Source organism: Chryseobacterium suipulveris, from assembly GCF_022811685.1.
GTDB classification, from domain to species: domain Bacteria; phylum Bacteroidota; class Bacteroidia; order Flavobacteriales; family Weeksellaceae; genus Kaistella; species Kaistella suipulveris.
Genome location: NZ_CP094532.1, coordinates 1,838,959 through 1,896,629 on the forward strand (window position 1 = coordinate 1,838,959; position 57,671 = coordinate 1,896,629).

Genomic DNA, 57,671 nt, shown 5'->3' on the forward strand with positions numbered 1-57,671 from the left:
TCTCTTTATTGGCAAGGATTCCGCAAACCTGGGTTTTCTTACCAAAGGAAATAATGTCCGGTGCGACGCTGAAATGTTGGAATGCCCACATTTTCCCGGTCATCGCGATTCCCGTCTGTACTTCGTCGAAAATCAGCAGCACTTCGTTTTCATCACAGATTTTTCTAAGTCCCTGGAAAAACTCGTCACGGAAATGGTGATCACCTCCTTCCGCCTGAATCGGCTCGATAATGATGCACGCAACGCGATCCGGGTTCGAGAGAATCGCCTCCTGAATCTGCAGCAATGCCAAGTTTTCGTTGTTAATGGTTTCTTCTAAATTTTCTTCTGTGATCGGGAAATTCAGATGCGGATTGATAATTCTCGGCCAATCGAATCTCGGGAAATACTGATATTTCCTCGGATCTGAAGTATTGGTCAAACTCAGCGTATAACCACTTCTTCCGTGAAACGCCTGTCTGAAATGGATGCAGATGTCGCCTTCTGTTTCCAGACCTTTTTCAAAATTCTTCCGGGTTTTCCAGTCGAAGCAGGCCTTCATCGCGTTTTCTACGGCTAAAGTTCCGCCCGAAATAAAGAATGCGTACTGCAGTTCCTTTGGAATCGCCACTCTTTCGAAAACCTCCATAAAATCGGCAAACTCCTGCGAATAAACATCGGCGAGTGTCGGTTTGTTTACGGCCATTTTTCCGAGCCATTCGGAATGTTTTACGAGATAAGGATGGTTGTAGCCAATGGAAGCCGAAGCAAACATTGAAAACATATCGAGGAATTCCTTTCCGGTGAGCCGGTCGTGGATCCAGCTTCCATGGGATTTTTCGAGATCCATCACAAAGTCGAATCCGTCGGCAAGCATGTGACGGGAAAGAACCTGTTTAACAGTATTGGTTGGTTGCGGGTGAGATGCGATTGCGTCGTTCATATTAATCAGTTTGAGGTTTGAAGTTTAAAGTTTGAAGATTCAAGATTCAGTTTGAAATCTGAAAAATATAGTTAAAGTAAAATTTTACAGATCAAATTTAATTCCTTGTGCTAAAGGAAGATGAGTACTGTAATTTAAAGTATTAGTCTGCCTTCTCATATAATATTTCCATACATCGGAACCGGACTCTCTTCCGCCTCCAGTTTCTTTTTCGCCACCGAAAGCTCCTCCGATTTCCGCACCGGAAGTTCCGATATTGACGTTGGCAATTCCGCAATCCGAACCGGCATGCGAAAGGAAAAGTTCAGCTTCGCGAAGGTTCTGCGTCATGATTGCAGAGCTGAGTCCTTGCGGAACATCATTCTGAATCGCGATGGCTTCATCCAGATCTTTATATTTAATAAGGTATAAAATCGGTGCGAAGGTTTCGTGCTGCACAATTTCGTAGGAATTTTCAACTTCAGCGATGCAAGGTTTCACGTAACATCCTGATTCATAATTTTTTCCATCGAGAACGCCACCTTCGACAATAAATTTGCCGCCTTCTTTTTTACATTTCTTAATGGAATCCAGATATTGCTTCACCGCATCTTTGTCGATCAGTGGTCCAACATGGTTTTTCTCATCTAAAGGATTTCCGATTTTCAATTGGCCATAAGCTTTTACCAAACGGTTTTTTACTTCATCATACACCGATTCGTGGATAATCAACCTTCGTGTGGAAGTACATCTTTGTCCCGCAGTTCCTACTGCTCCGAAAACGGCACCGATAATGGACATGTCCAAATCCGCATTCTCGGTAATGATGATCGCGTTGTTTCCGCCAAGTTCGAGGATCGATTTTCCGAAACGCTGTGCAACGTTGGTTCCCACGATTCTTCCAACTCGGGTGGAACCGGTGAAAGAAACGAGCGCCACATTTTTATCATTCACTAACTGTTCGCCAATTTTGTGGTCGCCAACAATCATGGTCGAAATTCCTTCCGGAAGATTGTTTTCCTTTAAAACTTCAGCAATAATATTTTGGCAGGCAATTGCGCAAAGCGGAGCTTTTTCTGACGGTTTCCAAACGGTTACGTTTCCGCAAATCCAGGCGAGTGCCGTGTTCCAGCTCCAAACCGCTACCGGAAAGTTGAACGCGGAAATAATTCCTACGATTCCCAGCGGATGATATTGTTCGTACATTCTGTGTCCCGGTCTTTCGGAATGCATCGTAAAACCGTGAAGCTGTCGCGAAAGTCCCACCGCGAAATCGCAGATGTCGATCATTTCCTGAACTTCACCAAGTCCTTCCTGTAGAGATTTTCCCATTTCATAAGAAACGAGTTTTCCGAGGTCGTCTTTTTTCTCCCTCAACTTGTTTCCGAACTGTCGCACGATTTCTCCCCTTTTCGGCGAAGGAATCATCCGAAATTCCCTAAAAGCAGCTTTTGCGGTTTCGATCACCTTGTTGTAATCTTTAGAATTTGCAGTCTTCACTTTTGCGATTAATTTCCCGTCGGTTGGCGAGTAAGATTCAAGCAAGTCGCCACCTGCAAAGTATTTGCCGCCGGAAGAAACTCCTTTGTTGTCTTTGGAAATCCCTAAATTTTTGAGTGTTTTTTCGATTCCGAAATCACTGACTTTTTTGGACATATAATTGAATTTGATTTGTCCTTAAAGATACGGATTTTGGGGAAATATGCAAAAAGGTTGAGTCTAAGGTTGAGGTTGAGGGAAAATGCCAATACAGGAATAATGTAAGAAATAGCTACCTTTGAGAAAAAATTTGCGCTATGGAAAACCAGGTTCCCGAAACTGACAAAAATTCGAAATTTAAGAAATGGTTTAAAAGAGTCGGAATCGGCGGTTTGATCTTTTTTACCTTGAAAGGATTTGCATGGCTTTTCGTTTTCTATTTCGGCGCGGAGATGTTTCAGGAATGTGCCTCGAAATAAATTTGATCTAAGTATTGAATGTTAAATGCAAATAATCAATGCTTTTGATGCCACGAATGCACTAATCATTATTTGTCGAAATTCTTATTTCTTAATAATATAACCTGTTGTGCATTTAGGACAAAAACTGCACTCAACTAACAATCAATTTCTTATAAGAATTTTGTCTGTCATTGCTAAACGAAGTGCCGTTGTTTAGCTTAAAAATATGTGGTCATTTAGTAAAAATATTTCTTTGTGAACTTTGCGAGAAAAAATACTCGCAAAGCCAGACAAAGCTAAATTATTTTTTTTGCTCTAATCTTAAGATAAACAAATCGTAGATTCGCCGAATCCATTTGATAAAACAAAAAAAGGAGGCAAAGGCGCTATCGCTCATTAAAGATACACAAGGATACAAATGCACAACAGGTCATATAGAAAGAAGTAGATCAATTTTAAATAAATCATTGCTCCCGCAAATTAACACACAAAGTTTTTTTTGAGATACTCAGGTGATCATAAAAAGAGTGAAATTTCTTTAACAGCCGAATTAGTGTAACTTCTGTTTGGTAATCCAGTCTTGCTTTTTGATCCAATATTCCACATTTTGGCGATCCGGTTCGCCGTGATAAGCAACAGAAATCTCGCCCATATTCTCGGCGCCGAGTCGCTCCATTGCAGTTCTTGAGCGCCAGTTTTCCGCACCCACGTGAAATTTCACCAGATCAACATACTGGAAAATATAATCCAGCATCAACTTTTTTACTTGCGGATTGAGTTTGGAACCCCAAAATTTCGTCCCATAAAAAGTGTAGCCGATGAATACAGAAGATTCGTCTTCATCCCAACCATAAAAACGCGTGCTTCCCGCCACTTCGCCGGAATCTTTGTCGATGATCAGAAATGCTCCGCCAGAAAGCATCGCTCCCTCGAAAAAATTACGGAACACTTCCCTTTCGAAACGGTTTTTGTTGGGGTGCATTTCCCAGATTTTGGGATCTGAAGCAACCTCATAAAGTCGACCGAAATCATTTTCCTGCAGAGGGACGAGTTTCACTTGGTCGTTTTCGAGGATTGGTTGAAGGAAGTTTTCCATTTTTTGATTTTGGTAAAATTAATGAAAAATTGCAGAGATTATTGAAACTACACCGTCAAAATTTTCTTTTAGAAAATTTCGCCACCCCTTCAGAGAAGGGGAATTTTGAACATCAAAAAATTGTGTCTTTATCCTTTTATCTTGTATCTTTAAAAAAGTATCGCTTTTTCCAATTCCAACAGTTTCTGTTTGCGCCAAATTCCGCCGCCATAACCGGTGAGCTTTCCGTCGCTGCCGATCACTCGATGACAGGGAATGACGATCGAGATTTTGTTTAGACCATTCGCATTTGCAACAGCGCGAACTGCGTTCGGGTTTCCTAAAATTTTGGCTTGTTCCTGATAACTCCTCGTGGTTCCGTACGGAATTTTTCGCAGCACTTCCCACACCTTTTTTTGGAAATCAGTTCCTACGGGAGAAAGCGGAACAGTGAATTCTTTTCTTTTTACCTCAAAATATTCGGCTAATTCTTTTTCCAAAGTTTTGAAATGCGGATTTTCACCCTGAATAATATTGGCGTTAAAATGTTTTGAAATTTCCTTCAGTTCGGTGGGCAAAGCTGTTCTGTCGCTGAATTCGAGCATACAGATTCCGTTTTCGTCGGCACACGCAATCATGGTTCCGAGCGGGGTTTCGATTCTTTTTAAATCGACCACTTTTTCGTTTTTTGAATTTTTGGGAGAGACACCGAAGATGTTTTTAAAACTTTCACCAAAACCGCTCAAACTCTCGTAACCACTTTCAAAAGCCGCATCGGTAACATTTTCCCCGGAATTCAATTTTTTGAAGGCGGAGTTCAGTTTGAACATTCTCTGAAAAGCGTGGAACGTGATTCCGTGGTGTTTCAAAAACCACCTCCGAACAGTTGCCGGCTCCAAACCTCGTTTCACCAAATCATAATCTTTGAATTTCAAAGAAGGATTCGCCGAAAGTTCATCCAACAATTTCTGAATTTCAACCGGAGTCTCATCCGGATTTTCTAATGGCTTGCAGACTTTGCATGGACGGTACCCTTTCAGAATCGCATCTTTGGTACTGCTGAAAAATTCAACATTCTCGAATTTTGGTTTTCGTGCGGTGCAGGTTGGTCTGCAAAAGATTCCGGTGGTTTTCACACCCATCCAAAAAACGCCCTCGAAGTCGGGATTTTTGTTGCAGGATGCGGTGTACATTGTTTCGGCGGAGATTTCCATTGTGTAAATTTATTACAAAAATATTCACGGAGAAATTTGGCGGCAACCGAAAAATTGACAAACATTTTTTTTGTTGATGTTGAACGCGTTTCTTGGCGGGTTAAATTTTTGTGGGGAGTTGATTATATTTTCAGGGTTTTTTCAAATTTAAATTTTTCTTTCATAAAGGTTGAACGCGCCAAGAGGCGCGTTCCTACATTAAGATTATATTCCTATAAATTCTGCGTACGTTTTATATTTATTTTTTCGCCGCGTCTCTTTCAATCTGCCGGATTTCCTTTAATTTTTCAACGATTTGAGAAACTGTTTCAGGTTTTCCGGTTTTTAAGGGAACTAACGTTTTCACATTGTCCCATTTGAAAACCAAATCGACCGCGTTGTCATCAATCGGCTGCAATGAAATTTCGAAGTATTCTTGTTTGTCATTCAGTTTCTGTACGGGAACGGTAACATCTACAACGTTCTGTTTCTCGTCATATTCATAAGCTCCCCACTGTTTGGAGTCGTTATTCAGAATAATCTTCCATTCTTTTTCATTCGGAATGATGAAGAGCCCGTAAGTTCCTGAAGGAACTGTTTTCCCACCAAAATTAATGGATTGGGCAAAGGTAATTTTCGTGGATGAATTTGCTCCGGCCCGCCAAACTTTGTTGTAGGGAACGAGATCGCCGAAGATCTTTCTTGCTTTAACTCCTGGTCTCCCATAATCGATGGTGATTTTCGACATCGAAAACTGTTGTTCCACGGTTGCGCGCGGACTTGCCGCAGGAATTGTCCACTGTGAATAAGCAAAAACGGATGCAGATAAAAATGCGGTGAGAAGAATTCTTTTCATATAATATTATTGATTGGTTAAAAATGCAATATGATTAAAATTTTCAAAAGTAAATTCTGTGGAAAATTATTTATGACTTCCAAATTTAGCACAATTTTTCAATTAATTTTAAAAATCCTATTTTTGGAAAATTCAATATTAAAATATGGCAGAAACTTTAACGACCAGCAAAACAGCGAAGCACCCGAAAGGTCTTCCCTATCTATTCTTTACCGAAATGTGGGAACGTTTCGGTTATTATTTAATTCTCGGGATTTTTGTCCTCTACATGATCGATCCGAAAGATACTGGCGGACTTGGCTTTCTCGACAAATCTGCGGATGATATTTTCGGGACCTTCATCGCATTAACTTATCTGACCCCATTTCTGGGCGGATTTCTTGCGGACCGCGTTTTGGGCTATGTGAAAGCGATCTATATCGGAGGTGTTTTAATGGCTGCAGGATATATCGGAGTCGGACTTTTTCAGCAGCTGCCAATGTTTTACGCTTCTTTGGGACTGATTATTTTGGGGAATGGTTTTTTTAAGCCAAGTATTTCAACGCTTCTCGGAAACCTTTACACGGAAGAACCTTACAGAGCCAATAAAGATGCGGGTTACAACATTTTTTACATGGGAATTAATATCGGTGCGCTGATCTGTAATTTCGTTGCCGCCTATATGCGAAACAAATACGGATGGGGTCCCGCTTTTATGACCGCGGGAGTTGGGATGCTCATTGGGCTCGTTATTTTTACTTTAGGAATGAAGCACATTCGTTCAGCTAATGTGATGAAACCTGCTCAGGAAGGCGATACAAAGCTTTCTACAGTTTTGGTAAAAGTGTTCGTTCCGGCAATCATTGCGGGTATCATCGGTTGGGTAATTCCTGGCAATATTTTCGGGAGCGACAGTACCGATGCCTTTATCTTTGCCTGTTTACCGGTAATTTTCTTTTATGTGAATCTTTATTTAAGAGCCAATGCCGAAGACAAAAAGCCGATCGGTGCTTTGCTCGCGATTTTTGCGGTAAGCTTGATGTTCTGGGCAGTCTTTAAACAAAACGGAACCGCTTTGACAAGATGGGCAAATTATTATACCGATAGAACCGCACCAGCTGTGGTAGAAAAACCATTGGAAGCACTCTACCTTGTTGAAAGCAAAAACTATAAAGACAAAGAAGTTCCTGTTTACGACGAACAGTTTCAAGCCAAGAAAGAAAATGGCGAAACAGTGAAGGAAACTGGCAAAGACATTTATTTCCGAAATGTAAACGCTGAAGAACGCGCTGCTTTGGAAGCTAATCCTGAAAAACCAAACTATCTTTTCAACACCGAGTTGTTTCAGTCGGTGAATCCGTTCTGGGTGATTGTTCTGACTCCTTTAGTTGTAGGATTTTTTATGATGTTGAGAAGGCGCGGAAAAGAACCGACGACACCTTCTAAGATTGTCCTCGGATTATTTATTTCGGCACTCTCCTGTTTGGTAATGGTCGGTGCAGTGTACGCAGGTGGAAATGGAGAAATAAAGGTTTCCTCGTGGTGGCTGATTGCAGCATACGGTGTAATTACCGTGGGCGAACTTTGTCTCTCTCCAATGGGACTTTCTTTGGTTTCCAAACTTTCTCCGCCAAGGATTACCGCTTTGATGATGGGTGGATTCTTCCTTTCGACCTCCATCGGAAACAAACTTTCCGGCGTTTTGGCGAGTATGTGGTATAGTTACGAAGACAAAGCAAATTTCTTCTGGGTAAACTTCGGATTATTGTTAATAGCAACACTCCTCGGATTATCCATCCTGAAACAATTAAACAAAGTAATGAAGGAAAAAGGTGTGAATTAATTCCCGATCCTTAAACCGAAACCAAATCGCAGCATCAAAACTGCGATTTTTTCGTTTTATGACTTGCTTTAAAAACAAAAAAAACTATATTTGCTTGTCTTAACAAAAATTAACAATAAAAAATATGGATACGGCACAACCAACTCAAGGGCATCCTAAAGGATTGTATTCGCTCTTCTTTACAGAAATGTGGGAGCGTTTCTCTTATTACGGAATGAGAGCCCTGTTAACAATTTTCTTAACAGCAGAATTAGCAACCGGTGGTTTTGGATTAGACAGAGCAGAATCACTTAAAATCTATGGCGTTTTCACTGCTTTAGTTTATCTTACTCCAATTCTCGGTGGATGGTTTGCCGATAAAATTCTTGGCCAGAGAAAATCAATCCTTATTGGTGGGTTGGTAATGGCAATCGGGCAGTTTATGCTTGCTGCAAGTGCCGCTCCTGATCTTTTGGGTGATCTTGAAGCCCGCAAAAATTTCTTTTATCTCGGATTAGGAGTTCTAATCTTAGGTAATGGATTCTTCAAACCAAATATTTCTACAATTGTAGGCGACCTTTACGATAACGATGATCCAAGAAAAGACGGTGCGTTCACTATTTTCTATATGGGGATCAACATCGGTGCATTCTTGTCGCCATTTGTCGCGGGGACGCTCGGTGAAAAAGTTGGATGGCCATATGGTTATCTTGCTGCCGGAATCGGAATGCTGATCGGTGTTTTGTGGTTTTATGCAAGAAGAAACACACTGGAAGACAAAGGATTGCCTCCTGGTTATAAAGAAAAGGGCATAACTTCGCTTCTGCCAAAAGATTGGAGAGATATTTTGCTGTACACCATTGCAAATGTGGCTTTCGTATTTCTCGTGATGCTGATTTGGAATAACACTTCGGAAACCATTCATACTATTTTGGTTTGGGTACTTGGTATTGCCGGTGCGTTATTTATCGGTTCGTCCATTTTCAAAGGAACATCAGGTTCTACGGAATGGACGAGGGTTTTCGTAATCCTGATCCTTGCATTCTTCAACATTGTATTCTGGGCAGGATTTGAGCAGGCAGGCGGAACATTCAACCTTTTTGCGCAGGAAAATACGAACAGAGTTGTGGGGGGATTTGAAATTCCGACGACCTGGTTCCAAAATATCAACCCGATTGCGATTGTAACATTGGCGCCATTATTCTCTATTCTTTGGGTAAAATTAGCTGCGAAGAAACTGAACCCGAGAACCCCGGTGAAATTTGCTTTGGCAATGTTTATCGGTGCTTTGGCATTCTTCATTATGACGCAGGCAAACAATAACGCACAAGGTGGAAATCTTGTTTCTCCAATGTGGTTGGTTGTAGTTTACGTGCTATTAACTGTAGGTGAACTCATGCTTTCACCAATCGGATTATCAATGGTAACTAAACTTTCTCCCGGAAAGATCACCTCGATTATGATGGGAGTTTGGATGGCGAGTTTCGCGCTGGGTAACTACTTCGCAGCGACACTGGAACAAATCCTGCAAACGTACAACTTCGATCTTTACCCTTTCATCACTTATCTGATGTTGGCATCCGGAGTTGCGCTATTGGCACTGTCACCACTGCTTAACAAGTTTATGAAGGGAATTCACTAATTCCCAATATTATAAAATCTCATAAAACCACTGATTATTCGGTGGTTTTTTCTATTTTCGTATGTTTTAAGACTTTTGAATTTTTAAAAATTATCATTTATGAACCTCACCATAGAACAAATCCAGGACTTCAAAGGAAAATATCCACGGCAGATCTGGTCACTCTTTTTCTCCGAAATGTGGGAAAGATTCTGTTTCTACGGGATGCGCGGAATGCTTGTCTTCTTTATGATTTCTGAATTAAAGTTTGGCGACGAGCAGGCGAATCTTCAGTACGGAGCGACTCAGGCGTTTGTTTATGCTTTTACTTTTGTGGGCGGACTTTTTGCCGACAAAATCCTCGGTTTCAGAAAATCCCTGTTTTGGGGAGGACTTATGATGATTATCGGAAGTTTGATTCTCGCCTTCGAACCGCACCAGTTTTTCTTTTTGGGGATTGCATTTACTGTTGTAGGAACAGGATTCTTTAAACCCAATATTTCCACGATGGTCGGCAAACTTTATAAATCCGACGACTCAAGAAGAGATGCAGGGTTTTCGCTGTTCTATGCTGGAATCAATCTCGGTGCGCTTCTCGGTGGTTATCTCTGTATTGCAATCGGAAAAGGAGAAATGCTTTCATCTGTAATTCCAGAGAACAAAAGATGGAACGTCGCATTCGGACTGGCTGCAATCGTGATGGTGATTTCATTAATCAACTTTGTCTTTACCCAAAGAAGAATGGGACCGATCGGTTTGGCGCCTCAAAAAATATTGGCAGATGGAACTAAAATCGCCCTCGAAAAATGGAAAGAATACGGCGTTTACCTTTTGTCACTCGCTTTCGTTCCATTAATTATGGTAATGGTCGCCGTTCCGCAGTACACCGACTATTTTATGTGGACAGTCGGACCTTTGACCTTAATTTACCTCTTTTACGAAATGTCGAAAGTCAACTCCTCCGAAAGAAAAAAATTGTGGGCAGCGTTGGTATTCATCGTTTTCTCCATCCTGTTCTGGGGAATCTACGAGCAGTCGGGTGGATCGCTGAGTATTTTCGCAGCGAAGAATTTGAATAAAGATTTATTAGGTCTCGATCCCAACGGAGTCAACAATTCGGGAGGTGCGTTCTTCATCATTTTCCTTGCGCCTCTTTTTGGTTTATTGTGGATTTGGCTAAGCAAAAGAAAGCTCGAACCCAACACCATCATCAAATTCGGATTGGGATTCATCTTCCTCGGTTTGGGTTTTTATGTGCTTTATGCGACAAGGTTTTTTGCCGATTTGCAGGGAGTAACCTCATTAAATATTTTCACCATCGCGTTGCTGGTAATCACTTTCGGGGAGCTTTGTCTGTCGCCAATCGGACTTTCGATTATGACGAAACTTTCCACGGAAAAACTTCAGGGAATGATGATGGGACTTTGGTTTTTGGCATCCGCTTACGGACAGTATGTTGCAGGAATCATCGGTGCAGGAATGGCGACCGCAAAAGAAGGATCATCGAATGTAGATGCATTGATTGCCTATACCGAAGGATACAAACAGTTGGGAATTTACGCACTGATCGCGGGTTTGCTGCTGATCGTGATTTCGCCTTTAATTAAAAAACTGATGCAGGAAGTAAGATAAAATATTAAAAAAGTAGAAATGAACAATAAAGAGTTTTTCAGTAAAGAAAGTGAGGTTTTAGGTCATCCGGCGGGATTATTTGTTTTGTTTTTCACAGAAATGTGGGAAAGGTTTTCGTTCTACGGAATGCGCGCGCTACTCGTTTTGTTCCTCGTTAGTTCGCTTGGAATCGGCGGTTGGGATTGGCCGAGAGAAAACGCGCTCGCTCTTTACGGGACTTATCTCGCACTACTCTACCTCACTCCGATCATCGGCGGACAACTTGCAGACCGTTATCTCGGTTACCGAAAAGCCATCATCATCGGTGCATTGATTATGACTTTGGGTCATGCGTCGATGGCGATTGAAAGCAGCAAATTTTTTTTGTATTTAGGACTGTTTCTTCTCGTTGTGGGAACTGGATTCTTTAAACCGAATATGACGTCTTTTATTTCCGTTCTTTATCAGGATCATCCCGAGAAGAAAGACGGCGCCTACACCATTTTTTATATGGGAGTAAATGCGGGAGCTTTCCTCGGAATTATGCTTTGCGGTTATCTTGGCGAAAATCTCGGTTGGAGTTGGGGTTTCGGTTTGGCGGGAATCTTTATGTTTTTGGGGCTGCTTCAGTTTTGGCTTTCTGAAAAAATATTTGGCGATGTGGGCAAAAAACCAACTTTCGATAATGACGAAATCGAGAGCGACGACCACCAAATCATTCACGATAAAAGAAATCCGTTTACCCTTTTAGATAAGATCCTAATCGGAATTGTTTCTGTTTTCGGTTTGACTTGGGTAATTAATGATCCGCTCTCAAAAATCACCAAATACAACGTTTTCGAATTTGGCGGTAAAGATTTTTCGGGGCCGATCATCATCGCGACACTGCTTATCTTTATTTTCATCTTAGTTTCCAGAACGCTGCGTTACAGTAAAATCACGAGAGACCGACTTTTTGCGGTGATGATTATCGCGTCAATCATTATTTTCTTCTGGGCAAGTTTTGAACAAGCGGGAGGTTCGATGAGTATTTTTGCAAAAGACTATATCAACCGAGTTCTTTCGGGGAACAGCGCCTATATTTTCAATATTGTGGATATCATTATCACGGTGGTTCCAGTTGCGTTTATTTCGTACGTTCTTTTTCTTTTGGTTAAAAAAACTTTCAAGAACTTCATGGCGGCGAATGCGGTTTTGGTTGCTTGTTTTTTGATTATCTGGGGCTTGATCTTCTGGAAAATTTATTACGGATTCAATACCTTTTCCTACGAAATTTCAGTTCCCAATGCAGGAAATACAATGGTGAGAACTTCCGACAATCTTTCGAACGGTGAAAAAGTTTTTGTAATTGACGTCGATAAAAACGGTAAGAATTTCAAACTGATCGATGCTGCAAAAGCTCAGGATGTAAAGGAAGCGCAAACCGCGACCGTCGTTCAGAAAAAAGAGAGCGAAATTGAAATTCCTGCAACCTGGTTTTTGATCCTGAACTCGTTGTTCATCATTCTTTTTGCACCGCTGATGTCGAAATGGTGGGAAAGTAAATTCAATCCTTCACTGGCTGGAAAATACGCGATTGGACTTACATTCTTGGCGATCGGTTTTGCATTTTTAGCATTTGGAGCGAAAGACATTCCGCAAGGTGCGAAAACAGCTTCTGTAAGTTTTGTCTGGCTTATTTTGGCTTATCTGTTCCACACATTGGGCGAACTTTGCGTGCAACCCGTTGGTTTGTCGTACGTGAGCAAACTCGTTCCCGCAAGAATGATCGCGTTTATGTTTGGAGTTTGGTATCTTGCACTCGCGATCGGAAACAAGACTTCTGGAAAACTCGGCGCGATGATCGACGACATTACCAATAAATACGATATCTCGACCTTCTTCCTGATTTTCACAGCGATTCCGATTGCGATTGCCGTGATTGCGTTGATGCTGCATTCTGTGCTGAAAAAGTTGATGCACGGCGTGAAATAGTGAAAAAAGATTATTGTAAATTTAGGATGAGATTTATTTAATCTGGTTTTTGTGAAAACTTTGTATGGCATTGTTAAACGAAGTGCCGTTGTTTAGCTTAAAAATATGCGGTCTTTTATTTAAAAAATTCTTTGCGAGCTTTGCGAGAAAAAAATCCTATCAAAGCCAAACAAGGCCAAATTAATTTTCCTGTTCCAAATTGAAGGACAGACAAATCGTAGATTCGCCGAGTCCATTTGATAAAACTAAAAAAGGAGGCAAAGGCGCTAATGCTCATTAAAGTTATACCAAGTTTTAAATGCTCAAGAAGCAAAAAAAACCAAAATATTTAACTTTCAATCATTATTAAAATCAAAAAGATATGCGAATTTTTACTGTACTTTTTTTCGTTCTCTGCTCGGTTTTCACTTTTGCACAGGTAAAGTGGATGACCTTGGAACAGGCACTGAAAGCACAGGAAACCCAACCCAAAAAAATACTGATTGATTTCTATGCCGATTGGTGCGGTCCGTGTAAGCTGATGGAAAAAAACACCTACAACCATCCCGTTGTTGCGCAGTACATTAACCAAAATTATTACCCCGTAAAATTCGATGCCGAGGGAAAAGAAACCGTAAAACTGTATGGCAGAAGTTTCTCCAACGCAGATTTTGTGAGCGGGAAAAGAAGAAATTCGCTGCACGACTTCACCAAATTTATGAACGTCAATTCGGTTCCTTCCGTCGTTTTTCTTGACGAGCAAGGTAGTCCGATTACGATTCTCAACGGATTTCTCACGGCAAAAGAACTTGATCCCTACCTGAAAATTATCTCCGACGACAGCTACAAGAAATTCAAATCCCGCGCGGAATGGGAAAACTATCAGAAAAAAATGAAATCGGAAATAAAAGATTAAAAATTAATTAATAATGAAGAATTAATAATTAATAATTTAACGGTCTTCGGTCTTCGGACATCCGACTTCCGTCTCCAATCTCCAATCTCTTGTCTCCCATCTTCCCTCTTCTATGAATTTAGATTCCCCGATTCACGACATTAAGGGCATCGGTCCCGAAAGAGCCAAATTCATCTCGAGTGTTTTGGGAATCTACACGGTGGAAGACTTTCTGACATTCTACCCATTACGCTATATCGACAAAAGCAGGATCGTGAAAGTTGGCGACCTTAAAGAAGAACCCGACGCGGAAATTCAGTTGAGGGGAAAAATTACCGACCTTCAGGAAATCGTTTATGGAAAAGGAAACAAACGCCTCACAGCAAAATTCCGCGATGAGACGGGAACGCTCGAACTGGTCTGGTTCCGATACTCAAAATGGATGAAGGAGCAGATTCCCATCAACCGCGAACTGTTTATTTTCGGCAAGGTGAATCTCTTTAACGGTAATTTTTCAATGGCACACCCAGAAATTGAAACCGATGAAAAGAAGGCACTTTCAGGTACTTTACTCCCCATTTATCCGGGAAGCGAAAGACTTTCAAAAAGAGGAATCAACAACAAGTTTTTTCAAAATGTTCTGTTTGAAATTTTAAGAAACTTACCGTCATTAACTGAAGAAAATCTTCCTGCATCATTAATGAAAAATTTAAAGTTAATGGGCAGAATTCAGGCGTTCTATAATATTCATTTTCCAAAAGACCTGGCTTATTTCGAACAAGCCAACCGAAGGTTGAAATTTGAGGAAGCTTTCTTTTTCCAGCTCGGTTACGGTCTTAAAAAGCAGCACCATAAAACTTCGGTTGCAGGAAATCCGTTCCCGATTGTCGGTGAAAATTTCAATCAATTCTACGACCATTTTTTACCGTTTGAACTGACCAATGCGCAAAAAAGAGTTTTAAAGGAAATCCGCAACGATATGAAAAAACCTGTGCAGATGAACCGTCTTTTGCAGGGCGATGTAGGTTCAGGAAAAACGATGGTCGCACTGCTTTCGATGCTTATCGCGATGGACAACGGTTTTCAAAGCTGTATGATGGCACCGACGGAAATTCTCGCGCAGCAACATTTCAACGGAATCTCGGAACTTTTAGAAAATACCAATATCAAAGTCCGATTGTTGACCGGCTCAACAAAAACTGCAGAACGAAAAATCATCCACGACGAACTTCTAAGCGGTGAACTTTCAATTTTGGTGGGAACACACGCTGTTTTGGAAGATGTGGTACAGTTTCGTAAACTTGGTTTGGCAATCATCGACGAACAGCACCGTTTCGGTGTTGCCCAACGCGCGAAACTTTGGGCAAAAAATAAGATTCCGCCACATATTTTGGTGATGACGGCGACTCCGATTCCACGTACTTTGGCGATGAGTTTTTATTCCGATCTTGATGTTTCCATTATCGACGAAATGCCTGTCGGAAGAAAACCCATTATCACCGCTCACCGACGGGAAAAAGACCGGCTCACCGTTTTCCGTTTCGCAAAAGAAGAAATCGACAAAGGAAGACAGGTTTATTTCGTTTATCCTTTAATTGAAGAATCAGAAACTTTGGACTATAAAAACCTGATGGAAAACCTGGAACACATCATCGAATTTTTTGCGGACGAGAATGTGACGATGCTCCACGGAAGGATGAAACCCGAAGAAAAGGAAGCGAATATGAAATATTTTGCTTCGGGAAAGGCGCAGATTATGGTTGCAACCACGGTGATCGAAGTCGGCGTAAATGTTCCCAACGCATCGGTGATGGTGATCGAAAGCGCAGAAAGATTCGGCTTATCGCAACTGCACCAACTTCGCGGTAGAGTCGGTCGCGGTGCGGAACAGAGTTACTGCATCCTGCTCACATCCGACAAACTGACCACGGAAAGCCGCACCAGAATTAAGACGATGACCGAAACCAACGATGGATTCAGGATTTCCGAAGTCGATATGCAGCTTCGAGGACCTGGAGATATTCTGGGAACACAGCAAAGCGGCGTTGTTGATTTTAAAAAACTCGATTTGGTTCAGGACGGAAACATCATCAAGACCGCGAAATCGGTCGTGGAACAGCTCATCGAAAAAGATCCGCATCTGCAAAATCCCGAAAACGCTTCTTTAAGGAATTATTACATTAAGCAGTACAAAGGGAAAAATAAGTGGGGAAGGATTTCTTAGGATTGTTGAAACTTTTTTTTTGACTTTGACTTTAAAAAGATTGAACTCCTACGGAGTTCTGTTTGACTGAATTATTTTGCTACAAAGAGAAAACTCTTACGGAGTTTAAAAGGATTTCGTTAATTTTCAATAGTAGTTTCTCTTTTTTTAATTGCAATTTGATCGAACCAATCTTTTGTTCATTAGTGGTTATGGCTTAATACTGATGCTAAAAATCTTTCATATTTTGTGGCTCCCTCAAAATTATTTTTTGATATTTTTGTCTTTATGAAAAAATCGGCGGCGTTTCTCCTTATTCTCTTCACCACAATTGTTTTCGCGCAGTCGAAGATTACGGTGATCAAAGCTGAGGACAGAAATCCTCTCGCGAATGCCGCGGTTTCGTGCAACGGAAAAATTTTAGGCAGAACCAATGTGCAGGGAATTCTGGAATTCAGAACCCGCTGCAAAAAAGTAAATGTGAATGCCGCAGGATTTTATGAGGACGATGTGGTGGTGGATAAAGTAATGGAGGCAGAATTGGTGAGAGTCGATCCCAAACTTCAGTCGATCCAGACCATTATCATCGAGGACAAAAGTGATCCGCGAGCATTGGCGATTCTCCAAAAGGTAAACGATAATTACCGAAACAATTCTCCTCAAAGTTTAGATTCCTACTCCTTTAAATCCTATGAAAAAATCTCGCTTGATTTTGACGAAGACAGCATCAATATTTATAGAAACACTATTTCAAACAAACTAGATTCGCTGAAAACTTTGCCTGCGAAAGAACTCAATGAAAAGAAAAAGAAGGACTCGATTGAAAATGTAAAAATAATGCAGCTTTTCACCAAGAGCAAGCTGTTTCTTTGGGAAAGGGCTTCAGAATTTCTTTATTCAAAAACTTACGGCGAAAAGATCAATATTCTCGACAACCGGATTGCAGGTTTGCAGGAGCCTGTTTACGAAATGATGGCATTGCGATCCAACAGAAACCGGATTCCGAGAGAAGTGCGTGAAGAGAACCGTTCGCTTTACCGCTTCTTCTTGACCGACAGTATCGAGATCGACGGCAGAAAAAACTACGTGATTCGCTTTCGCGATGCGGGCAAGAAAACGATGGCACAGCGCAGGAATTTCAACGGTTTGATTTATGTCGATGCACAAACTTACGGACTGAAAAAAATCGAAAGCCAGAGCAAAAAGAAAAGCGAGGGAAGCATCACGAGTATTTGGATTCCCATTCACGACAAGTGGTTTCTGTCAAAAGAAAACCTCAAGATCAGGATGGGAATGACCTACATCGACGAGAAATACACGAAGGACGAAAAAACCGGAGAAAAAACTGAAAACAAAGACCGAAAGCGCTTTGGAAACTATGTTTATATGATCGCCGATTACTTTGATTTTCAAACGCCCATTAACGAAAACAAAAAAGATTTTGAGGGATACTCGATGGCTGTGAAAAACTCGGACGGATCGGTTATTCAAAAATTTCGAACAGATTCTTTGACGATAAGGGAGAAACTCACCTATTCCAAAATCGACAGCGTCGGAAAAAAGTACAGTCTGGATCAGAAAATAACGGCTTTAAGAGGATTGCTTTATGGCGACCTCCGTTTAGGAAAAGTAAACTTAGATGTGACAGATTTGGTGCAGTACAATAATTACGAAGGATTCCGCCTCGGTTTGACACTGAAAGGAAACGAAAAACTCAACCGCTACATTTCGCCAGACGTCTATATTGCTTATGGTTTTAAAGACAAGGGATGGAAATATGGAGCGGGAATCGATGTAAAAACCACTTTAGACAAAGAATCTTTTTTTCGTGCAGAATACTATAACGATGTAAAAGCTGCAGGTAGATTTAACCAGGATTTATGGAATATAAGAATGAGAATCATGAATTCGGGAATTGACCTGAACAATGGAAATTTCTATCAATACCAAGGTGCAAAGGTCTCATTTCAGAACGATTTGACCAATTCGCTGACATTGAAGATTGCCGCAAAAAAAGATATAGAGGAGGCAAAATTCCAGTATGGATTTATGAATTTGGGAAACCGTTTCGATAATTTTTCATCGCAGCTCACGCTCCATTATTCGCCGCGGTCAAAGAACATTATGACTCCCTCCGGAAAATATACTTATGAGCCAAACTATCCCGATTTTTTCATTAATTATGAACAGGGAATGAAAGTTTTCGGAGGAACTCTAAATTTCAGTAGGTTCGACTTTCTGATGCAGCACAGTTTCAAAACCAAGATTGGTGTAACAGGATTTCGAGTATACAGCGGGCTGACTTTAGGAGAAGCGCCGATTTGGCATCACTTCTCTGTCGATGGGTTGGGAAATGGCGAAAATTCCTTGAACTTCAACCTTACTTCCTATCTCGGTTTTGCAACCATGAAAGGAGGAAAATATTATAACGACAAGTTTTTCGGATATTATTTCACCCACAGAATTCCTTGGTATTTCCGCACATTGGGCAAATCGACTTCCAGTTTCGACTTGGTTTACAAAGGAGGCATCGGAAATATGAAAAACCCTGAATATCACCATTTTGATTTTGAAAACCTGAACAAACTTTACCAGGAAGTTGGACTGGAATACAACAATTTCTTAGGAACCTCGTTCAATCTCGGGTTTTTCTACCGAATCGGAAATTATGCAACTCCGAGATTCGGAGAAAACTTCGCAATACAATTCAAATTTGAATTCTTAGGATTTTAAAACATGAAAAATATACAGATTAAGGCATCAAATTTTTTCGAACTGCTCAAATCCAGAGACACTTCGATGTGGAAAATTTTCTCGCAGATGATTGATGGCGAGGAAAAGGAAATCATCTTTTTGGATGACGAGGAAAAAGTTTTGTTCAACTACATCCTTCCTTCAACGCTGGAAAAACTCAATGAGGATCGGGAAAAATTCGCAAAAGAGTATGCGGAGAAAATTTCGGGATTGAATTGATATTATTGATAACTTTTTACCAAAAATCAAGCTTCCTCGTAACTTTTAGAATGAGATTTATCGCAAATTTGATTTGCTTTATTCATCAACTAAAGTAGCAGAGACTTCGAATAAATTCACTGATTAAGTGAAAGATTCAAAACGAATTGACTCGTCTTCTTTGCCAGCTAAATCATTTGTAAAATCATTGAAAATCTTTTCGAGCTTTTTAAAAATTCGAAATGCACAACAAGTAAAACTTTAATAAAATTTTAAACACCTAATCTTCAGATTTCAAGTTGACTGAAAGTAACTTTGTAATAGATTTTCAGTTATGAAAAAATACATCGCCGCAACTTCGGTTCTGTTGACAGGACAGAAAGCTATTAACCCATAAAAAAACCGTTTCGCACTGACGGCTCCAAAAGAATTGAAATCCTGCGAGCTCACTTTGGGCGCCAATCGACGAACGCGTAATCAACCTTTCGGTGAAATGGAAACTGTAGTATTTGCGACGGTCTATTCCAGTTTAACCTGAAAGCCGGAAACGGACAGGTAATCCTTACCAGTGAAGGTTACACCACCAAATCTGCTTGCGTAACGGCATTGAATCGGTAAGGAAAAATGCGCCCGACGACACGAAATTCGAGAGAAAAGATTCCACAAATGGGAAATTCTACTTCAACCTGAAAGCCGGAAATGGACAAATCATCGGTTCCAGCCAAATGTATGAAGCCGAAAACGGAATCGAATCCGTGAAAAAGAACGCACCGGACGCTTCTGTGGAAGAGGAAACTGAATAAATTTATGAGCTGTTTATAATTAATTCAGAAGAAAAATAATATCTGGAAATTTTCTTTACCCCGACCCTAAAGGGCGGAAAATTTCCCATAAAAAAAATAGCTTTAGTTTAACAATATTTTAAGAAAATGCTTTGATTTGTCGATGCATTTTTTTATTTTTGGAAAAACCGAGATTTAAGCAGTATGGGACACTTACCGAAGTTAATTGAAGACTTGGCTTTGATCTTGATTGTGGCGGCATTCGTCGTCCTCATCTTCCGAAAAATAAAGCAGCCCTTAGTTTTAGGATACATTATCGCGGGATTTCTGGTGAGTCCGAATTTCAAGATTTTTCCATCGGTTGTTGACAACGAAAATATTAAGACGCTTGCCGAAATCGGCGTGATCTTCCTGCTTTTCAGCTTAGGTCTGGAATTCAGTTTCAAGAAACTTTTGAATGTGGGCGGATCCGCTTCTATTACAGCATTTGTAGAGATTATCTTTATTACGATTGCTGGATATTTCACAGGAAAAATGCTCGGTTGGAGCACGATGGATTCGATGTTCCTCGGTGGGATGCTCGCAAGTTCCTCGACCACGATTATTATCCGCGCCTTTGATGAGCTCGGCGTCAAAACCAAGAACTTTGCTAAAACCGTTTTCGGCGTCCTCGTTGTGGAAGACATTGTGGTGATTTTGCTGATGGTGTTACTTTCAACAATCGCGGTTACCAAAGAGTTTGAAGGTACGCAAATCCTCTTTACAGTAGCAAAACTTCTGTTCTTCCTCATCCTCTGGTTTCTGCTCGGAATCTTCCTGCTCCCGACTTTCCTTAAGAAAATCAAAGACCTTATCGATGAAGAAATCCTGATGATCCTCTCCATCGGTCTTTGTCTCGGAATGGTTCTGATCGCGACTTCTGTAGGTTTTTCTGCCGAACTTGGCGCTTTCGTAATGGGTTCCATAATCGCTGAAACGACAGTTGCCGAAAAAATCGAACATACCCTAAAATCCGTGAAAGATCTTTTTGGAGCAGTATTCTTCGTTTCTGTCGGAATGATGATTAACTACAATGATATGATCGTTTATGCGATTCCAATTCTTGCGGTTACTTTTCTGACCTTATTCGGCAAACTTTTCAGTTCCACTTTAGGTGCACTGCTTTCAGGACAGCCATTAAAACAATCCGTCCAGGTCGGAATGAGTATGGCACAAATCGGTGAATTTGCATTTATTGTGGCTACTTTGGGACTTTCGCTTGGTGTGATTTCGGACTTTCTGTTTCCTGTCGCAGTCGGTGTTTCAGCCATTACCACCTTCACCACGCCTTATATGATTAAACTTTCTGAACCTTTCTACAACTGGATCGTGAAAGTTACCCCACAAAAATATATCGACCGAATCAACAAATATTCTTCCAACACCCAAAGCATTCAGGTTGAAAACAGTTGGCAAGTTCTGCTAAAAAATTATGCGCGGATTATTCTTGTTAATGGCATCATCATTATTGGGATTTATCTTCTGTGCTCCAAGTTCATCATCCCAAACATTAACGAACATCTTGATAATAACGACATAAAAAATATTATTGGAATTGCACTTCCTATTTTGTCTGCACTACCCTTTTTATGGGCTTTAATGATGAAAAGACCAAGTTCCGGTGCATACGGCGAACTTTGGCAGAAAGCAAAATATAACCGCGGTCCCCTCTTGATTATTGAGATTTTCCGGATCATCCTGGGAATTCTGACCCTCGGTTTTTTCCTCGACCGATTTGCATCGACGCAGATTTCGATTTTTATCACGATTCCTGTCGCCGTGATCATCCTCGTCCTATTCAACAAAAGAATTAACCGCTTCTACAACAGGATCGAAAAAAGGTTTATCCGCAATCTCAACGACCGCTCCGAACAAAATGTGCAACCCGATGCTGTAACAAAACTCGCCGGAAACAGCGAAATTAAATCGAGTCTCGCTGCATGGGACGTCCATATTCTTGAGCTTGAAGTTAACCCTCTCGCCGACTATATTGGCAAAAAACTGATCGACTTGCAGTGGCGCGAAAAATACAATGTCAACATCGGCTATATCAAACGCGGAGACAAACTCATCCATACTCCCGACCGACACCAGGTTCTGATGCCGCACGACAAAGTGGGAATCATCACTACCGACGACGAATTTCAGATTTTCAAACCCGTTTTCGACAGCTTCGAAAAACCCGAAGAAACTAATGTGAATGAGGTTAAGTTGGGAAAAATTCTTATCAATAGACATTCTCCTGCGAAAAATCTAACCATCCGCCAATCGGGAATCCGCGACAAAACCGATGGACTTGTTGTTGCAATAAGACGTGGCGAGGAACGAATCCTAAATCCTGAATCCACAGAAATCCTTCGGGAAGACGATATTGTTTTTGTGGTCGGGAACAAAAAGAAAATCGAGAAACTGAATGTGGAGATTTAGGAATAAAAATTAGTGGAAATTGGTGGATATCCGTGGCGGAATTACAATACCAAACGCTGATGTTGAAGCGAACCACGGGCAAAGTTCAACAGCAAACCTAATTTGCATCCAGAAATTTTCAGAAAATTAATGGTTTGTGAAATATGTTCGTCTGTCACTTGCGCCACACATTTTACCTCAAGAATAATTTTGTCGAAAACGACAAAATTCGCCAAATATTGATGTGGCAAAATTTCACCCTTAAAAACGACATGATAAGGTCTGCTTCTCTGAAAAGGAATTCCCGCCTGTCTGAAAGCAACTTCCAGCGCATCCTGATAGATAATTTCAGAGAAACCATGCCCTAAAATCCTGTGCACTTCCATACAGACACCGATAATTTTGTAGGATTCTTCCTTGTAAATAAGCTCACTCATAACTCGCCACTAATAACACAAATTTACACTAATTATCTAACCTTTAATCTAAAAAAAATATCAACCGCAACATCTACCAAACATCGTTATTCGTAGATTTGCAGCAATTATTGAACAATGACCAAAGAAGAACTTTTAAACAAAGCCGTAAAAATCGCAAGTCGCGCGCACCGCGGACAAACCGACAAATTTGGAGCGCCCTACATCGGCCATATTATGCGGGTGATGAACTACGGAAAAACCTACGACGAAAAAATCGTGGGTGTACTGCACGACGTTATCGAAGACTGCCCGGAAATCACGCTTGAATATCTTTTGCAGGAAGGTTTCCCAAATCATATTATTTTTGCGATCGAGTGTCTGACGAAAAATCCACCTGATCAGGACTATACGGAATTTGTACAACAAACGGAAAAATCCCCACTTGCGGTTTCGGTGAAGCTTAACGATTTGCGTGACAATATGGACTTAACGAGATTCACGAAACCCATTACCGAAAAGGATATGAAAAGGTTGAACAAATACCTGAACGCCTATCTCTATCTCAAGGAAAAATATTAGAAGAATGCAAAAAAAACCGTCTCCAGTTTGGAGACGGCCTTCTAAAAAACGCCATGAATTCTAATTATTAATGATAATCTTCATTGCTTTTTCTCTGGAAGCGTTCAGGAACACGTCATACGCGGCCATAATTTCATCCAGTTTGAAGCGGTGGGTAATCATTTTAGAAAGGTCAATTTTGTCGGCTGCAACCGTTTTCAGAAGCATCGGTGTTGTGTTGGTATTTACCAAACCAGTAGTAATGGTGAGGTTTTTGATCCAAAGATCCTGGATTTCAAAATCCACTTTTTGTCCGTGTACACCTACGTTAGCGATGTGACCACCAGGTTTCACGATTTTTTGGCAGATATTCCAGGTTGGAGGAACACCCACTGCTTCAATCGCAACATCGCAACCATCTTCACCAACGATTTCTTTGATCTGATCCAGTAGATTTGCTGCTGAAGAATTAATCGCGTGAGTTGCTCCCAATTCTTTTGCCAAAGCAAGTCGGTTATCGTCCAGATCCACCATTACCAGTTTACTTGGGGAGTAGAACTGTGCAGTAAGCAGTGCAGACATTCCAACAGGACCGCCTCCCACAATCACTACGGTTTCGCCGGGTTTAACCTGTCCGTACTGAACACCGATTTCGTGACCAGTCGGTAAGATGTCGCTCAATAACACTGCGATTTCATCGTCGATTTGTGGTGGAATTTTGTAGAGAGAATTATCCGCAAACGGGATTCTCACATACTCCGCCTGAGTTCCGTCGATCAGGTGTCCCAGAATCCAGCCACCGCCATTTTTACAATGAGAGTACAGTTGTTTCTTACAATTTTCGCAGCTTCCGCAGGAAGTAATGCAGGAAATCAGGACTTTGTCGCCTTTCTTAAAGGAAGTTACGTTTTCGCCGGCTTCCTCAATAATTCCAATTCCTTCATGGCCGAGAATTGTTCCGGGTTTCATGTAAAGATTTTTCCCTTTGTAAATTCCCAGGTCAGTTCCGCAGATGGTCGTTTTGCTCATTTTCACGATCACATCTGTAGGGTCAATAATCTTAGGCATCGGTTTTTCTTCCAATGCGATGGCATGATCGCCATTGTAAACTAAAGCTTTCATAATGAACTGATTAATTACCTAAAATTAAGAAATAAGGAAATGCAAATTTTCAGAAATGAGATGAATCAGAAATCAGTTTTTATTCAAAAAAAAGTGGTAATTTGTAAGAATTAAAGTTAGTCAGCGGTTTTTTCGGAATCGTCGAGAAGCTGGTTAAGTTCCTTCATTTCTGCAGAAGTCAGATCGCGCCACTTTCCGATGGGGAGGTCGAGTTTGATGTTCATGATTCGGATCCGCTTCAGTTTCTTGACTTCATAACCGAGGAATTCGCACATTCTGCGGATTTGGCGGTTTAATCCCTGAGTCAAAATAATTCTGAAGGAAAGCGTGTCGAGCTGCTCCACTTCACACTTGTTGGTGACGGTTCCGAGGATTGGAACACCGTTTCTCATCTTCTCCAAAAATTTTTGGGTAATAGGTTTATCGACACGCACAATATATTCCTTTTCGTGGTTGTTTCTCGCGCGGAGAATTTTATTGACGATATCGCCATCAGAAGTCAGCATAATCAGTCCTTCACTGGGTTTATCGAGCCGACCGATTGGGAAAATCCGTTTTGGGTGATTTACAAAATCTACGATATTGTTCTTTTCGCGTTTTGTATCGGTGGTGCAAACTATTCCGACAGGTTTATTCAGAACGATGTACACGTGTTCTTCTTCAGTTTTCTTAATGGAAATTCCATCCACAAAAATTTCATCTCCATCGGAAACTTTCGTTCCCAGTTCCGGTTTCTTTCCGTTAATAGTAATCCGTCCCTGCTCGAGAAGTTTGTCGGCTTCTCGTCGCGAACAGTAACCGACTTCCGAAAGATATTTGTTGATGCGCGTTTTTTCCAAAATCTATAAAGTTTTATTGCTGAAGAAAATCAATCCGTACGAAAAGCCAACGAAAACACTGGAGTTCCCGTCTAAAACCTGATTTTCAAGATAAAGCTGAAACTTATTTCCGAGTCGGTTAGCTGCTGGAATTACCTTCCCGATTCCCAAACCGACGAATCCTGCATTTGTTGCCGCAGTTTGGTTGATCTTCATACCTGCATTGGCAAAGATATAGGTAAACTCCTCATCTTTCGGATCGCCCAGAAAAAAAGAAGGTTGCGCGGTGAGGTAAAGCAGATGGTAATTGGGATCGATATACGAATAACGGATTCCTGAACTGAGTGCAAAACGGTTCCACGGCTGAAAACCAACCTGTCCGCTGAAACCATAATTGAATTTTCCTGGCGGAAGCTGACTGCGCTCATAATCCGTTTTTGCATTTTTGTCTCGAATGATGGATGCCAAATCAAAACCGACATTGGCTTCAATTGAGCTAAACAAACCGAGTTTATGGTTTTCTGATTTTTGTGCGGAAACAAAAATTCCTGCTAATAATAGAAAAGGAACAATATATTTAGTCATTCTCTGAAAATCTAAAATCGTTCTCCAAATATTTCGACGAGCCATTTTCGATGGAATACTCCCCTATTTTCGTTCGTCGCAATCCCGTCAAATATGCGCCAACTCCCAGTTCCTGACCGAAGTCGTGTGCCAAACTTCTGATATAGGTTCCCTTCGAACAACCAACTGTGAAACGCACAAAAGGCAGATCGATTTCAATTTGGTTAAGATAATGAATCGTGGTTTTGCGAGACTTCATTTCAACTTCCTCGCCTTTTCTTGCCAAATCGTAAGCTCTTTTCCCATCCACTTTTATGGCGGAAAAAACGGGTGGTTTCTGATCGACTTCGCCAACGAATTTGGCTAAAGTCTCTTTAATAAAATCCTCGGAAATATGCGAGTAATCCTGATGGAGAATTTCGGGCTTTTCTGTGTCATAGGATTCGGTCTGAACGCCGATCTTGATTTCGGTGAAATACTCTTTCGGTGCGTCCTGGATTTCGGGAATTTTCTTGGTGAACTTTCCTGTGCAGACGATGAGCAGACCCGTTGCTTTCGGATCCAAAGTTCCAGCGTGACCGATTTTGAATTTCTTCGGAAGGTTGAATTCGCTTTTCAGCTTGTACTTCAGTTTGTTCACTGCCTGAAAACTCGTCCAGTCCAAAGGTTTGTCGAGGAGGATAATTTGTCCGTGTAGTAATTCTTCAGATGTCATAAAGTTTTTTTCCCGATATCATTAATTTCTTTATCATAATCTTTAGCTTTAAATCTATTAATAAGAACAAAGAGAAGTATTGACAATAATGATATTATAAGTTTTGTGTAATAAGAGGAATAATCATAATGTTTATTGAAAAATAAAGATAAAAATGATTTAATATTTATTAACAAAACAACTACACTATAGATATTTATCAGTTTAATTGAAAGTCTTTCTTTATTCAAAAGACATAGTAAAATAATTAGGGCAAAAATAAAAGTACAAACTGCAAAAATATTATGGTAAAGTCCATAATTGAAAGCGAATATTTAACGGTATAAAAAATAATTCTAAAATTAAGAAGAATAAAAGAGAAAAAACATAAACATACTTCTTTACAAAAATCTTCTTGCCATTATTTAAACTGCGTAAAATAAACCAGCAACACAATCCCCACCACAATTCTGTACCAACCCCAAGGTTTGAAGCCGTATTTGGTCAAAACCCCGATGAAGAACTTGATAGCGATGACCGCCACGACAAACGCCACCACATTTCCAACAACGAAAAGCATGAGGTTGTCTCCCTGCATCAGCATTTCGTAACCTTTCTGCTCCACTCCGTTATGGTTCCAGGTTTTAACAAAAACTGAATACACGCAAACCGCGAGCATCGTGGGAACGGCAAGAAAAAACGAAAATTCCGCCGCAGCTTTCCTGGTGAGTTTCTGCTGCATTCCGCCGATGATTGATGCCGCACTTCGGCTCGTTCCGGGCATCATCGCAAGACATTGATAGAAGCCAATGATCAATGCTTTTTTAAAGGAAATTTCCTTCTCGTCGTCAATTGTATGTACGGTGAAAATCTTATCGATAAAAAGCAGAAAAACTCCACCGATAATCAGCACAATCGCAATTGGGACCGGGTCTCCGAGCACTGCCTCGATTTTGTCGTCAAGCAGATATCCCAATATCAAAGCCGGAATAATCGCCACCGCGAGTTTGAAGTAAAAATTCAGATTTTTGAAATCGAGGAACTTTTTCCAGTACAGAAAAACAACCGCGAGAATCGCACCAAACTGGATCGAGACCTGAAACATCTTCACAAACTCATCTTCCTGAATCCCGAAAATTGAGCTCGTGAAAATCATATGCGCTGTTGAAGAAACCGGGAGGTATTCTGTTAAACCCTCGATAATTGCAATGATTATTGCTTTGATTAAATCCATCCGTTAATTATAAGTGATAAGTGATGAGTGATGAGTGATGAGTGATTTCTGTCACGGAAATTATTTGTTTCTTTTCAAGATTGCGTAAACTTCAACGACAAATCCGGCGATGACCAAAAGTGGCGCGATACGGATTCTTCGGACGGAGAATATTCCCTCGTTCCAAAGGTTAGGATCGTATTTTCCGTCCACTGTATTCGCGTCAGCTCCCATCATCAGGAGAAAGCCCACCACGATTAATGCCAAACCAATCAGCATCAGTTTGTAGTTTTCTTTTCCGAAATAGAAATTGTTTTCTGCAGGAGTTTCTGCTTCTTTTTTACCGATCGAGTCGGCTGAGAAATTCTTATTTTTTTTGGCCATTTTATCCTCTCCCTAAATCTCTCTCCAAAGGAGAGGAACTTCAGAGCGTTTAGTTTTAATAGAAAATTTATGAATAATAAAGGTCATCAACATTTGAGCGCAAGAACCTCCACGTTGCGAAAATTGTACTGAGAACAGTGATCAATACTCCAAGCAAAAAGATCCCGACAACGAGGAAGATCAGCTGGTTATTGTCCTGTGCGAACGGAGTTCCGATCTCGGTAATGAAATAATACCAAGCTCCGAAAAGTACCGCCAAACCAAGAATCGCCCCGATTACTCCGAGAATTACCGCTTCTTTCACAAAGGGTTTCAGAATAAAACGGCGTTTTGCACCAACAAGCTGCATCGTCTTGATAATGAATCTCTTAGCGAAAATTTTCAAACGAATCGAGTTGTTGATCAGCACCACCGCCAAAATCAGGAATAAGATGGAGAATCCCAAAATCCATTTCAGGATATTGTTCAGGTTATTGTACACTTCCACCATCAACGTGGAGTTATTTTTTACGTCAACAATTCCGGGAGTTGCCTTGATCTGTTTAATGGCTTCGTCGATTTTTGCGGGATCCACGTATTCAGGTTTCAGCGCGACTTCTACGGATGATGGGAAAATATTTTCCTCAAAAAGTGCGCTGGATTCGATCCCCATGCTTTTCTTAGCTTCGGCTGCAGCCATTTCGCGAGTGATGTAGGTTGCACGTTTCACGGGCGTGAGTTTCTGGATTTTCTGGAAAGTTTCCTGCTCCATTTTCACAATCTTCGCCGAATCTTTGGCATCATAATTCTCATCAAAATAAGCATTCACTACGAGCTGTTCCTTTATGTAATCCGAATATTTTTGCGCATTAATCAGGATTAAGCCCATTAATCCCAACAAAAATAAAACGAGTGCGATACTGATTACTACGGTGATATTACTTGAGCGAAGGCGTCTTCTGTTAAAATCCTCTACTGTCTTTGCCATTAAATAAAAAATTTCTGCTAAAATAGAAAAAAACTTCCGTAATTTGCCGTGAAATAAAGAATTTCGGTGTTAAAAAAAACTTAAAGAGGAGGAGTTGGAAGATGGAAGCCCGAAGTCGGAAGAAAACTTCAAATCTCAAACCTCAAACTTCAAATCCCAGAAAATTGATGAGCGTAAAAGCTAAAAAACATCTCGGCCAACACTTCCTGACCGACGAAAATATTGCCAGAAAAATTGTCGAGGGACTGAGTTTTGACGGCTACCAAAAAGTGCTCGAAGTGGGACCAGGAATGGGAGTGCTCACCAAATATCTCCTTGAAAAAGATGCCGAAGTTTTCGTTGCCGAAATCGATGTTGAATCGGTGGAATACTTAAAAAACCATTACCCGAAGCTTCAGGAACAGCATTTTACGGGTGACTTCCTGAAAATCAATATCGACGAAGTTTTTGATGGACAAGTCGCTGTCATCGGGAATTTTCCCTACAACATTTCTTCGCAGATTTTATTTAAAATCATCGACCATTACGAACAAATTCCTGAAATGGTGGGAATGTTCCAAAAGGAAGTCGCAGAAAGAACCGCCGCAGTTCCGCGTACCAAAGATTACGGAATTCTCTCGGTTTTGGTTCAGGCGCTTTACGATGTGAAATACTTTTTCACCGTTCACGAAAACGTTTTTAATCCGCCACCAAAAGTAAAATCTGGCGTGATCAAATTAACCAGAAATCCGAAGGAAGGTTTGGAAGGAAACGAGGTTTTGTTCAAGCAGATTGTGAAAGCAGGTTTCAACCAAAGACGAAAAAAATTGTCGAATGCGCTGAAAGTCCTGAACATTCCTGAAAACTTAAAGTCTCATCCGTTTCTCAACAAACGTGCGGAAGAGCTTTCCGTTGAAGATTTCATCAAGTTTACTGGGGAGTGGAAAAAGGGTTAATCGGTTTTTGAAACTTCATCGCCTTCCTCCTCATTCCGTAAATCCTCAAGTTGTTTCTGAAGATTTTGGATCATTTCCTTCAACTCCTTGATATTGTTTTTGTTGGAAGAAACGTTGCTTTTCAGCATTACATTTCTTGCTCGCTCACTGTGGTCGTCGTCGTCCTCTTCCTCGGCAATGTCTTCAATGTCTTCCTGAATCTCGTCAATATCCTCTGAAATTTCGTCGATATCTTCGCTGATTTCTTCGATGTCTTCCTGGATGTCTTCAATGTCTTCCTGAATTTCGGTTACATCTTCCTTCAAATCTTCGATATGTTCATGGCTTCTGTTGACGGACATCTGAATAAAAATCGCAAGATAAATTGCTTCCAGAGACAGTATTGTAGTGAGAACCAGCAACATCGTGTCCAAATTTACCCAACCTAAAATCGGCAGCAAGAACGCGACAAGAAAAACCAATGTATGAATGATGAGCGAGGGAATGGAGCCAATCCACCACATGATTCCGTCGGTTACCTTTTGTAGAAACTTCATGTTTTTTTCGCGGCGTTCGGCTCTGTTCATCTTGAAAAATTTTGCCCAAATTTACTCAAAAAATACCACCAAACGGATTAAGAAATTCTTAAAAAAAGGAATCGAAACTATCATTCCGAAAAAATCACTTTAATTATCTGAACGGAAATTGGTTCAAAAATCCTTTGAAACTCCAATCCCAAAAAGGGCGAAATCGTATTTAGCTGGATCTTCTGCGTCAAATTTCCGTAGCACAGAATCCATTTCCAGAACGGTTTTCCAGTCGTTTTGTTTCCGCTCGATAAGGTTTAGTTTTCTGGAAATATTTCCCGTATGCACATCCAATGGAACCGACAAAAATTGCTGGTCAATATTTCTCCAAACCCCGAAATCCACTCCCCTTTTGTCTTTGCGTACCATCCAGCGCAGGAACATCATCAACCTTTTCGCGGAAGAATTCTTGTAAGTGGAACTCACGTGTTTATGGCTTCTGTGTTTTTTTGCACCCAAAAAACTGTTTCGGAACCTTTCGAGCGCATGGAAGAAATTTTCTTCGTCTTCCTTCATTAAAAAAAGTTGCTCCAAACTCTCGTTTTTGGAATATACTTTCTTTAGATTCAGAATAAACTCACGGAAATCCTCCCCGTTAAAAGTTCTGTGGATGCTCTTATTTTCAAGGGTTCTTAACTCTTTAGCCGCAACATTCTGCACAAAATCATAGGGTGAGTTCTCCATCAACTCCATCATTTTGGCAGCATCATTAATAATGGATTTTCGGTTTCCCCAGGAAATCGTGGCGGTAAGAAAACCCGCAATTTCGATATCCTGCATTAACGAAAACCGGTGCGGAATCTGGATAGGATCATTTTCGATAAATTCGGGACGGTTGTAGAAATCGGCTTTCTCGTCGAGAAATTCCTTCAGATCGGCAATCATTTACACCCCGATTTTTATTGATTCCAACGCTTTGGGCAAAAATGTATTGGGAAAAACTTCCCTGGCTTCATCAGTAAACACCGACAAATCTCCGTATCGGTTAGAAAAATGACCAACAATCAGTTTCCCGACATTGGCCTTTCTGGCAATTCTTGCAGCTTCGAGAGCGGTGGTGTGCCCCGTATAATCTGCCATTTCCTTCAAGTCATGCAGGAACGTCGCTTCGTGGTACAGCAAATCTACTCCGTCAATCATCGGAATTATTTTTTCAGAATATCGCGTATCACTGCAGAATGCGTAGGAAACTGATTTTGACGGATCTGTCGTTAAAATTTCATTTTTCAGAACATAACCATCCTTTAAAACAAAGTCTTTCCCGAGTTTCAGGTTGTGGTAATCGCAGGTTTCAATTTCCGGGTATTTGGAGATTTCTGCCATATTCAGATGCCGCTCTTTTGGCTTTTCACGAAAAAGGTAACCGTTGCAGTAAATTCGGTGGTTCAGCGGAATCGTATAAACTTCCACTTTATTATCCTCATAAATTTTTTCTGACCCTTTGCTTTCAAGTTCGTGGTACACTACATCAAAACCCCGTTGCGTTTCAGTAATCCTAAAAATTGTCTCCAACATTTCCTGAATTCCTTTCGGGCCATAAATATGGAGCGGTGTTTCCCGTCCCAATAACCTAAAACTCGCAATCAATCCAGGCAAACCGAAACAGTGGTCGCCATGAAGGTGCGAAATAAAAATATTGTTAATTTTTGAAAACCTTGCTTTTGCCTTTCTCAACTGAACCTGTGTCCCTTCACCGCAATCGATCAGAAAGCAGCGCTCCCCCATCTCCAAAAACTGCGCAGTCGGAGAAGAATTCACCGTGGGAATTGCAGAATTAAAGCCGAGAATTGTAAGATAGGAACTCAATTAAGGTTAAGGTTGAGGTTAATAGAAAACTTACTTCTTTTGCTCCTGCAATTTATTAAGTCGGAAATACGAAACCAAAGCCAAAGTAAACATCGTTGCCAAACCGATATAAACCCATGCCGGAACAGGAATCGGATCACCTGCCGCGTAAGAATGGAGACCGCTCAAGTAGTAGTTTACCCCGAAATACGTCATCACCATCGAACAAAACGCAAACATCGTTGCAACGTGAAATGCCCATCTTCCTCGTAAACCAGGAACCAATCTCATATGGAGTACAAAAGCATAAATGATGATTGAAATAAATGCCCATGTTTCCTTTGGATCCCAACTCCAGTATCTTCCCCAGGATTCATTTGCCCAAATTCCACCGAGGAAGTTTCCTACAGTGAGTGCAAAAAGTCCTATGGTTAAAGACATTTCTGAAACAATGGTCAACTCTTTTAAGGTGATGTCGTTATGAACTTTGTATAATTGCTTGTTTGAAATAATGTAGAACACCAACGTAATCACCGCAATAATCATCGAAAGAGCGAAGAATCCGTAACTCGACGTAATAATCGCCACGTGGATAATCAGCCAGTACGATTTCAGAACCGGGACAAGTGGCGTAATTTGCGGATCGAGTGCGGAACCGCCGTGTGCAAATCCCATCATGATCACTGCAACCATGAATCCTGCAGCAGGAATCAGCGCGTTGGAAACATTTTTCCCAGTGAAGATGCTCATCGAAGAATTCTCGGTGAGTTTTGGTCGTCCGATTCCAAAATAGAACATCAATCCCGCAGAAATTCCCACCCACGAAATGAAGATAATCGCTTCGTAACCGTTACTCCACGGAGCGTGTCCTGAAAGATACCATCTCGCGATAAGTCCGAAGAAATGCGCGATATATCCAACCAAACCGATTGCAATGATGACTTTAATTATTCGATTCAGTAATCTACTTGGTTTGAAAAGTTCCACGAAACCTAACAACAGCAGTAATCCACCGATCAAGGTATAGAAAATCAGAAGCTTGAAGTTTAGGTTGAGTTTGTTCAAAAAAACTTCCAGATCAACTTTCGTTTTTGAAGGCACCACGTTTTTCCCCCAAGTTTGCTGGTATTCTTCGAGTTTTACCAGCTCCTGGTCTGCTTTTGCCCAGTTCCCTGTTTTCTGGGCATCGAGAACGTTTGAGAAATAAGGACCCATCACTTTCTGCGATTCCTCATCCGGCTCAAAATTTTGGTCAAGCCAGGAATGCCAAGTGGAATTTGGGTCGTTTTTCACGGGAACAATCCGCATAAACTGTCCGCTGAAAAATTCGTTAAATACCTGAACACGGTCATTTACAGCAATTACCTCTTTATCGTAATTTGACTGACCGGCAGGTTTTTTTCTGAATGCAGTTTGGTAATCTTCCTCCAAAACGTAATGAAGTTGGCCATCTTTATCTGCCGGGAAAAGCGACATCAGAGTCGTGTAACCTTCCTCATTGGCCTTGGTTTTTTTCTTAAGTTCATCGCCACCTTTTGTACCGACTTTAATGATCGGAACCATCGTCCAGCTCGGTGTATCGGTATTGATGGAAAGGAACCACTGGTTTGCGGTAAGCGATTTTCCGTCGCTTCCTTTAAATTCGTCGCGTTTATAGAGCTTCCTCAAAACATCCAGCGCCTGAGTATTCATCGGAACAATTCTTCCTTCATAATTCTGAACGAGTAGATAAGCAAATTTATCGGCGTGTTCTTTTGAAATCTTATTTCTTGCAATAATCTCGTCTGCGGAAATCGGTTTTGGCGAGCGGAGCGCAATAGTATTTTGCTCTTTCGCAGGTTTTGTTTCAAGCAACAATGCTGCATCTGCATTGCTGTGATCGTGACCATCGTGTTCAGAATGGGTTTCCTTTTGAGCACCGTCCGTTCCATGGGTATCGATGTATTGTGCATTGAAACTCATCGATAAGAACAAAAGCAAAACTGCAGTAATCCTTTTTCTGTTAATGGCTTTCAGCTGCTTGTTCAGTTTCCAGAAGTGGGTGCCTTTCCAGAAGAAACTCACGAACATTCCGCCAAACAGGAAGAAATATCCGATATAGGTAATCAAAGTTCCCCAGTAATCGTGGTTTACAGAAAGTACAGTTCCTTTTCGGTCACCATCAAAACTCGCCTGGAAAAAGCGGTATCCACCGTGATTCAGAACGTGGTTCATATAAATTTTGTAGGGAGTCTGTTTTCCCTGATCGATAATCTGAACGTGGCTTTCATACGCACTTGGAGACGAACTTCCGGGATAAGTTTCCATCACGAATTTGTCAAGTTTCAGCGAGAATGGCGTGGTGTAAACTTTCGGTCCAAAACCGAGGATAATGTTCATCCCATCCAAAGCAATCTGCTTGAAAAGATTGGGATTTCCTCTCTCCACGGTTAAATCCACCAACTGTTTTGTTTTCGGCCCCTGAACTTCGACAGTAAGCATGTCTGCAACGTCTTTGTCTTTCTTCTTGTCGCCTTCATACGCCATCAGTTTTCCTTTTTTCACTCCTTCCGGAACTACCAAACGTAAATCGTTGATAGTGTAAAGACTGCGCAAAGCCAATGGTTGGTAAACTTCTTTCTGCACATGCGTCGTGTCCTGAGTTGCCATCGTCATGTATCTCGCTTCAACAGGAGTTTTTATCATCAGATTCCCGTTATCATTCTTGAATTCAATCGCTCCCTCAATTTCTCGGTTGTAGGTGACTAAAGTTCCGTTGATAGATTTCGACTCTCCGGGTTTGATGTAGATATTTTCCCTTCCCTTTTGTCCTGCAGAAACAATGTGCAGAAATTCCTGACCAGAATTATCTACGATCAGGCTATCTTTTTTTCTTTGGATATAGTGGACCTGTTTCACATTAATCTGCTTTCCGTGATAGTCATAACCCGCTTTGAACGAGTGTGGCAACAGTTTAGGAAGGATTGCGTTTTCCTTCGCGTGATCAGGAATCATCATATAAGGAACATCTTCATAATTAAGGACATCTCCTTTTTCCTCGATCTGTATTTTAAAGAAATTTTTGTCGGTAATCACTTCATTGGAAGTAGCTCCCTCTCTGATGTGCATAATTCCCTCATAACTGATGTATCTCGTAATCGCACCACCAAGAAAAATCAAAATAAATGATAGGTGGAATACCAAAACCGACCATTTTTCTCTTCGCCAAAGTCGGTATCTTGAAATATTTCCGATGAAGTTCAGGATCAGGATAAACATTACCACTTCAAACCATTTCGCTTCATAGATCAGCGCTTTTGCAGCAGGAGTTCCGTAATCGTTTTCAAGGAAAGTTGCATACGCCATAGAAAATGCAAAAATCAGCAACATCACCGCCATTGTACGGGTAGAAATGATAATATTCTGGAGTTTTTTCATGAGAGGATTTTATTTCGGACAAAGCTGTCTGAATTATTTTTATGATGATGGGCAAAAATACAATCTAAATCTTAAAAACACGAATTTGGGAGCTGTTTTTTGTCAGTTTGAGCGATGGCGAGCATCGGGAGGAGTTATTAATTCCCCTCCTCCGGAGGGGTGTCATTAACTTGTTAATGACGGGGTGGTTAAAAATCTTCAATCGCAAAATTTTCTACAATAAAGTTTTCAAGTTCAAGCATCACGCGTTCAATAGTATTCTTGACGTCGAAATCAGTCGTCCTGAAAACCTTTAAACCAAAATCTTCCAAATATTTTTGCCGTTTCGCATCTTATTCTTCCTTGTCATCGTGACTGGTTCCATCAATTTCAACAATTAAACCCAAAGTTTTTACATAGAAATCTACAATGTAATTTCCTATGATTCTTTGTCTGTCAAAATCAATATTGTGGAAAATTTTTCCCCGAACTTGTTGCCAGAAAAGTACTTCGCTTAGAATTCTGGCTTTCCTCTGTCTTTTGCTCAGTGGTACTAAAAAGGGATGATAAGGAAGATTTTCAACGAAATTTCGGCGGATGGGGATGTTTCGTATGTGGGTTAGAATTTCCATTGGTATAAATAAGTTTTGTTTGTAAACCACCCCGTCTTCTCCTGCGTCGAAGACACCCCTCCAAAGGAGGGGAATAAACGCTTCTTCAGAACAGGTTGGGAGTAAACTCCTCCAAAATAGGAGCCGAAGAACCACCCCGTCTTCAACTCTGTTGAAGACACCCCTCCAATGAAGATAGTGATAATTAATGATTAGTATTTCCCAGCATCGGCACAAATTTGTACGCGCCAAATTCCTCCTTTTCAAATTCAGTTTCGGAAATTTTGGTGAATCGGTAAAGGATCTGCTCATCGGTTTTTCCCAAAGGAATCACCATCTTCCCGCCTACTTTTAATTGTCGGAGAAGCTCCGTCGGAAGAATTTCTGCGCCACAAGTAACGAGAACTTTATCGAATGGCGCAAAAGTAGGCAGTCCCGCAAAACCGTCGCCGAAACTTTGGAATTTCGGACGGAGGTGCATTTCGCGCAATTTCTTTTCGGCAAAATTGTGGAGTTCCTTCTGTCTTTCAATGGTATAAACTAAGGCGTTCATCGCGACCAAAACTGCTGTTTGATAACCGCTTCCCGTTCCGATTTCCAGCACTTTTTCTTTTTCTTTCAGCTGTAGAAGTTCGGTTTGTTCGGCAACGGTTGAAGGATGTGAAATGGTTTGCTTCGCAAGGATCGGAAAGGCGCGGTCTTCGTATGCGTAATCTTCAAAAATACTTTCCAGGAAGAGGTGTCGCGGAACCTCATTCATCGCTTTCAGGACATTTTCGTCAGAGATCCCGATTTTTTCACGGAAGTAATCCACCAAAATTTTTCTTTTCCCTTTATGTAAAAAAGTATCATTCATCGAAAATTTGAAGTTTGAAGTTTGAAGTTTCACAAAACTAAAAGTTTTAAAATTTAAAAGCAAACTGATCGGAGCGATCTTGAAACTTGAAACTCGAAACAAAATTTTTATCTTTGAAAAAACATTTTTTATGCTTAAAGCAGGTTTAGTTGGTGCAGGACATTTGGGAAAAATCCATTTGAGGTTGCTGAATCAGTCCGAAAAATATGATTTGGTGGGTTTCCACGATGCGGACGCGGAAAACGGCAGAAAACTCGAAGCAGAATTCGGGTACAAATATTTCGAGAACTTTGATGAGTTGCTTTCGCAAATTGACGTCTTGGATATTGTGACTCCAACCGTTTACCATTACGATTATGCGATGAAGGCGATCGAAAACCGCAAACATTTCTTCATCGAAAAACCAGTGACCCAAACTTTGAAACAGGCAGAAGAAATCCTCTACAAATGTCGTGAATACGGAATCAAAGCACAGGTTGGACACGTAGAAAGATACAATCCCGCATTTATCGGCTCCAAAGATTACATCAAAAATCCAATGTTTATCGAGATCCACCGTTTGGCGGAGTTTAATCCGCGCGGAACAGATGTTTCCGTGGTTTTGGATCTGATGATTCACGATCTGGACATTTTGCTTTCCATCGTAAAATCAAAAGTGAAAAATATTCACGCATCAGGAGTTTGCGTGGTCTCGAAATCGCCCGACATTGCGAATGCGAGAATCGAGTTTGAAAACGGATGTGTGGCGAATCTCACCACTTCCCGAATCTCGATGAAGGCGATGCGCAAATCGCGGTTCTTTCAGCAGGATGCGTATATTTCGGTAGATTTCCTGGAGAAAAAAGCGGAAGTGATCCGCATGAAACCAGCCCCAGAAAACCCGTCAGATTTCGATATGATTATCGAAAATGCGGAGGGAGAGAAAAACCAAATTCTTTTCGAATACCCCGACATTCAGCCGAACAACGCCATTTTGGACGAGCTCGAAAGTTTGGCAGATGCAATCACTGAAAATAAGAATGTGGAAGTTTCGTTGGAAGATGGAACCGAAGCTTTGAAAGTGGCGCTGGAAATTATGAAGCTGATTTCTGCGTAAGCTAATCCTTTAACTATTTATGAAGAAATGGGTCTAAAAGCTGGGCATTATATTCTTGTGCAGTAGGAAGGAATTTTTAGTTTTAGATTTTGGTCGACTCAAAATTCATTGTTTTGCCTTGCTAAACGAAGTGCCTTAGTTTGTCTTAAAAATATGAGTTTTGTAATTAATTTTTCTTTGCAACGCATTGCGTGAAATATTCTCGCAAAGCCAAACAAAGTATTTTTAAATATCATGCAATCTTTTAAGCTAGACCAAGGCGCTTACCCTTATTTTATGATAAACAAAGATCTAACATATTACTATAAAAATGTCGAAATATTTTTCATTGCTTCTTTCCCTTTCAACCATTTTTCTTTTCGCCCAAAAGAAATGGAACGTCAGTTTCTATAATGAAAAGTCGGGAAACGAGATTTCAATTTTTGCCGACAATAACGAGGAAATGCCGATGTCGTCGAAATTTACCTTCAAACTCGACAATCTGAATTCCACCGTCGGAAATGAGGTGACCGTCGTAATCCCCGAAAAAGCCAAAAAATTCCTGATTGCGAAACTCTCGCCAAAAAACCCCAACCGATCGAACCAGTTCTCTTACACGAATATGACGAACTTCGGCGACGTAACACTGAACGATTTCGATAAAGATTATGTGTATTCTTTACCTTTTGAAAGAGGAAAAACGCAGTTGGTTTATCAAGGTTACAATGGAAAATTTTCACACCAAAATATCAGTGCGCTCGACTTTAACTTGAAAATCGGCGAGAAAATTTTCGCCGCGCGTGAAGGAAAAGTGGTTGAAGTTGTGGATACTTTCAATTCAAACTGCGCCAATATTTCCTGCGCCAAATACAACAACAAAATCGTCATCATGCATTCCGACGGGAGTTTCGCTGATTATGCCCATTTAAAACTTAAAGGTGCAGAAGTAAAAGTCGGCGACGTGATCGAAAAAAACCAGTTCATCGGTTACAGCGGAAACACGGGATTTTCAAACGGGCCGCATCTTCATTTCTCGGTTTTCCTCAACAGAATCGACGGAAAAAGAGACTATATCCCGACGAAATTTAAAACTTCCACGAGTGAAGGCGAACTTTTGCAGGAAGGTAAAACGTACACCAAAAACTATTAACATGAAAAAACTTGCGGCGTTGCTGGTCTTGCTCTCCATTTTTGGATTTGGGCAGAAGCAATCTTTAAAGAAAGAAATCTCAAATTTGACAAAAGGCAAAAATGCCACCGTTGCAGTTGCCGTGAAAGGAATCGATTTCCCGTTTGAATTCAATAATGAAAATGCGGAAAAAAAACTTCCGATGTTGAGTGTGTACAAATTCCATATCGCTGCAACCGTGCTGAAATTTGTAGATGACGGAAAGTTTACTTTAGACCAAAAAATACTCGTCAAAAAATCTGACCTGCTCGAAAAAACGTGGAGTCCGATGAGGGAAAAATTTCCGGAGGGAAATGTAGAATTAACGCTTACTGATGTCATTAAATATACCGTCGCACAAAGCGACAACAACGGTTGCGACATTCTTCTTCGGCTTCTCGGCGGAGAAAAAAAAGTGCAGGATTTTATGGATTCGAAGAATGTGAAAAATTTCCAGATTCTTTATAATGAAGAGATGATGCATAAAGGCGCAGAATACGTTTATCCAAATCACTCGACCGCAAAATCGATGACCAACCTCCTGAAAGACTTCTACTTAGGAAAAATCCTATCTAAAAAATCGACCGATTTCTTGATGGAAACGATGAGTGGGACTATGACGGGAACGAACAAGATTAAGGAACAACTACCGAAAAATTCAGTTGCACACAAAACGGGTTCATCTGGAACCGATGACCAAGGATTCACGATTGCGGAGAACGATGCAGGAATTGTGACTCTGCCGAATGGAAAACATTACGCCATCACCGTTTTCGTGAGCGATTCCCGTGAAAAACCCGAAACCAATACCAAACTGATTTCCAACATTTCCAAAGCGGTTTACGATTTCCTTAAAAAGTAGTACTTTTAGGGCTTAAACTTTAAACTTCAAACAAGATTTATGAAGAACATCGTCGTAATCGGAGCTGGAACTATGGGAAACGGAATTGCCCACACTTTTGCACAAACTGGTTTTAAGGTAAATTTGGTCGATATTTCGCAGGAAGCACTCGACAGAGGACTGAAAACCATCACCACCAACCTCGACAGAATCATCACAAAAGGCAACCTTACCGAAGAACAGAAAGCGGAAACGCTTGGCAACATCACGACTTTCACAGAGCTGAAAGATGCTGCAGGAAACGCCGATCTGATCGTGGAAGCCGCGACCGAAAACCTCGATTTGAAGTTGAAGATTTTCAAGCAGATGGACGAGTTTGCTCCCGAAAACTGTATTCTCGCGACCAATACTTCCTCCATTTCCATTACCAAAATCGCTTCGGTGACGAAACGTGCGGATAAAGTAATCGGAATGCACTTTATGAACCCCGTTCCGATTATGAAACTGGTGGAAATTATTAAAGGGTACTCCACTTCCAAAGAAACTTTCGACGCGGTTTACGAGATGTCGAAAAATTTAGGGAAAGTTCCCGTAGAAGTCAACGACTACCCTGGTTTTGTGGCGAACAGAATTCTGATGCCGATGATTAATGAAGCCATCGAAACTTTGTACAACGGCGTTGCAGGAGTTGAAGAAATCGACACGGTGATGAAACTCGGAATGGCGCATCCGATGGGACCGCTTCAGTTAGCCGACTTCATCGGACTTGATGTTTGTCTCGCAATCCTGAACGTGATGTACGACGGTTTCAAAAATCCAAAATACGCACCTAATCCACTGTTGGTCAACATGGTAACTGCAGGAAAATTAGGTGTAAAATCGGGTGAAGGTTTCTACGACTACTCCGAATCGAAAAAAGCCGAGAAGGTTTCGAAAATGTTTCTGAAATAATTTCTGAAAATTTTCCAGATTAATGAGAAGATGTCTCTTTGAACGAAGGATTCAGACTGTTCTGATGATTACCACTTTGGTGATGATTATCCTGCGTTTTCTACTGAACGAAAAAGGCCGTACAAATCCTGATTCCATAAGGTTTATGCGGACTTCGGATGCATTTCCTGTGATTGATAACACCGTGACACCTCTTGGTTATCCGTTAAGCTTGAAACTGTTCTCAATCATCGGGATTGGTGAATTTTGGGGAAGCAAATTTTTGGGTATCGTCGCTTTTCTTTTCATCGTTTATTTTGCGTGGAAAAAGAAATTTTATGTAAAGGAAACCATATTGGTGTGCGGACTTTTCAGCTTCGTTTCCATTTTTTCTTACACGATGAGCGAAGTGTTGATCCTGCCTTTCGTTTTCGTTTTTCTATTTGTTGCCCGCCAAATCATCATCGACGAACTTAAAGGCGCAAAAGCATTTTTGCTGCTGAGTTTGATGCTGGTAATTTTATACAACATCCGGTATTCTTCACTATTTTTTATCGGAGCGGTTTTTCTTTATGGGGTCATTAATTTTTGTAAACATTTTGGGAAAACCTTTGTATTTTCGAGTTTAGTTGGATTTGGGTTTGTTGTGCTTTACAAATTGTTGTTCATTGACTATTTTGACGAGAAGTATGTTCAGAATTTCCTAAATATTGGTCTCCATCCTACTTCGAAACTGCTCGTCGAACTTTTTCAGGGATTGGCGACCACTTTCAACCCTTTCATCCACATTGCAAATCCCGGTGGAGGAATCATCAATTATGCGATTTACGGAATCGGTTTTCTGAATATACTGCTAATGATTTTCTTGTTTGTTAAAGGTAAACTTTCAGAATCAGAGAAATTCCTGATTTTTGCAGGGATCATCGGCATCATCTGCTCCTACTTCATCCAGTATTTTTATTCGGTTAACGCGATTGATTATCGACTTTTGGCTCCATTCTCGTTCCCAATCTGGATGGTTTATTTCAAAAAACTTTACGGTATTTTTGGAAAACTCACGTATTCTGTAACGGTTTTGAGTTTGATGACGGGATTTGTTTTCACGTGGCTTTCCAAAGGAAATTATCTGGAAAACCGCCGCACCATTACTAAATTCCTGGTCGAAGAAAATTTGGAGAAAGGGCCGATTAAATTCTATCTGATCGATGAACAGCAGCTGAATGCAGTCCAGATTGCCGAACTTATTTCTACCGTAAATCCCAATGTTTCGATCACTTTTAAACCACAGGACACGATCAAGAAAAATGTGCTTACTCCACATAAAGTTTTGAGAAAAATAAAAATTGACACCAATAAGTTTCAATAAAATTTTTATCTTTGAGAAAGTTTTAAACATAAAAAAAATGAAATTACCAAAGTTTTTATTAGCCGATAATTCCGAAATGCCGGAAGATCTATTTGTAGTTCACACCGAGTACCCGCGTTTCATCCTGAATGTGGAGGAAGAGGAAGTTGAGTGGCTGGATGATCTGGAAGGCGACGACGAGGAAACAATGGCAGATGAAGCCACGAAAGTTGTGGAAGCCGCATTTAAATGGTGCGACGAGGAACTCGCAAAATACGACGAAGAAGAAGACGACGAATAAATAAGAAAGGAACTCCTAAAAGAGTTCCTTTTTCTTTTACTGCTTGTTGAATTTAAGGAGTAAGAGATTGTTTTTGTAGAGTTCCAGAACATTTCCCGAAACCACATATTTGTTGACTTCGTGAAGCATTTGCAGGAAATTGGTTTCCACACTCATATTGTCACATGCTTTTTTGGTCGAAGCAATATTTGACGCAACGAAATTTCCTGCAGTCGCATCGAGGGACAGTTCCCCGAAATAGTTGTTGCAGCCCGCATTTCCGTTTACTTTACCGTTTTCGATGACCAAAGTTGGTGTCGCTCCCTTCACGTCATCGGCTAATCTCCATTGCGTATTGGCAATATTCGCCTGCGCTTTTCCAACTTTTGAACCGGGTAAAGCAGTACAGGAAATCATGGCAACAGCAGCAAAAACGGAAAGGGAAATATTTTTAATCGTGGATTTTTTCATTTCTAAAATTTTACGAAACCAAATTTAAGTAATAATATTTATTTTACGGAAGTTTTGGAAGTTAATGTTTGACGGAAACAGAAAAGCGTCCCGAAAAGGAACGCAATTTTTTGTATTTACTTTTTTAAAATTACCTCAGCTCCGCCGAGAATTCTTTTTTGAAAGTATTTATTAATGAATTCATTACCTCTGTAATATCTTTTTCTTCCAAAGTTTTTTCTTCGTTCAAAAGTTCGAAACTCATCGCGTAGGATTTTTTTCCTTCCGGAAGGTTCTTGCCTTCGTAAACGTCGAAAAGGTTGATGTTTCCTAAGAATTTTGAAGGATTCTTTCTCGCTGCTTTGTACAGGTCGTTGTAAGAAACATTTCTGTCGATGAGCAACGCCAAATCTCTTCTGATCTTGTTGAACTTCGGTATGTCGACAAACTTTAGGTTCTCTGTTGAGCGAAGTTTCTGACAGTTTTCAAGCTCGATCTCCGCATAGAAACAATCCTGGTCGATGTCGGCATCTTTCAGCAATTCCTTGGAAACTTTGCCCAATCTTGCAACCGTTTTTCCGTTGGATAAAAGTTCCAAGCTATCAGAAAACCTCGAATCTTCCAAAGCTTTTTCTTCGATGTTAAGATTTAATTGATCAAGAAGAATTTTCACATACGATTTCAGGAAATAGAAATCTGTCGCAGATTTCGGCTGCAACCAGTTTTCGGCAGAGTTTCTTCCTGAAACCATGATCGCGAGCTGCTTTCTTTCCTGATATTTACCAGCGATTTTATGGTAGATTTTTCCCAGTTCAAAAAACTTGATATCAGGATTTTTCCTTTTGATATTATAATCGGCGTTCTCTAAAAGTCCTTCCAACAAGGACTTTCTCATAAAAGCCAAATCGCTGCTTAACGGGTTCAGTAACTTCACCGCATTGGTTTCATCTTTTACGGAAGTCAGGGAATTGTTCATCACCTCGTTGAAACCGTTGCTCTGCAAAGCTCGCGCCCATGAATTTTCCAGCGCATCCTGATCGTCGAAACTCAGTTTTACCGGCGTGAAAGAAATTTTCTGTGGCGAATCGATTTTGTTGTATCCATAGATTCTGAGGATTTCTTCGATCACGTCGATCTCTCTCGTCACATCTGCTCTGTAAGGAGGAATCGAGATTTCAAGACCGTTTGGAATTTCGTTGAGAACTTCAATTTCCAGAGCTTTCAGAATTTCCTTGATTTTTTCCTTATGGATTTTTGTCCCCAAAATCTGCTCGACTTTGGTAAACCTCAGAATTACATAATGGTTTTCAATTTTCTTCGGATAATGCTCCAGAAGCTGCCCTGAAAGTTTTCCACCTGCAATTTCCTCGATCATCGCAATTGCGCGGGTAATCGCTGTTCTGGTCAGATTGGGATCTACTCCCCTCTCAAAACGGAACGAAGCATCGGTATTCAACCCGTGGAATTTCGCACCCTTTCTTACTGCAACCGGATTGAAATAGGCACTTTCAAGGAAAATGGTCTTCGTGTTTTCTGAAACTCCCGAATGCTCACCACCGAAAACTCCCGCAATACATATCGGATTGTTTTCGCCGTCTTTAATCATAATTTCGGTTCCGTTCAGCTTTCTTTCAACACCGTCTAAAGTGATGAATTTCGTGCCCTCTTTTACGGTACCGACTTTTACTTTTTTGCCGGCGATTTTTCCACCGTCAAAAGCGTGGAGCGGTTGACCAAATCCGTGCAGAATATAATTGGTAATGTCAACAATATTGTTGATCGGACTCAAACCGATTGCCTTCAAACGGTTCTTGAGCCAATCCGGAGAATCGGTAACTTTCACATTTTCGATCACCGCACCGATATATCTCGGACACAGTTCCGAATCTTCCACCTCCAACTGGAAATCGGTTGTTCCTTCAATATTTAAGGTCTTCGAAACTGCCTTCTCAAACTCAGAATTCATTTGATTGGTGCTGAGAAACGCGTGTAAATCTCTCGCGACGCCGTAATGCGACATTGCGTCGGTTCTGTTCGGAGTCAAACCGATTTCGTAAACCTCGTCATTGGTCAGTTCAAAATATTTCGAAAATGGATCGCCAATTTTATACGACTCATCCAAAACCATAATTCCGCAATGATCGTTGCTTAAGCCGAGTTCGTCCTCCGCGCAAATCATTCCTTCGGAATACTCGCCACGGATTTTCGCTTTCTGCATCACGAGTTTATCGCTACCTTTGTAAATCGTTGTTCCCACCACTGCAACGGGAACGATTTGTCCTGCAGCGACATTTGGTGCGCCGCAAACAATATTCAGAATGGTTCCATTTCCAACGTCAACGGTGGTTTTCTTTAATTTATCGGCATTGGGATGCTGTTCGCAGGTTAATACTTTTCCCACGACGATTCCTTCCAGACTTCCTTTTACGGATTCATATTTTTCGATGCCTTCAACTTCCAGACCGATGTCGGTGAGGTATTCGCCGATTTTTTCGGTTTTAAGGTCGGTTTTGATGTATTGCTTAAGCCAGTTGTTTGAGATTTTCATTTTTCGAAAGATTTCAGATTCCAGTTATCGGAAACGGTTGCAAATATCGTGATTTTTGGGGGAAGATTAAAATGAAAAATGGGTGGAGTTTTTTGTCCGTTAATTTTTAAAAACCTTCAAAGAAAAAACCACACTGCGATTTTAGCCCGGATTGCAGCGGCATCCTTTTTCGGTGATTGAGCGGAGCGAAAATCAGCGAAAAAGATATAGCGGAAAGCCGGACAGCAATTTCAAAGGAAGACGGAACTGGTTGCTCCTAAAAAAAGCACGTGACTTTGTTGTAACAAAAAAAATGAACGCGCCTCTTGGCGCGTTCGTACATTTTTACATTCCTATGACCGGCATTGAAAGCATGAGGATATTTTCCTCGTCTTCGAGTCCGTCAACCGGCTCGATGATTCCCGGTCGGTTCGGTTGCGACATTTTCATCGTGATATCGTCGGAACCGAGTACCGAAAGCATTTCGGTGAGGAATTTGGAACTGAATCCGATGTTGATATCTTCGCCGTTATAGTCGCACGGAATCTGCATGTCGGCTTTGTTTGCGTATTCGGTGTCTTCCGCGTGAAGGTGCAGCACGTTGCCCGAAAGCTTGAAGCGAACCTGGTTTGTAGATTTGTTGGACATGATCGACGCTCTTCTGATGGAGTTCAGAAGCAGATTTCTGTTGATGGTCAACACGTTGGGATTTTCTTTCGGGATTACTGCGGAGTAATTCGGGTACTTCCCATCGATTAATCGACAGATCCAGATGTTGTTTCCGAAAGTGAACTTCGCCATATTCTCGTTGAACTCGATGGTCACGTCGTCATTGGAACTTGCAAGAATATTCTTGAAAATTGCCAAGGGTTTTTTCGGCATAATGAATTCGATCGGTTCTGCGTTGATCAGGTCGGTTCTTTTGTACACCACCAAACGGTGAGAGTCGGTTGAAACGAAGTTGGTCTCATCTTCTTTGAATTGGAACAGAACTCCCGTCATCACAGGTCTCAACGAATCGTTGGAAGTTGCGAAAAGCGTGTTATTCAAAGCTTCCGCCAAAACTCCTGATGCGATTTTCACGTTTTGTGCAGCATCGAATTCAGGAAGTTCGGGATAATCTTCCGCATTGTCGAGTGCGACTGCGAAATTGTCTTTCTCGTCGAGGATTTCAAGAAGCTTTCCGTTTCCATCTGCCGTGTCTTTCACTGAAAGTGTCAAAGGTTGCTCTCCGTAAGTTTTCACGAAGTCCTGGAAGATTTTTGCTGGAACAGCGATTTTGCCGGAATCGTCGGATTTCACTTCCAAAGAAGTGATGAGCGTAGTTTCGCCATCCGAAGCGGTTATTTTAAGCAAATTTTCTTCGAGTTCGAAAAGATAATTTTCAAGAATTGGTCTCGATTGAGAACTGGAAATTACGCCACTCACTGTGTTCAGCGCCTTCTGTAATTCGCCACTTGCAACGATAAACTTCATTTTCTAAATTTAGTATTTTAATATTTTTCGGAAACGAGCATTTTTAATTTAAGCCGATTCCTCTGTATTTCTTTCTGATTTTGCAAGAATATGCCCGCAAAAAATTAGTTGGACAAATATAATGATTTGAGCCAAACCTAAAAAACAAAGTTGGCATTAAAATTCTTTATTCAGCAAAAGTTATCAACATTAATCGGCTCCCGGAAAATGGTAGTCATTATCATCATCCGTAGTATCGATGTTGATGTTGAGCGCAAAATAAAGAAAGTGGAGATTTTTGTTTCCCGAACGCGCGAATTCCCTTTGCCACAGATATCCAGAAGCCATTCCGAAAGTTTCGTCAATTTGATAACCGAATCCACCATAAAGTCGGTGCCGCGCAAAAGCGGGTTTTTCGGTGACGAAGAAAATTTCGTCGTAAGCGTTGGCGAAAATCGTTCCCGGCTTCACCGATTCGGAGTTTAACGGAACGGAAACATTCAGACGGTAACGAAATCTGTACCGGTCGGAATGTACCTCTTTCTGCGGTTCATAAAACCAGCTTTTCTCTGCACGGAAACGGTTTTCAAACTTGAACTTCCCATATTTCAGGTCGATAATGTCCTGGAGCCAAAAACGGAATTCTTCCTTGTCAATCGCCTTATCCTTGTAGGTTGCATAACGCCCGATTCCGATGAACGGTTTGTGGTTTTTGGTCAGATTATAGCCGATTCCGCCCTTGATTTCGTAGTAGTCGGGATAAGAATAATCTTCAATCCCGCGAAGTTGGCCCTCTCCGTAGAGATAAAATTTCGGGTGAAATTTGTAGGTTATCGTGATCGCGTTGAAACTTGAAAGATGTTCCTGCCCAAAAACCTGAAGGGAAAACAGAAAGACCATAAAAAAACAATAAGTTTTTTTCATCCTGCAAAAATAATGTTTTACAATTTTAAAAAACGCCTATTTCGGTTGAATTTCTCAATTTTTACAACCCGATTTTGTAACTGAACCTAATATGAAACCATCTTTTCGGCATCGCAACTCCAAAATTTTCGGTGTACTCGGTGTTGGTGAAACAAAAAGTGCGGCTCATAATGAACCGCACTTACCAAAAAATCTATTTGTTATCTCTTTCTCATCAAATGTGCAACGATGTGATTAATTAATCTTTTCATAACGTTACCTATTTGTTTGTTAAGACAAATATTAGAAAAAAAATTAAATTAAACAATCGTTTGCTGACAAATTTTTACGGAGCCATTTGTTGCATGTATGAAAAAATCATTGCTAAGCCAATAAATGCATTTATTGCGAAGATAAACATAATCTATTTTCTGATTTTTGAAAAAACATAATACATTTCCGAAGCGATTTCGAAACTTCTGTTAAAATAGGTTTCGCCCATTTCGGAAGTTCCGTCAGATTTATTCGGGTCATCATATTTTATTGGAATTCTCTTTTCTGCTCCAAAAACCAGCGGACAGTTTTCATCGGCAGAATCACAAGTCATCATCGCAGCAAAAGTACTTTTCGGATTAAAATCATCATCAAATTTCTTCGAAAAACAAATCACAGGATGCAAATTTTCGGAAAATTTGACCGCGTAAACTGGGTTTTCGGTTTCTGAAAGCTTTTGGATTTCAAAGCCCTGTTTCATCAGTGTTTCCGCCACTTTTGGGAACAGCGCGGTTGCTTCCGTTCCGCCGGAATAGCAAAATACATTTTTCACACCGAAATATTCCGCCATCGTTTGTGCCCAAATCTGTGATAAATGACTGCGCCGCGAATTGTGCGTACAGATGAAATTCAGGTTGATGATTTTTTTCTGTTCTAATTTGCTCTGGATGAAGTCTGCCAAAGGTTTCAAGACCTCTTTTCTTTCGTCTGAAACTTTGATTTCAGCGATTTGTTTGATTGAGTTTTTCAGGGTTTGAAACATTTTTGTTTTTTTTGAAACCTTCAAGGTTTTCAAAACCTTGAAGGTTTAATTTGTAAATAAGCGTTGTTTGTGCTATAAACGCTCCTCTTAACAACAACCTGAACTTGGTGAGCAGCAAGCATCGCCTTTCTCGCCGTAAACCGTGATGCTGTAGATTCTTGTTTCTGAATTTTTGTACTGCTCGATTTCCTCGTCGTTCAGGTAATTTTTCAGAATATCATCGGGAACTACGATGGCTTTTTCCTTTTGTAAAGTCAAATTTTTGAATCCTGAATCTTTGATAATTTTCATGTAATCATCCTTCTGAATGGCACTCGCAACACAGCCTGCATACATTTCTGCGGCAGTTTTAATCTTTTCCGGAAGTTCGCCAACCAATACAATATCAGAAATCGAAAAATGTCCTGTCGGTTTCAGAATTCGGTACACTTCGGCAAAAGCTTTCGGTTTATCGGGAACAAGGTTCATCACGCAGTTGCTTACCACAACGTCGGCAACATTTGCCGTCATCGGAATTTTCTCAATATCGCCCTGTCTGAATTCTACATTATTAAAACCAAGTTTCTCGGCATTGTTTCTCGCCTTGTCAATCATTGCTTCGGTAAAATCGATGCCGATAACTTTTCCAGTTTCTCCCGTTTCGGCACGGGCAATAAAGCAGTCGTTTCCTGCTCCAGAACCTAAATCTACAACGGTGTCACCTTTTTTAATTTTGGCAAAATTCGTCGGCAAACCGCAACCCAAACCCAAATCCGCATCGGGATTGTAGCCGTTCAGTTCATCGTATTCTTCGCTCATAATATTGTAAACTTCGGTGCTGCAACCACCGGCTCCACAACATGAGGAAGCGTTGGTTTCCTTGTCCTGTAAAGCAATTTCAGAATATTTTTGCTTTACCATTTCTTTGATTTGTTCGTTGGTTTCCATTATTTTTTGTTTGAGATGGTTTGAATTTGTTTGAGATAGTTCGAAATTGTTTTAGCTAGCAACATTTGTCTAAATTCTGTTTGTGAATTTTCTGAAAGATCTGCGCTACGAAATGATCCAGTTTTTTCAACGTTTCGGGATTCACGCAATAGCAGATTGATTTTCCCTCGATTTCTCCCTGAATAATTCCGGCGTTCTTCAACTCTTTTAAATGTTGGGAAACCGTGGGTTGCGCCAAATTGATTTCTGCGACAATATCATTGCAGATGCACGCATCCACAGAAAGCAAATATTCAATGATCGCAACTCTTGCAGGATGTGCCAAAGCTTTCAAAAGTGTAGCAATCTCGTTCTGCTCGTCAGTAAAGTGATGTGTTTTGGTAACTCCCATTTTCTAATGAATAAGTAAAAATCAATAATGAATAAATCGGTTTAGCTGTTCGCTTCATGTCTTCTGTCTTCGGACTTCCGTCTTCCAACACCCATTTTGATATTTTAATATTGCAATATTACGATATATAAATTTTTTGTGCAAGATTTTAGTTTAGATTTTACATAAAAAAAATTCCTTCATTTTTCCGTATTTTTGTAGGTCTTATTTTTACCATGGCTACAGCAGATAAAATTGATATAAAAAAGGAAATTTTCGTAAAAAACGCGCACCTCAACAACCTGAAGCACATCGACGTCACCATTCCCAAAAACAAACTGGTGGTGATTACGGGAGTTTCGGGTAGTGGAAAATCTTCGCTCGCTTTTGACACGATCTATGCGGAAGGACAGCGAAGATACGTGGAGAGCTTAAGTTCATATGCACGACAGTTTTTAGGAAAGCTCGAAAAACCAAAAATTGATGATATCAAAGGTTTGGCGCCCTCAATCGCGATTCAGCAGAAAGTGATTTCTTCGAATCCGCGTTCCACAGTCGGAACTTCCACCGAGATTTACGATTACCTGAAACTGCTTTTCGCAAGAGTCGGCAGAACCTATTCCCCGATTTCTGGTGAGGAAGTGAAAAAGGATGCCGTTTCGGATGTGATCGATTTCATTAAGGAAAATGAAGGAAAAACTTTCCTTCTGCGTGCACCATTAAAATTTGAGGTCTCCAAGTTTTCGGAATTAATGAAGACTTTGAAACTCTCTGGTTTTACAAGAATCGAAGTCAACGGGAATGTTGCAGGAATCGAGGATCTGGAGAGTTTTGGTTTCGTTCCCGAAAAGGAGATGGAGATCCAACTCGTGATCGACCGTTTCAGTTATGAGGAAGACGAAAGTTTTCTTCAGCGATTGGCAGATTCTATCCAGATGGCGTTTTACGAAGGACGCGGTTACTGTTCCCTGAAAAATACCGAATCAGGCAAAATCAGGGAGTTCAGCAACAAATTCGAACTCGACGGGATTGAGTTTCTCGAGCCGAATGTGCATTTTTTCAGTTTCAACAATCCATACGGAGCTTGCCCAACTTGCGAAGGTTACGGAAAAGTAATCGGGATTGACGAGGATTTGGTCGTTCCCAACAAAAACCTTTCCGTGTACGAAGATGCGGTTGCTTCGTGGAAAGGCGAAAGCATGAAGGAGTGGAAAAAGCAGTTCATCAAAACCGTGGGTTCGGAATTCCCGATTCACAAACCCTACTTTCAACTGACAAAAGAGCAGAAAAACCTTCTCTGGAAAGGCGACGGATCGCGCAATTTCCCTTCCATCAACGCTTTCTTCAAAATGTTGGAAGAGAACCTTTATAAAATCCAGTATCGGGTGATGCTTTCCAGATACCGTGGTAAGACGATTTGTCCAACTTGTGAAGGACTTCGTTTGCGGGAAGAAACATCGTGGGTAAAGATCGATGGACACAATATCCAGTCGATGATCGAGCTTCCACTCGACGAACTTTTACCTTTAATACAATCATTAAAACTCAACAAACACGACGCGGAAATCGCAAAACGACTTTTGTACGAAATCACGACCCGTTTAGAATTTTTGTTGAAAGTCGGTTTGGGATACCTTACTTTAAACAGAACCTCGAACACGCTTTCCGGCGGCGAAAGTCAGCGGATTAATCTGGCGACTTCGCTCGGAAGTTCGCTGGTCGGTTCCATCTATATTTTGGATGAACCCTCTATCGGGCTTCATTCGCGCGACACCGAAAATTTAATTGAAGTTCTGAAAAACCTACGCGACCTCGGAAATACCGTGATCGTTGTCGAGCACGACGAAGACGTGATGAAAGCCGCAGATTACATTATCGACATCGGTCCTGAAGCGGGTTTCCTTGGCGGCGAACTGGTTTTTGCGGGAGATTTTAAGAAACTGAAAAATGCCGATACTTTAACTTCAAAATATCTGACCGGAAAATTAGAGATTGAAGTCCCAGTAACCCGCAGAAAACCTAAGGACTGGATCCACATCAAAGGCGCGCGAATCAACAACCTGAAAAATATCGACGTGGACATTCCCGTAGAAATGCTCGTGGTTGTTTCGGGAGTTTCAGGAAGCGGAAAGTCGACGCTGATGAAGGAAATCCTTACCAACGACATCCAAATCCAACTCGGAATGGGCGGAAAAAAAGGTGATTACGATTCGGTGGAATTTCCGAAACGATATATCAAAAATATCGAACTGATCGACCAAAATCCGATCGGGAAATCCTCCCGCTCGAATCCGGTGACGTATCTGAAAGCGTATGACGACATCCGAGATCTGTTTGCGAAACAGAAATCTGCCGCAATCCAGGGACTCAAGCCGAAACATTTCTCCTTCAATGTCGATGGCGGAAGATGCGACGAATGTAAAGGAGAAGGTGTGATCAACGTATCGATGCAGTTTATGGCCGATATCGAACTTGAATGTGAAACGTGCAAAGGAACCCGCTTCAAAAACGAAGTTCTGGAAGTGAAGTTCGACGAGAAAAATATTTCCGACGTCCTACACATGACCGTCGATGAAGCGTTGGAATTCTTCCACGAGAACCACGAAGAAAAAATCGTAACGAAGCTGAAACCGCTTCAGGAAGTTGGTTTGGGTTACCTTCAACTGGGACAGAGTTCTTCCACCCTTTCCGGCGGTGAAGCACAGCGGGTGAAACTCGCATCATTTCTTGTAAAAGGCGTGACCAACGAAAAAACGCTCTTTATTTTCGACGAACCTTCTACAGGACTGCATTTCCACGACATCAACAAACTGTTGAAATCGCTGCAGGCGTTAATCGAACTCGGTCATTCGGTGATCGTGATCGAACATCAACCCGACATTATCAAATCTGCAGACTGGATCATCGACATCGGGCCAGACGCCGGAAAACACGGCGGCGAAGTGGTTTTCGCGGGAACGCCTGAGGATTTGGTTAAAGAAAAGAAATCGCATACGTCGAAGTATGTGGAGGAGAAGCTGAAAATTTGAAGTTTGAAGTTTGAGGTTTGAGGTTTGAAGTTTGAAGTTTGAGGTTTGGCTTTTGCAATAACATCAATATAAAATAACTCGAAAAGATCAATTTTAACAATGAACTTGTTTAATGTAAATAATAACCGCAAAAGCAACAAATGATAAGAATGCTGCGAAGCTCTTCAAAAGTTCATAAAAACACTGACCTATAAGAATTTCTTCTTTTTTGTTCTTTTGGATGGTTTGTTTCCTCATTCTTTTGCGATTTTTGTGGTAAAAAAACGATTTTGCATTTACTTTAAACAACTTTAATGTAAAATTTTTAAATCCAAAACAAAATTCCTTGCCTTTAATCCCCTCCAAATATCATCCACCAAAAAAAATATTCCGCAACAGTCATGTTTCCACGCTTTATGCTGCGCTTTTCAGAAAGGTGGAAAGTGTGAAGCAAAAGCGGGAACGGCTCGAACTTTCCGACGGGGACTTTATGGATTTGGAATGGAGTTTCGCCCCAAACAAAACCGAAAACTGCATTATCGTTTTCCACGGACTGGAAGGAAACGCAAACCGCCATTACGTGTTGGGAACGGCAAAAATTTTCAACGAAAACAATTTCGACTGTTGCGCCGCACACTACCGAAACTGTTCCGGCGAACGAAACCGCGTGTTCCACTCCTATCATTCGGGTAGAACAGACGACATCAAAGCGGTGATCGACGAAGTTTTGGGCAAGAAAAAATACAGGAATATTGTTTTAAAAGGTTTCAGTCTCGGCGGAAATCTGATTTTAAAGTACGCAGGTGAAAATCCTGAAATTCCCACTGAAATCAAGGCATTGATCGCCATCTCCGCTCCCATAGAACTGAAAGGCGCGATGGAGCAGTTGCAAACCCGCAGGAATTTTCTATACACCCAGAACTTTCTTTTTGACTTAAAGAAAAAGCTCAAAATAAAATCCGAAATCTTTCCCGAACAACTCACGCAGGAACAAATCAAAGCCATCAAAACCCTGGAAGATTTCGACAATATCTATACTTCAAAAGCCAACGGATTTGCCGATGCAGACGACTATTACAGGAAAAGCTCTGCAAAGCAGTTTCTAAAAAACATCAAGATTCCCACACTCATCATTAATGCCAAGAATGACAGCTTTCTTTCCGAAAGTTGCTATCCTGTAAATGAGGCCGAAAACAACCCGATTTTATTTTTGGAAATTCCCGATTTTGGCGGCCACGTCGGTTTTGTGGATGAAAATAACGTCTTTTACAACGAAAAAAGGGCGGTAGAGTTTGTCAGGAATTTACAAATGTGAAATTAATCTTACTGAGAATCAGAGTTTTCCACAAAATGATGTGGATAAGTGGTGGATTTTAACATTCTGTTCATGTTTGGTATCATTTTTAATTCTATATTTACCATAGAAATAGAATTCAAAGTGAAAACAGTTTTACTTTCTTCGGTTTCGGAAATATTTTTACTTAATATAAAAGTTTAAGAGAAGCATTGTCGGCTTCTCTTTTTTGTTGTTGTCTAACTAAAAAATGAGATGTTTTATCTGCTGAACCCGCTTCTAAAGAGCGGGTTCTTCTATTCATTAAAACCGAGCAGTTAAATGTTTTTTTTGTGACTCCACCAGGAATCGAACCTGGATCAAAAGTTTAGGAAACTTCTATTCTATCCGTTGAACTATGGAGCCGGGAAACAAAAAAGTTTGACCCCGCATTCGCGGGACAGGAGTTTGGAGTTTGAAGTTTGAGGTCTGTTTCGGGTTTCAAGTTTACTCACAATCTTATTTATTTTTTTATTGAGTTCGTGAATGCTTCGCATTTCAAGTTTGGTGTCTTCAGGTTTCAAGTTGCACACTCTTCAACTCTCCAACTCACTCACTCAAAAACCCACTCACTTCCTATCCACCACAATCCGCTCCCTCCGATTAGCGAGTTCCCACGCAGTGGCGAAAACAAGCTGGGTTCTTTTCTGGAGCGCGTCGTAGTCGATCTTTTCGGGATCGTCGGTTGGTTTGTGGTAGTCTTCGTGAATTCCGTCAAAATAAAAAGCAACAGGAATCCCGTGTTTTGCAAAATTGTAGTGGTCGGAACGGTAATACAAACGTTGCGGATCTTTCGGATCGTCGTATTTATAGTTCAGTTCCAGTTTGGTGTTGGTAGAATTGGCGTACTCGTTGATTTTTTTCAGTTCAGTTGAAAGCATTTCCGAGCCGATCACGTACACATAATCTTTGCCGCAGTTGTCTTTGTCGCACCTTCCAATCATATCGATATTGAGGTTTGCAACCGTATTTGCCAACGGAAAAATTGGGTTGTCCGAGTAATATTTGGATCCGAGCAAACCGTGTTCCTCACCTGTAACGTGCAGGAACAGGACTGAACGTTTTGGACTTTTTCCCATTTTCTTCGCCATTTGAAAAGCTTGGGCAATCTCCAGGAGTGCGACAGTTCCGCTTCCGTCGTCGTCTGCACCGTTGTAGATTTCGCCATTCTGAACTCCGACATGATCGTAGTGTGCAGAAATCACGATTACTTCCTCAGGTTTTTCGGTTCCCTCGATGAATGCGAGAATATTTTCCGATTCGGGCAACTCACCTCTTCTTCCCTTCAACGCTTCTTTCGGAACAATTTGGTAGTAGGAATTCATTTGCTTTGGATGCGAAACTCCCATTTTCTGGTATTGCGAAATGAGGTATCGTCCCGCTTTTTTCTGTCCTTCACTTCCCGTATTTCGTCCCTGCATTTCATCGGAAGCTACGATATACAGGTGCGTTTTCAATTCGTTTGCCGTGATGGATTTGTAGCTTTCCTTAAAGGTTGAACCCGTGTAGGAAAGGTTGGTTGCACAACCTGACAATACAACACCCGCGAAAAGTGGAAGCAGCAGCTTTTTCATTTTTTATTTTTTGAAGGTTAAAAATAACATTTTTTTCTGAACTGCGGTTTGCACATTTATCGTTAAATTTGGGTATGATTAAAAGAAAACATTCCGGTTCCGACCTTACGATTTTTTCGGAGATGTCGGCTTTAGCGCTGAAGCACAGTGCGGTGAACCTTTCGCAGGGATTCCCCGATTACGAGATTGATGAACGCTTGAAGAAACTGCTCGCCGAAGCCACGATGAAGAATTTCAACCAGTATGCGCCGATGCCGGGAAATCAACTTTTAATTGAGAATTTGATCACCTTTAATTCTCACAGAAAAATCCCGATCGAAGTTGCCAAGGAAAACGTAACCATTTCTCCCGGTGCGAGTTACGGAATTTATACTGCACTTGCCGCGATTCTAAATGTCGGTGATGAAGTGATTGTGCTTGAACCCAATTATGATTCCTATGTCCCTTCGATTGAGATCAATGGCGGAATTCCGGTCTTTGTTTCATTGACCGATGATTTCAGGGTAAATTTTGCCGCTTTGGGAAAGGCAATCAACCACAAAACGAAGGCGATTATCATTAACTCCCCTCATAATCCTTCTGGGAAAGTTTGGCGAAAAGAAGATTTCGACCAATTGGCAGAACTGGTGGAAGATTCGCAGATCATCATTATTTCTGATGAAGTTTACGATCTCCTCACCTACGATGAAACTGAGTTTTACAGCGCGTTTCAACATCCAAAATTAAGGGAAAGATGCTTCTCTATTTTTTCTTTTGGTAAAATGTTCCATATCACCGGCTGGAAAGTGGGATATGTTTTGGCTTCGGAAGAACTTACTTCGGCATATCGCAGGATTCATCAGTATTTGGCGTTCAGTGTGAATGCTCCTGCTCAGTATGCGTTGGCAAAATATCTGGAAATTTTCAAAGTGGAGGAAAACCGAAAATCAATGCAGCTGAAAAGAGATTTCTTTTTGGACGCTTTCAAAGATTTACCTTTCAACATAAAATTGAAAGCTGAATCGGGATACTTCCAGATTATGGGTTATGAAAAGATCTCGCAACTTTCCGATAAAGATTTTGCAGTTTGGCTTACCGAAACCGCCAAAGTCGCATCCATCCCCGTTTCAGCATTCTACCACGAAAACAGGGATACGTTTTCGGTGCGGTTCTGCTTTGCCAAAAAAGAGGAAACCGTTTTGGAGGCAGTAAGAAATTTGGAGAAATATTTAATGTAAGGAAAATCAAGTTCCATTAATTTGACCAATCGTGGTTGGACAGATTTTTATCTAAATGCGGCTAATTAAAGGGCTATCATATTTTATATGAAACTCTTAGATCAAAATCCGTAAAC

The 57,671-nt window shown here is 40.9% G+C and carries 49 protein-coding genes, 1 tRNA gene and 1 pseudogene (2 of these 51 only partly in view); 22 read left to right on the forward strand and 29 right to left on the reverse strand.

Annotated features, from left to right (window positions below; genetic code table 11):
- Together lat and amaB are read right to left on the reverse strand one after the other, a co-directional pair.
- Window positions 1-922, reverse strand: the 5' portion of a protein-coding gene (gene lat, locus MTP09_RS08675) for an L-lysine 6-transaminase (protein WP_243547962.1). Its footprint begins 413 nt before the window's first position; the window shows 922 of its 1,335 coding nt (coding positions 1-922); it begins with the start codon at window positions 920-922; its stop codon lies off the left edge, out of view.
- Between the two features lie 84 nt (window positions 923-1,006).
- The gene (gene amaB / locus MTP09_RS08680) at window positions 1,007-2,557 is read right to left on the reverse strand and encodes an L-piperidine-6-carboxylate dehydrogenase (RefSeq protein ID WP_243547963.1); all 1,551 of its coding nucleotides are present in this window, start codon (window positions 2,555-2,557) and stop codon (window positions 1,007-1,009) included.
- 140 nt (window positions 2,558-2,697) lie between these two features.
- Between amaB and MTP09_RS08685 the strand changes: the two genes are divergently transcribed.
- On the forward strand, window positions 2,698-2,859 hold the full coding sequence (locus MTP09_RS08685; protein WP_243547965.1) for a hypothetical protein: 162 nt from the start codon (window positions 2,698-2,700) through the stop codon (window positions 2,857-2,859).
- A gap of 532 nt (window positions 2,860-3,391) precedes the next feature.
- Here the strand turns inward: MTP09_RS08685 and MTP09_RS08690 are convergent.
- The 3 genes from MTP09_RS08690 to MTP09_RS08705 form a co-directional block, all read right to left on the reverse strand.
- Entirely contained in the window at window positions 3,392-3,937 is a 546-nt protein-coding gene (locus MTP09_RS08690; RefSeq protein WP_243547966.1) for a GNAT family N-acetyltransferase, read from the reverse strand.
- A gap of 149 nt (window positions 3,938-4,086) precedes the next feature.
- Window positions 4,087-5,130, reverse strand: coding sequence for a bifunctional transcriptional activator/DNA repair enzyme AdaA (locus MTP09_RS14445; protein WP_317618755.1), 1,044 nt, complete (start codon window positions 5,128-5,130; stop codon window positions 4,087-4,089).
- 238 nt (window positions 5,131-5,368) lie between these two features.
- On the reverse strand, window positions 5,369-5,965 hold the full coding sequence (locus tag MTP09_RS08705; RefSeq protein ID WP_243547968.1) for a DUF2911 domain-containing protein: 597 nt from the start codon (window positions 5,963-5,965) through the stop codon (window positions 5,369-5,371).
- A 145-nt stretch (window positions 5,966-6,110) separates the two neighbouring features.
- On the opposite strand from MTP09_RS08705, the gene MTP09_RS08710 reads away from it, so the two are divergent.
- The 10 genes and pseudogenes from MTP09_RS08710 to MTP09_RS08755 all read left to right on the forward strand — a co-directional run bounded on the left by MTP09_RS08710 (window position 6,111) and on the right by MTP09_RS08755 (window position 22,249).
- Window positions 6,111-7,787: a peptide MFS transporter gene (locus MTP09_RS08710; protein ID WP_243547970.1), complete on the forward strand. Its 1,677-nt coding sequence runs from the start codon at window positions 6,111-6,113 to the stop codon at window positions 7,785-7,787.
- A gap of 124 nt (window positions 7,788-7,911) precedes the next feature.
- Window positions 7,912-9,408, forward strand: coding sequence for a peptide MFS transporter (locus tag MTP09_RS08715; RefSeq protein WP_243547972.1), 1,497 nt, complete (start codon window positions 7,912-7,914; stop codon window positions 9,406-9,408).
- 99 nt (window positions 9,409-9,507) lie between these two features.
- A complete protein-coding gene (locus tag MTP09_RS08720; RefSeq protein WP_243547973.1) occupies window positions 9,508-11,019 on the forward strand; it encodes a peptide MFS transporter in 1,512 nt (503 codons plus the stop codon).
- Window positions 11,020-11,037: 18 nt separating this feature from the next.
- On the forward strand, window positions 11,038-12,972 hold the full coding sequence (locus MTP09_RS08725; protein WP_243547975.1) for a peptide MFS transporter: 1,935 nt from the start codon (window positions 11,038-11,040) through the stop codon (window positions 12,970-12,972).
- A 361-nt stretch (window positions 12,973-13,333) separates the two neighbouring features.
- Complete coding sequence (locus MTP09_RS08730) at window positions 13,334-13,867, forward strand: thioredoxin family protein (protein ID WP_243547976.1); 534 nt, start codon at window positions 13,334-13,336, stop codon at window positions 13,865-13,867.
- A 112-nt stretch (window positions 13,868-13,979) separates the two neighbouring features.
- Window positions 13,980-16,070, forward strand: a complete 2,091-nt coding sequence (recG, locus tag MTP09_RS08735) for an ATP-dependent DNA helicase RecG (protein WP_243547978.1) — start codon at window positions 13,980-13,982, stop codon at window positions 16,068-16,070.
- A gap of 267 nt (window positions 16,071-16,337) precedes the next feature.
- Window positions 16,338-18,782, forward strand: coding sequence for a DUF5686 family protein (locus MTP09_RS08740; protein ID WP_243547980.1), 2,445 nt, complete (start codon window positions 16,338-16,340; stop codon window positions 18,780-18,782).
- 3 nt (window positions 18,783-18,785) lie between these two features.
- On the forward strand, window positions 18,786-19,022 hold the full coding sequence (locus tag MTP09_RS08745; RefSeq protein ID WP_243547982.1) for a hypothetical protein: 237 nt from the start codon (window positions 18,786-18,788) through the stop codon (window positions 19,020-19,022).
- A gap of 486 nt (window positions 19,023-19,508) precedes the next feature.
- A pseudogene (locus tag MTP09_RS08750) lies at window positions 19,509-19,804 on the forward strand (YegP family protein).
- Between the two features lie 183 nt (window positions 19,805-19,987).
- Entirely contained in the window at window positions 19,988-22,249 is a 2,262-nt protein-coding gene (locus MTP09_RS08755) for a cation:proton antiporter domain-containing protein (RefSeq protein WP_243547984.1), read from the forward strand.
- 41 nt (window positions 22,250-22,290) lie between these two features.
- On the opposite strand, the gene MTP09_RS08760 is transcribed toward MTP09_RS08755, so the two are convergent.
- Complete coding sequence (locus MTP09_RS08760; RefSeq protein ID WP_243547986.1) at window positions 22,291-22,665, reverse strand: GxxExxY protein; 375 nt, start codon at window positions 22,663-22,665, stop codon at window positions 22,291-22,293.
- 117 nt (window positions 22,666-22,782) lie between these two features.
- On the opposite strand from MTP09_RS08760, the gene MTP09_RS08765 reads away from it, so the two are divergent.
- Window positions 22,783-23,226 carry a phosphohydrolase gene (locus tag MTP09_RS08765; protein WP_243547988.1) on the forward strand — a complete coding sequence of 148 codons (444 nt, stop codon included), beginning with the start codon at window positions 22,783-22,785 and terminating at the stop codon, window positions 23,224-23,226.
- 60 nt (window positions 23,227-23,286) lie between these two features.
- On the opposite strand, the gene MTP09_RS08770 is transcribed toward MTP09_RS08765, so the two are convergent.
- The 7 genes from MTP09_RS08770 to MTP09_RS08800 form a co-directional block, all read right to left on the reverse strand.
- Window positions 23,287-24,327 carry a zinc-dependent alcohol dehydrogenase family protein gene (locus MTP09_RS08770; RefSeq protein WP_243547990.1) on the reverse strand — a complete coding sequence of 347 codons (1,041 nt, stop codon included), beginning with the start codon at window positions 24,325-24,327 and terminating at the stop codon, window positions 23,287-23,289.
- A gap of 116 nt (window positions 24,328-24,443) precedes the next feature.
- Window positions 24,444-25,166, reverse strand: coding sequence for a 23S rRNA pseudouridine(2604) synthase RluF (gene rluF / locus MTP09_RS08775; protein WP_243547992.1), 723 nt, complete (start codon window positions 25,164-25,166; stop codon window positions 24,444-24,446).
- Between the two features lie 3 nt (window positions 25,167-25,169).
- Window positions 25,170-25,730 (reverse strand): hypothetical protein, encoded by a 561-nt coding sequence (locus tag MTP09_RS08780; protein ID WP_243547994.1) that lies wholly within the window; start codon window positions 25,728-25,730, stop codon window positions 25,170-25,172.
- Window positions 25,723-26,424 (reverse strand): tRNA pseudouridine(55) synthase TruB, encoded by a 702-nt coding sequence (truB, locus tag MTP09_RS08785; protein ID WP_243547997.1) that lies wholly within the window; start codon window positions 26,422-26,424, stop codon window positions 25,723-25,725. Before truB ends, MTP09_RS08780 begins: the two co-directional genes overlap by 8 nt.
- A gap of 400 nt (window positions 26,425-26,824) precedes the next feature.
- Window positions 26,825-27,637, reverse strand: a complete 813-nt coding sequence (locus MTP09_RS08790; protein ID WP_243547999.1) for an undecaprenyl-diphosphate phosphatase — start codon at window positions 27,635-27,637, stop codon at window positions 26,825-26,827.
- A gap of 60 nt (window positions 27,638-27,697) precedes the next feature.
- Window positions 27,698-28,000 (reverse strand): DUF3098 domain-containing protein, encoded by a 303-nt coding sequence (locus MTP09_RS08795; RefSeq protein ID WP_243548001.1) that lies wholly within the window; start codon window positions 27,998-28,000, stop codon window positions 27,698-27,700.
- A gap of 67 nt (window positions 28,001-28,067) precedes the next feature.
- A complete protein-coding gene (locus MTP09_RS08800) occupies window positions 28,068-28,967 on the reverse strand; it encodes a cell division protein FtsX (protein WP_243548003.1) in 900 nt (299 codons plus the stop codon).
- Between the two features lie 167 nt (window positions 28,968-29,134).
- On the opposite strand from MTP09_RS08800, the gene rsmA reads away from it, so the two are divergent.
- Complete coding sequence (rsmA, locus tag MTP09_RS08805; protein WP_243548005.1) at window positions 29,135-29,902, forward strand: 16S rRNA (adenine(1518)-N(6)/adenine(1519)-N(6))-dimethyltransferase RsmA; 768 nt, start codon at window positions 29,135-29,137, stop codon at window positions 29,900-29,902.
- Here the strand turns inward: rsmA and MTP09_RS08810 are convergent.
- The 6 genes from MTP09_RS08810 to MTP09_RS08835 all read right to left on the reverse strand — a co-directional run bounded on the left by MTP09_RS08810 (window position 29,899) and on the right by MTP09_RS08835 (window position 37,116).
- Entirely contained in the window at window positions 29,899-30,468 is a 570-nt protein-coding gene (locus tag MTP09_RS08810) for a DUF1003 domain-containing protein (RefSeq protein WP_243548007.1), read from the reverse strand. The two genes, rsmA and MTP09_RS08810, sit on opposite strands and share 4 nt — an antisense overlap.
- Window positions 30,469-30,591: 123 nt before the next feature.
- Complete coding sequence (locus tag MTP09_RS08815; RefSeq protein WP_243548009.1) at window positions 30,592-31,353, reverse strand: TIGR02757 family protein; 762 nt, start codon at window positions 31,351-31,353, stop codon at window positions 30,592-30,594.
- Window positions 31,354-32,274 carry a ribonuclease Z gene (locus MTP09_RS08820; RefSeq protein ID WP_243548011.1) on the reverse strand — a complete coding sequence of 307 codons (921 nt, stop codon included), beginning with the start codon at window positions 32,272-32,274 and terminating at the stop codon, window positions 31,354-31,356.
- A gap of 30 nt (window positions 32,275-32,304) precedes the next feature.
- Window positions 32,305-35,670 (reverse strand): cytochrome c biogenesis protein CcsA, encoded by a 3,366-nt coding sequence (ccsA, locus tag MTP09_RS08825; protein WP_243548015.1) that lies wholly within the window; start codon window positions 35,668-35,670, stop codon window positions 32,305-32,307.
- 332 nt (window positions 35,671-36,002) lie between these two features.
- A complete protein-coding gene (locus MTP09_RS08830; protein ID WP_243548017.1) occupies window positions 36,003-36,281 on the reverse strand; it encodes an endonuclease domain-containing protein in 279 nt (92 codons plus the stop codon).
- 184 nt (window positions 36,282-36,465) lie between these two features.
- Complete coding sequence (locus MTP09_RS08835; protein WP_243548018.1) at window positions 36,466-37,116, reverse strand: protein-L-isoaspartate(D-aspartate) O-methyltransferase; 651 nt, start codon at window positions 37,114-37,116, stop codon at window positions 36,466-36,468.
- Window positions 37,117-37,246: 130 nt separating this feature from the next.
- On the opposite strand from MTP09_RS08835, the gene MTP09_RS08840 reads away from it, so the two are divergent.
- The 6 genes from MTP09_RS08840 to MTP09_RS08865 all read left to right on the forward strand — a co-directional run bounded on the left by MTP09_RS08840 (window position 37,247) and on the right by MTP09_RS08865 (window position 42,776).
- The gene (locus MTP09_RS08840; RefSeq protein ID WP_243548020.1) at window positions 37,247-38,212 is read left to right on the forward strand and encodes a Gfo/Idh/MocA family protein; all 966 of its coding nucleotides are present in this window, start codon (window positions 37,247-37,249) and stop codon (window positions 38,210-38,212) included.
- A gap of 310 nt (window positions 38,213-38,522) precedes the next feature.
- Window positions 38,523-39,341: a M23 family metallopeptidase gene (locus MTP09_RS14450; protein ID WP_317618756.1), complete on the forward strand. Its 819-nt coding sequence runs from the start codon at window positions 38,523-38,525 to the stop codon at window positions 39,339-39,341.
- A gap of 1 nt (window position 39,342) precedes the next feature.
- On the forward strand, window positions 39,343-40,221 hold the full coding sequence (gene bla / locus MTP09_RS08850) for a class A beta-lactamase, subclass A2 (RefSeq protein ID WP_243548022.1): 879 nt from the start codon (window positions 39,343-39,345) through the stop codon (window positions 40,219-40,221).
- Between the two features lie 39 nt (window positions 40,222-40,260).
- Window positions 40,261-41,151 carry a 3-hydroxybutyryl-CoA dehydrogenase gene (locus tag MTP09_RS08855; protein WP_243548023.1) on the forward strand — a complete coding sequence of 297 codons (891 nt, stop codon included), beginning with the start codon at window positions 40,261-40,263 and terminating at the stop codon, window positions 41,149-41,151.
- Window positions 41,152-41,173: 22 nt separating this feature from the next.
- The gene (locus MTP09_RS08860) at window positions 41,174-42,496 is read left to right on the forward strand and encodes a hypothetical protein (protein ID WP_243548025.1); all 1,323 of its coding nucleotides are present in this window, start codon (window positions 41,174-41,176) and stop codon (window positions 42,494-42,496) included.
- A 37-nt stretch (window positions 42,497-42,533) separates the two neighbouring features.
- Window positions 42,534-42,776 (forward strand): hypothetical protein, encoded by a 243-nt coding sequence (locus MTP09_RS08865; RefSeq protein ID WP_243548027.1) that lies wholly within the window; start codon window positions 42,534-42,536, stop codon window positions 42,774-42,776.
- 36 nt (window positions 42,777-42,812) lie between these two features.
- Here the strand turns inward: MTP09_RS08865 and MTP09_RS08870 are convergent, their stop codons facing one another.
- From MTP09_RS08870 to MTP09_RS08900, 7 genes are all read right to left on the reverse strand, one after another.
- Window positions 42,813-43,226, reverse strand: coding sequence for an META domain-containing protein (locus MTP09_RS08870; RefSeq protein WP_243548029.1), 414 nt, complete (start codon window positions 43,224-43,226; stop codon window positions 42,813-42,815).
- Window positions 43,227-43,356: 130 nt separating this feature from the next.
- Entirely contained in the window at window positions 43,357-45,753 is a 2,397-nt protein-coding gene (pheT, locus tag MTP09_RS08875) for a phenylalanine--tRNA ligase subunit beta (protein WP_243548030.1), read from the reverse strand.
- Between the two features lie 324 nt (window positions 45,754-46,077).
- Window positions 46,078-47,208 (reverse strand): DNA polymerase III subunit beta, encoded by a 1,131-nt coding sequence (gene dnaN, locus MTP09_RS08880; RefSeq protein WP_243548031.1) that lies wholly within the window; start codon window positions 47,206-47,208, stop codon window positions 46,078-46,080.
- 189 nt (window positions 47,209-47,397) lie between these two features.
- Window positions 47,398-48,087, reverse strand: a complete 690-nt coding sequence (locus MTP09_RS08885) for a DUF2490 domain-containing protein (RefSeq protein ID WP_243548033.1) — start codon at window positions 48,085-48,087, stop codon at window positions 47,398-47,400.
- A 427-nt stretch (window positions 48,088-48,514) separates the two neighbouring features.
- Window positions 48,515-49,126: an arsenate-mycothiol transferase ArsC gene (locus MTP09_RS08890; RefSeq protein WP_243548035.1), complete on the reverse strand. Its 612-nt coding sequence runs from the start codon at window positions 49,124-49,126 to the stop codon at window positions 48,515-48,517.
- Window positions 49,127-49,213: 87 nt separating this feature from the next.
- Complete coding sequence (locus MTP09_RS08895; RefSeq protein WP_243548037.1) at window positions 49,214-50,053, reverse strand: arsenite methyltransferase; 840 nt, start codon at window positions 50,051-50,053, stop codon at window positions 49,214-49,216.
- A gap of 55 nt (window positions 50,054-50,108) precedes the next feature.
- Entirely contained in the window at window positions 50,109-50,444 is a 336-nt protein-coding gene (locus tag MTP09_RS08900; RefSeq protein WP_243548039.1) for an ArsR/SmtB family transcription factor, read from the reverse strand.
- A 215-nt stretch (window positions 50,445-50,659) separates the two neighbouring features.
- Here MTP09_RS08900 and uvrA point away from each other — a divergent pair, with 215 nt between their 5' ends.
- On the forward strand, window positions 50,660-53,452 hold the full coding sequence (gene uvrA, locus MTP09_RS08905) for an excinuclease ABC subunit UvrA (RefSeq protein WP_243548040.1): 2,793 nt from the start codon (window positions 50,660-50,662) through the stop codon (window positions 53,450-53,452).
- 325 nt (window positions 53,453-53,777) lie between these two features.
- Window positions 53,778-54,746 carry a YheT family hydrolase gene (locus MTP09_RS08910; RefSeq protein ID WP_243548041.1) on the forward strand — a complete coding sequence of 323 codons (969 nt, stop codon included), beginning with the start codon at window positions 53,778-53,780 and terminating at the stop codon, window positions 54,744-54,746.
- A gap of 312 nt (window positions 54,747-55,058) precedes the next feature.
- Here the strand turns inward: MTP09_RS08910 and MTP09_RS08915 are convergent.
- Together MTP09_RS08915 and MTP09_RS08920 are read right to left on the reverse strand one after the other, a co-directional pair.
- A tRNA-Arg gene (locus MTP09_RS08915) sits at window positions 55,059-55,130 on the reverse strand.
- A 203-nt stretch (window positions 55,131-55,333) separates the two neighbouring features.
- Entirely contained in the window at window positions 55,334-56,338 is a 1,005-nt protein-coding gene (locus tag MTP09_RS08920) for a M28 family metallopeptidase (RefSeq protein ID WP_243548043.1), read from the reverse strand.
- 74 nt (window positions 56,339-56,412) lie between these two features.
- Between MTP09_RS08920 and MTP09_RS08925 the strand changes: the two genes are divergently transcribed.
- On the forward strand, window positions 56,413-57,555 hold the full coding sequence (locus tag MTP09_RS08925; protein ID WP_243548045.1) for a methionine aminotransferase: 1,143 nt from the start codon (window positions 56,413-56,415) through the stop codon (window positions 57,553-57,555).
- A gap of 96 nt (window positions 57,556-57,651) precedes the next feature.
- On the opposite strand, the gene MTP09_RS08930 is transcribed toward MTP09_RS08925, so the two are convergent.
- A protein-coding gene (locus tag MTP09_RS08930) for a diacylglycerol/lipid kinase family protein (RefSeq protein WP_243548047.1) crosses the window boundary here: on the reverse strand, window positions 57,652-57,671 show its end. Its footprint extends 832 nt past the window's final position; only the last 20 of its 852 coding nucleotides appear in the window; the start codon falls outside the window, past its right edge; the stop codon is at window positions 57,652-57,654.

Bases quoted from the DNA above. Each gene is read 5' to 3' on its own strand.
- amaB (WP_243547963.1), bottom strand. From the start codon at position 2,557: ATGTCCAAAAAAGTCAGTGATTTCGGAATCGAAAAAACACTCAAAAAT.
- MTP09_RS08685 (WP_243547965.1), top strand. From the start codon at position 2,698: ATGGAAAACCAGGTTCCCGAAACTGACAAAAATTCGAAATTTAAGAAA.
- MTP09_RS08690 (WP_243547966.1), bottom strand. From the start codon at position 3,937: ATGGAAAACTTCCTTCAACCAATCCTCGAAAACGACCAAGTGAAACTC.
- MTP09_RS14445 (WP_317618755.1), bottom strand. From the start codon at position 5,130: ATGGAAATCTCCGCCGAAACAATGTACACCGCATCCTGCAACAAAAAT.
- MTP09_RS08705 (WP_243547968.1), bottom strand. From the start codon at position 5,965: ATGAAAAGAATTCTTCTCACCGCATTTTTATCTGCATCCGTTTTTGCT.
- MTP09_RS08710 (WP_243547970.1), top strand. From the start codon at position 6,111: ATGGCAGAAACTTTAACGACCAGCAAAACAGCGAAGCACCCGAAAGGT.
- MTP09_RS08715 (WP_243547972.1), top strand. From the start codon at position 7,912: ATGGATACGGCACAACCAACTCAAGGGCATCCTAAAGGATTGTATTCG.
- MTP09_RS08720 (WP_243547973.1), top strand. From the start codon at position 9,508: ATGAACCTCACCATAGAACAAATCCAGGACTTCAAAGGAAAATATCCA.
- MTP09_RS08725 (WP_243547975.1), top strand. From the start codon at position 11,038: ATGAACAATAAAGAGTTTTTCAGTAAAGAAAGTGAGGTTTTAGGTCAT.
- MTP09_RS08730 (WP_243547976.1), top strand. From the start codon at position 13,334: ATGCGAATTTTTACTGTACTTTTTTTCGTTCTCTGCTCGGTTTTCACT.
- recG (WP_243547978.1), top strand. From the start codon at position 13,980: ATGAATTTAGATTCCCCGATTCACGACATTAAGGGCATCGGTCCCGAA.
- MTP09_RS08740 (WP_243547980.1), top strand. From the start codon at position 16,338: ATGAAAAAATCGGCGGCGTTTCTCCTTATTCTCTTCACCACAATTGTT.
- MTP09_RS08745 (WP_243547982.1), top strand. From the start codon at position 18,786: ATGAAAAATATACAGATTAAGGCATCAAATTTTTTCGAACTGCTCAAA.
- MTP09_RS08755 (WP_243547984.1), top strand. From the start codon at position 19,988: ATGGGACACTTACCGAAGTTAATTGAAGACTTGGCTTTGATCTTGATT.
- MTP09_RS08760 (WP_243547986.1), bottom strand. From the start codon at position 22,665: ATGAGTGAGCTTATTTACAAGGAAGAATCCTACAAAATTATCGGTGTC.
- MTP09_RS08765 (WP_243547988.1), top strand. From the start codon at position 22,783: ATGACCAAAGAAGAACTTTTAAACAAAGCCGTAAAAATCGCAAGTCGC.
- MTP09_RS08770 (WP_243547990.1), bottom strand. From the start codon at position 24,327: ATGAAAGCTTTAGTTTACAATGGCGATCATGCCATCGCATTGGAAGAA.
- MTP09_RS08780 (WP_243547994.1), bottom strand. From the start codon at position 25,730: ATGACTAAATATATTGTTCCTTTTCTATTATTAGCAGGAATTTTTGTT.
- truB (WP_243547997.1), bottom strand. From the start codon at position 26,424: ATGACATCTGAAGAATTACTACACGGACAAATTATCCTCCTCGACAAA.
- MTP09_RS08790 (WP_243547999.1), bottom strand. From the start codon at position 27,637: ATGGATTTAATCAAAGCAATAATCATTGCAATTATCGAGGGTTTAACA.
- MTP09_RS08795 (WP_243548001.1), bottom strand. From the start codon at position 28,000: ATGGCCAAAAAAAATAAGAATTTCTCAGCCGACTCGATCGGTAAAAAA.
- MTP09_RS08800 (WP_243548003.1), bottom strand. From the start codon at position 28,967: ATGGCAAAGACAGTAGAGGATTTTAACAGAAGACGCCTTCGCTCAAGT.
- rsmA (WP_243548005.1), top strand. From the start codon at position 29,135: ATGAGCGTAAAAGCTAAAAAACATCTCGGCCAACACTTCCTGACCGAC.
- MTP09_RS08810 (WP_243548007.1), bottom strand. From the start codon at position 30,468: ATGAACAGAGCCGAACGCCGCGAAAAAAACATGAAGTTTCTACAAAAG.
- MTP09_RS08815 (WP_243548009.1), bottom strand. From the start codon at position 31,353: ATGATTGCCGATCTGAAGGAATTTCTCGACGAGAAAGCCGATTTCTAC.
- ccsA (WP_243548015.1), bottom strand. From the start codon at position 35,670: ATGAAAAAACTCCAGAATATTATCATTTCTACCCGTACAATGGCGGTG.
- MTP09_RS08830 (WP_243548017.1), bottom strand. From the start codon at position 36,281: ATGGAAATTCTAACCCACATACGAAACATCCCCATCCGCCGAAATTTC.
- MTP09_RS08835 (WP_243548018.1), bottom strand. From the start codon at position 37,116: ATGAATGATACTTTTTTACATAAAGGGAAAAGAAAAATTTTGGTGGAT.
- MTP09_RS08840 (WP_243548020.1), top strand. From the start codon at position 37,247: ATGCTTAAAGCAGGTTTAGTTGGTGCAGGACATTTGGGAAAAATCCAT.
- MTP09_RS14450 (WP_317618756.1), top strand. From the start codon at position 38,523: ATGTCGAAATATTTTTCATTGCTTCTTTCCCTTTCAACCATTTTTCTT.
- bla (WP_243548022.1), top strand. From the start codon at position 39,343: ATGAAAAAACTTGCGGCGTTGCTGGTCTTGCTCTCCATTTTTGGATTT.
- MTP09_RS08855 (WP_243548023.1), top strand. From the start codon at position 40,261: ATGAAGAACATCGTCGTAATCGGAGCTGGAACTATGGGAAACGGAATT.
- MTP09_RS08860 (WP_243548025.1), top strand. From the start codon at position 41,174: ATGAGAAGATGTCTCTTTGAACGAAGGATTCAGACTGTTCTGATGATT.
- MTP09_RS08865 (WP_243548027.1), top strand. From the start codon at position 42,534: ATGAAATTACCAAAGTTTTTATTAGCCGATAATTCCGAAATGCCGGAA.
- MTP09_RS08870 (WP_243548029.1), bottom strand. From the start codon at position 43,226: ATGAAAAAATCCACGATTAAAAATATTTCCCTTTCCGTTTTTGCTGCT.
- pheT (WP_243548030.1), bottom strand. From the start codon at position 45,753: ATGAAAATCTCAAACAACTGGCTTAAGCAATACATCAAAACCGACCTT.
- dnaN (WP_243548031.1), bottom strand. From the start codon at position 47,208: ATGAAGTTTATCGTTGCAAGTGGCGAATTACAGAAGGCGCTGAACACA.
- MTP09_RS08885 (WP_243548033.1), bottom strand. From the start codon at position 48,087: ATGGTCTTTCTGTTTTCCCTTCAGGTTTTTGGGCAGGAACATCTTTCA.
- MTP09_RS08890 (WP_243548035.1), bottom strand. From the start codon at position 49,126: ATGTTTCAAACCCTGAAAAACTCAATCAAACAAATCGCTGAAATCAAA.
- MTP09_RS08895 (WP_243548037.1), bottom strand. From the start codon at position 50,053: ATGGAAACCAACGAACAAATCAAAGAAATGGTAAAGCAAAAATATTCT.
- MTP09_RS08900 (WP_243548039.1), bottom strand. From the start codon at position 50,444: ATGGGAGTTACCAAAACACATCACTTTACTGACGAGCAGAACGAGATT.
- uvrA (WP_243548040.1), top strand. From the start codon at position 50,660: ATGGCTACAGCAGATAAAATTGATATAAAAAAGGAAATTTTCGTAAAA.
- MTP09_RS08920 (WP_243548043.1), bottom strand. From the start codon at position 56,338: ATGAAAAAGCTGCTGCTTCCACTTTTCGCGGGTGTTGTATTGTCAGGT.
- MTP09_RS08925 (WP_243548045.1), top strand. From the start codon at position 56,413: ATGATTAAAAGAAAACATTCCGGTTCCGACCTTACGATTTTTTCGGAG.